At 46.7% G+C, this 57,671-nt stretch carries 48 protein-coding genes and 4 tRNA genes (1 of these 52 running past the window's edge); 5 read left to right on the top strand and 47 right to left on the bottom strand.

The window, feature by feature from the left end; translation table 11 throughout:
- The 14 genes from B5E53_RS12635 to hemL form a co-directional block, all read right to left on the bottom strand.
- Positions 1–1,197: the 5' portion of a cobyrinate a,c-diamide synthase gene (locus tag B5E53_RS12635; protein WP_087315595.1), read on the bottom strand. Its footprint begins 240 nt before the window's first position; the window shows 1,197 of its 1,437 coding nt (coding positions 1–1,197); its start codon is at positions 1,195–1,197; the stop codon falls past the left edge of the window.
- A 14-nt stretch (positions 1,198–1,211) separates the two neighbouring features.
- Complete coding sequence (gene cobK / locus B5E53_RS12630) at positions 1,212–1,922, bottom strand: precorrin-6A reductase (RefSeq protein ID WP_087315593.1); 711 nt, start codon at positions 1,920–1,922, stop codon at positions 1,212–1,214.
- 4 nt (positions 1,923–1,926) lie between these two features.
- On the bottom strand, positions 1,927–2,622 hold the full coding sequence (gene cobI, locus B5E53_RS12625) for a precorrin-2 C(20)-methyltransferase (protein ID WP_087315591.1): 696 nt from the start codon (positions 2,620–2,622) through the stop codon (positions 1,927–1,929).
- A gap of 10 nt (positions 2,623–2,632) precedes the next feature.
- A complete protein-coding gene (locus tag B5E53_RS12620; protein ID WP_087315589.1) occupies positions 2,633–3,415 on the bottom strand; it encodes a sirohydrochlorin cobaltochelatase in 783 nt (260 codons plus the stop codon).
- Positions 3,408–4,664 carry a precorrin-6y C5,15-methyltransferase (decarboxylating) subunit CbiE gene (gene cbiE / locus B5E53_RS12615; protein ID WP_087315587.1) on the bottom strand — a complete coding sequence of 419 codons (1,257 nt, stop codon included), beginning with the start codon at positions 4,662–4,664 and terminating at the stop codon, positions 3,408–3,410. Before cbiE ends, B5E53_RS12620 begins: the two co-directional genes overlap by 8 nt.
- A gap of 1 nt (position 4,665) precedes the next feature.
- Complete coding sequence (gene cbiD, locus B5E53_RS12610) at positions 4,666–5,751, bottom strand: cobalt-precorrin-5B (C(1))-methyltransferase CbiD (protein ID WP_087315585.1); 1,086 nt, start codon at positions 5,749–5,751, stop codon at positions 4,666–4,668.
- On the bottom strand, positions 5,748–6,386 hold the full coding sequence (locus B5E53_RS12605; RefSeq protein ID WP_087315583.1) for a precorrin-8X methylmutase: 639 nt from the start codon (positions 6,384–6,386) through the stop codon (positions 5,748–5,750). The genes cbiD and B5E53_RS12605 overlap by 4 nt, the downstream gene beginning before the upstream one ends.
- A gap of 72 nt (positions 6,387–6,458) precedes the next feature.
- Positions 6,459–7,568, bottom strand: a complete 1,110-nt coding sequence (gene cobT / locus B5E53_RS12600) for a nicotinate-nucleotide--dimethylbenzimidazole phosphoribosyltransferase (protein ID WP_242963698.1) — start codon at positions 7,566–7,568, stop codon at positions 6,459–6,461.
- 34 nt (positions 7,569–7,602) lie between these two features.
- A complete protein-coding gene (cobS, locus tag B5E53_RS12595; RefSeq protein ID WP_087315581.1) occupies positions 7,603–8,382 on the bottom strand; it encodes an adenosylcobinamide-GDP ribazoletransferase in 780 nt (259 codons plus the stop codon).
- The gene (gene hemC / locus B5E53_RS12590) at positions 8,379–10,811 is read right to left on the bottom strand and encodes a hydroxymethylbilane synthase (RefSeq protein ID WP_087315579.1); all 2,433 of its coding nucleotides are present in this window, start codon (positions 10,809–10,811) and stop codon (positions 8,379–8,381) included. Before hemC ends, cobS begins: the two co-directional genes overlap by 4 nt.
- A gap of 12 nt (positions 10,812–10,823) precedes the next feature.
- A complete protein-coding gene (gene cobJ, locus B5E53_RS12585) occupies positions 10,824–11,579 on the bottom strand; it encodes a precorrin-3B C(17)-methyltransferase (protein WP_087315577.1) in 756 nt (251 codons plus the stop codon).
- Positions 11,580–11,679: 100 nt separating this feature from the next.
- Positions 11,680–12,858, bottom strand: a complete 1,179-nt coding sequence (gene hemA, locus B5E53_RS12580; protein WP_087315575.1) for a glutamyl-tRNA reductase — start codon at positions 12,856–12,858, stop codon at positions 11,680–11,682.
- 2 nt (positions 12,859–12,860) lie between these two features.
- The gene (cobM, locus tag B5E53_RS12575) at positions 12,861–13,613 is read right to left on the bottom strand and encodes a precorrin-4 C(11)-methyltransferase (RefSeq protein WP_087315573.1); all 753 of its coding nucleotides are present in this window, start codon (positions 13,611–13,613) and stop codon (positions 12,861–12,863) included.
- A 75-nt stretch (positions 13,614–13,688) separates the two neighbouring features.
- Positions 13,689–14,963, bottom strand: coding sequence for a glutamate-1-semialdehyde 2,1-aminomutase (hemL, locus tag B5E53_RS12570; RefSeq protein WP_087315571.1), 1,275 nt, complete (start codon positions 14,961–14,963; stop codon positions 13,689–13,691).
- Positions 14,964–15,370: 407 nt separating this feature from the next.
- Here hemL and B5E53_RS12565 point away from each other — a divergent pair, with 407 nt between their 5' ends.
- Together B5E53_RS12565 and B5E53_RS12560 are read left to right on the top strand one after the other, a co-directional pair.
- On the top strand, positions 15,371–16,270 hold the full coding sequence (locus B5E53_RS12565; RefSeq protein WP_087315569.1) for a LysR family transcriptional regulator: 900 nt from the start codon (positions 15,371–15,373) through the stop codon (positions 16,268–16,270).
- A 33-nt stretch (positions 16,271–16,303) separates the two neighbouring features.
- The gene (locus B5E53_RS12560; RefSeq protein WP_087315567.1) at positions 16,304–17,428 is read left to right on the top strand and encodes a cobalt-precorrin 5A hydrolase; all 1,125 of its coding nucleotides are present in this window, start codon (positions 16,304–16,306) and stop codon (positions 17,426–17,428) included.
- A 147-nt stretch (positions 17,429–17,575) separates the two neighbouring features.
- Here B5E53_RS12560 and B5E53_RS12555 read toward each other — a convergent pair whose 3' ends face one another.
- The 9 genes from B5E53_RS12555 to B5E53_RS12515 form a co-directional block, all read right to left on the bottom strand.
- Positions 17,576–17,956: a DUF2442 domain-containing protein gene (locus B5E53_RS12555; RefSeq protein ID WP_087315565.1), complete on the bottom strand. Its 381-nt coding sequence runs from the start codon at positions 17,954–17,956 to the stop codon at positions 17,576–17,578.
- 16 nt (positions 17,957–17,972) lie between these two features.
- Entirely contained in the window at positions 17,973–18,143 is a 171-nt protein-coding gene (locus tag B5E53_RS12550) for a DUF4160 domain-containing protein (RefSeq protein ID WP_087315563.1), read from the bottom strand.
- A 215-nt stretch (positions 18,144–18,358) separates the two neighbouring features.
- Entirely contained in the window at positions 18,359–19,141 is a 783-nt protein-coding gene (gene hisA, locus B5E53_RS12545; RefSeq protein ID WP_087315560.1) for a phosphoribosylformimino-5-aminoimidazole carboxamide ribotide isomerase, read from the bottom strand.
- A gap of 248 nt (positions 19,142–19,389) precedes the next feature.
- Positions 19,390–20,991 (bottom strand): LPXTG cell wall anchor domain-containing protein, encoded by a 1,602-nt coding sequence (locus B5E53_RS12540; RefSeq protein WP_087315558.1) that lies wholly within the window; start codon positions 20,989–20,991, stop codon positions 19,390–19,392.
- A gap of 84 nt (positions 20,992–21,075) precedes the next feature.
- On the bottom strand, positions 21,076–21,939 hold the full coding sequence (locus tag B5E53_RS12535; protein ID WP_087315556.1) for a class C sortase: 864 nt from the start codon (positions 21,937–21,939) through the stop codon (positions 21,076–21,078).
- Positions 21,936–22,841, bottom strand: coding sequence for a class C sortase (locus B5E53_RS12530; protein ID WP_087315554.1), 906 nt, complete (start codon positions 22,839–22,841; stop codon positions 21,936–21,938). Before B5E53_RS12530 ends, B5E53_RS12535 begins: the two co-directional genes overlap by 4 nt.
- A 680-nt stretch (positions 22,842–23,521) precedes the next feature.
- The gene (locus B5E53_RS12525) at positions 23,522–24,919 is read right to left on the bottom strand and encodes a SpaH/EbpB family LPXTG-anchored major pilin (RefSeq protein WP_087315552.1); all 1,398 of its coding nucleotides are present in this window, start codon (positions 24,917–24,919) and stop codon (positions 23,522–23,524) included.
- A gap of 108 nt (positions 24,920–25,027) precedes the next feature.
- Positions 25,028–30,292: a fibro-slime domain-containing protein gene (locus tag B5E53_RS12520; RefSeq protein ID WP_162611909.1), complete on the bottom strand. Its 5,265-nt coding sequence runs from the start codon at positions 30,290–30,292 to the stop codon at positions 25,028–25,030.
- Positions 30,282–30,485 carry a hypothetical protein gene (locus tag B5E53_RS12515; protein WP_242963697.1) on the bottom strand — a complete coding sequence of 68 codons (204 nt, stop codon included), beginning with the start codon at positions 30,483–30,485 and terminating at the stop codon, positions 30,282–30,284. The genes B5E53_RS12520 and B5E53_RS12515 overlap by 11 nt, the downstream gene beginning before the upstream one ends.
- A 692-nt stretch (positions 30,486–31,177) precedes the next feature.
- Between B5E53_RS12515 and B5E53_RS12510 the strand changes: the two genes are divergently transcribed.
- Both B5E53_RS12510 and B5E53_RS12505 read left to right on the top strand, forming a co-directional pair.
- Positions 31,178–31,564, top strand: a complete 387-nt coding sequence (locus B5E53_RS12510) for a hypothetical protein (RefSeq protein ID WP_087315545.1) — start codon at positions 31,178–31,180, stop codon at positions 31,562–31,564.
- A gap of 190 nt (positions 31,565–31,754) precedes the next feature.
- Entirely contained in the window at positions 31,755–32,666 is a 912-nt protein-coding gene (locus B5E53_RS12505; RefSeq protein WP_087315542.1) for a hypothetical protein, read from the top strand.
- Positions 32,667–32,720: 54 nt separating this feature from the next.
- On the opposite strand, the gene B5E53_RS12500 is transcribed toward B5E53_RS12505, so the two are convergent.
- From B5E53_RS12500 to B5E53_RS12445, 12 genes are all read right to left on the bottom strand, one after another.
- Positions 32,721–33,197, bottom strand: coding sequence for a hypothetical protein (locus tag B5E53_RS12500; protein WP_087315540.1), 477 nt, complete (start codon positions 33,195–33,197; stop codon positions 32,721–32,723).
- Positions 33,198–33,221: 24 nt separating this feature from the next.
- Entirely contained in the window at positions 33,222–34,472 is a 1,251-nt protein-coding gene (locus tag B5E53_RS12495) for a BTAD domain-containing putative transcriptional regulator (RefSeq protein WP_087315613.1), read from the bottom strand.
- A gap of 122 nt (positions 34,473–34,594) precedes the next feature.
- A complete protein-coding gene (locus tag B5E53_RS12490; protein WP_087315538.1) occupies positions 34,595–35,401 on the bottom strand; it encodes an MBL fold metallo-hydrolase in 807 nt (268 codons plus the stop codon).
- Positions 35,402–35,464: 63 nt separating this feature from the next.
- A complete protein-coding gene (gene mutY, locus B5E53_RS12485) occupies positions 35,465–37,168 on the bottom strand; it encodes an A/G-specific adenine glycosylase (RefSeq protein ID WP_087315536.1) in 1,704 nt (567 codons plus the stop codon).
- A 299-nt stretch (positions 37,169–37,467) separates the two neighbouring features.
- Positions 37,468–38,295 carry a SprT family zinc-dependent metalloprotease gene (locus B5E53_RS12480; protein WP_087315534.1) on the bottom strand — a complete coding sequence of 276 codons (828 nt, stop codon included), beginning with the start codon at positions 38,293–38,295 and terminating at the stop codon, positions 37,468–37,470.
- A 238-nt stretch (positions 38,296–38,533) separates the two neighbouring features.
- Entirely contained in the window at positions 38,534–38,929 is a 396-nt protein-coding gene (gene rbsD / locus B5E53_RS12475) for a D-ribose pyranase (RefSeq protein ID WP_087315532.1), read from the bottom strand.
- 114 nt (positions 38,930–39,043) lie between these two features.
- Positions 39,044–39,307 (bottom strand): 30S ribosomal protein S18, encoded by a 264-nt coding sequence (gene rpsR, locus B5E53_RS12470; RefSeq protein ID WP_087315530.1) that lies wholly within the window; start codon positions 39,305–39,307, stop codon positions 39,044–39,046.
- A gap of 29 nt (positions 39,308–39,336) precedes the next feature.
- Positions 39,337–39,828: a single-stranded DNA-binding protein gene (gene ssb / locus B5E53_RS12465; protein WP_087315528.1), complete on the bottom strand. Its 492-nt coding sequence runs from the start codon at positions 39,826–39,828 to the stop codon at positions 39,337–39,339.
- Between the two features lie 17 nt (positions 39,829–39,845).
- Positions 39,846–40,133 (bottom strand): 30S ribosomal protein S6, encoded by a 288-nt coding sequence (gene rpsF, locus B5E53_RS12460; RefSeq protein ID WP_087315526.1) that lies wholly within the window; start codon positions 40,131–40,133, stop codon positions 39,846–39,848.
- A 108-nt stretch (positions 40,134–40,241) separates the two neighbouring features.
- Complete coding sequence (locus B5E53_RS12455) at positions 40,242–40,421, bottom strand: DUF951 domain-containing protein (RefSeq protein WP_087315524.1); 180 nt, start codon at positions 40,419–40,421, stop codon at positions 40,242–40,244.
- A gap of 70 nt (positions 40,422–40,491) precedes the next feature.
- A complete protein-coding gene (locus tag B5E53_RS12450; RefSeq protein WP_162611908.1) occupies positions 40,492–44,568 on the bottom strand; it encodes an Ig-like domain repeat protein in 4,077 nt (1,358 codons plus the stop codon).
- 110 nt (positions 44,569–44,678) lie between these two features.
- The gene (locus B5E53_RS12445) at positions 44,679–46,490 is read right to left on the bottom strand and encodes a serine/threonine-protein kinase (RefSeq protein ID WP_087315520.1); all 1,812 of its coding nucleotides are present in this window, start codon (positions 46,488–46,490) and stop codon (positions 44,679–44,681) included.
- A 119-nt stretch (positions 46,491–46,609) separates the two neighbouring features.
- On the opposite strand from B5E53_RS12445, the gene B5E53_RS12440 reads away from it, so the two are divergent.
- Positions 46,610–47,737, top strand: a complete 1,128-nt coding sequence (locus B5E53_RS12440) for a nucleoid-associated protein (protein ID WP_087315518.1) — start codon at positions 46,610–46,612, stop codon at positions 47,735–47,737.
- Between the two features lie 153 nt (positions 47,738–47,890).
- Here B5E53_RS12440 and B5E53_RS12435 read toward each other — a convergent pair whose 3' ends face one another.
- The 12 genes from B5E53_RS12435 to B5E53_RS12380 form a co-directional block, all read right to left on the bottom strand.
- Positions 47,891–49,231 carry a butyryl-CoA:acetate CoA-transferase gene (locus B5E53_RS12435; RefSeq protein WP_087315516.1) on the bottom strand — a complete coding sequence of 447 codons (1,341 nt, stop codon included), beginning with the start codon at positions 49,229–49,231 and terminating at the stop codon, positions 47,891–47,893.
- An 87-nt stretch (positions 49,232–49,318) separates the two neighbouring features.
- Entirely contained in the window at positions 49,319–50,083 is a 765-nt protein-coding gene (locus tag B5E53_RS12430; RefSeq protein WP_087315514.1) for a LytTR family DNA-binding domain-containing protein, read from the bottom strand.
- Between the two features lie 448 nt (positions 50,084–50,531).
- A complete protein-coding gene (locus B5E53_RS12425) occupies positions 50,532–51,566 on the bottom strand; it encodes an electron transfer flavoprotein subunit alpha/FixB family protein (protein ID WP_087315512.1) in 1,035 nt (344 codons plus the stop codon).
- Between the two features lie 24 nt (positions 51,567–51,590).
- Complete coding sequence (locus B5E53_RS12420; RefSeq protein ID WP_087315510.1) at positions 51,591–52,376, bottom strand: electron transfer flavoprotein subunit beta/FixA family protein; 786 nt, start codon at positions 52,374–52,376, stop codon at positions 51,591–51,593.
- Between the two features lie 14 nt (positions 52,377–52,390).
- The gene (locus tag B5E53_RS12415; RefSeq protein ID WP_087315508.1) at positions 52,391–53,545 is read right to left on the bottom strand and encodes an acyl-CoA dehydrogenase; all 1,155 of its coding nucleotides are present in this window, start codon (positions 53,543–53,545) and stop codon (positions 52,391–52,393) included.
- Between the two features lie 107 nt (positions 53,546–53,652).
- Positions 53,653–54,492, bottom strand: a complete 840-nt coding sequence (locus B5E53_RS12410; RefSeq protein ID WP_087315506.1) for a 3-hydroxyacyl-CoA dehydrogenase NAD-binding domain-containing protein — start codon at positions 54,490–54,492, stop codon at positions 53,653–53,655.
- An 82-nt stretch (positions 54,493–54,574) separates the two neighbouring features.
- Positions 54,575–55,360, bottom strand: coding sequence for an enoyl-CoA hydratase-related protein (locus tag B5E53_RS12405; RefSeq protein ID WP_087315504.1), 786 nt, complete (start codon positions 55,358–55,360; stop codon positions 54,575–54,577).
- Positions 55,361–55,446: 86 nt separating this feature from the next.
- A complete protein-coding gene (locus B5E53_RS12400; protein ID WP_087315502.1) occupies positions 55,447–56,628 on the bottom strand; it encodes an acetyl-CoA C-acetyltransferase in 1,182 nt (393 codons plus the stop codon).
- 456 nt (positions 56,629–57,084) lie between these two features.
- Positions 57,085–57,158 (bottom strand) — tRNA-Met (locus B5E53_RS12395).
- Between the two features lie 52 nt (positions 57,159–57,210).
- Positions 57,211–57,281 (bottom strand) — tRNA-Cys (locus B5E53_RS12390).
- A gap of 3 nt (positions 57,282–57,284) precedes the next feature.
- Positions 57,285–57,356 (bottom strand) — tRNA-Glu (locus B5E53_RS12385).
- Between the two features lie 4 nt (positions 57,357–57,360).
- A tRNA-Asn gene (locus B5E53_RS12380) sits at positions 57,361–57,433 on the bottom strand.
- Between the last annotated feature and the right edge of the window lie 238 nt (positions 57,434–57,671).

Raw genomic sequence — 57,671 nt, 5'->3', positions numbered from 1 at the left:
CAGCGCTTCCATGGTCACATAGCCAAATTCCATGGACAGCCGGGGAGTCATCTGCACATCTGTGTGAATCAGTCCCAGCATCGGCATGGCGCTGCCGTCGGTCTCCACCAGCTGATCGCAGGTGTACATGAATCCGCCGCACTCTGCCAGCACCGGCATACCTTTCGCCGCCGCCCGGCAGATATCTTCCTTCATGGACAGATTCTCCGACAATTCCTTCCGGTAAGTCTCCGGATAGCCGCCGCCCAGATAGATACCTCCGATATTTTCCGGCAGATGGCGGTCAGAAACCGGACTGAAATACACCAGTTCCGCTCCTTCCTGCCGGAGGATATCGAGATTCTCCTGATAATAAAAACAAAAAGCTTTATCCCAGGCCACGGCGATACGGACCGGTGCCGGCTGCGCTGTTGGCGTGACCGTTTCGTCATCAGCCGTTTTCGGCTCTGAGGATTTTGCCGACAGGGTATCCGGCCGCAATGAGCTCTTCTCCGGCAGAACCGGTGCCTTTTCGCCCAGACGAAGAAGCAGATCCAGGTCAATACATTCCTCCGCCAGAGCGCCCAGCCGGGCGATCACCTCATCCAGGTTCTCTATCTCCGCGGCGGTCATCAGGCCCAGATGACGGCTGCCGATGTGGACGCTGTCATCATTGGGGAAATATCCTGCCACTTTGACAGGCAGCTCCCGCTCGATTTCCGGCTTTATCATCTGATAAAGGCCTTTGGAGCACCGGTTCAGAATCACGCCGCAGACAGGATTCTCCCGGTAAGAAAGGATTCCCGAAATCAGCGGAATCATCGTGTGTGACATACCCTTTGTGTTGAGAATCAGGATGGTCGGCGTCTTTGTGGCCGCCGATACGGTATGGGTACTTTTCTCGCAGCTTACACCGATACCGTCATAATAACCCATGACTCCTTCCACCACAGAAAAATCTGCTTTCCGGCTGTCCTTCGCCATCAGTTCCCGCAGTTCCTCTTCCGTGGAAAAAAACGGGTCCAGATTCCGGCATGGCTGCCCGGTAATATGGCTGTGCAGCATGGGATCAATGTAATCCGGACCGCATTTGTAAGATTGTATCCGAATTCCCCGGTCGGTAAGTGCTTTCAGAATGCCGCAGGTGATGCTGGTCTTGCCGCATCCACTGTTCATTCCCGCCAGCAGAATCCGGGGAAGTGTTTCCATGTTTGTCATTAAATTTTGCTCCTTTATTCCTGTCCCGGACGACGGATCAGAACACAGGCAATCCCCGCCCGCCGGCAGGCTTCCACCTTGATATCCACGCCGCCGGTCTTTCCACTGTCCTTGGATACCAGAACGGACGCTTTCGTTTTTTCAATCAATGCCAGATTATCTTCTACCGTATATGGAGGCATTTCCCCGAAAACATGATCTTCCGGATAGCCTGCCTTCGCACATCCCTCGTAGGAGGCCGGAGTATCCAATACCCGGATATAGAGCCTTTCCTTCGCATTTTTCACATGCTCCGCGTAGACGGCCGCCGTGTTGACTCCGGTGGTCAGCAGCACATTTCCTTCCAGCTGATTGAGATACTCCGCCGCCTCCCCGGCATCTGCCACAGCAATAATACGGTCATAATCATAATGAAGACGGCTCCGCTCGTACCGCTCATAGGGAATCCCCACGGTTTTTGCCGCTGCCTGCACCGTCTCCGATACCACCTGAGCGAAAGGATGGGAGGCATCGATGATCTTCCCACAGGGATTCTCCTCCAGAAGCCGGACAAAGCCCGCTTCGTCCAGCCGTCCCGTATGGACGTCAATGGGATACTCATCAAGCATCTGCGCGCCCAGCTCTGTGGCCACCGACGCCAGTATTTTTTTATTTTCTTTTAATTGCCGCTCGATCACTTCTCTGGCTTCCGTGGTTCCGGCAATGACGATCACATCATATTTCATAACTTTACATTTCCGACTTGATGATCATGGTCGTAAAATATCCGTATTCTCTGTCCGGCAGCAGCGGACCCACATATTCGCCTTCCATGCCCACGTTGCTGATGATGATCGCGTGGTCTTCTTTTCCTTTTGCTTTCAGAATCTCATAGACATCCTTCACGTGGCTTCCCACTTTCATGATCACCAGATTATCAAACACTTCCATGGCTTTTTCCACCTGGTCAACGCCCTTTAAGGACGGGATCACACCGAAGCCTTCATTACCTTCCACGATGGAAATATTTGCCCGGCTGGCTCCCGCACAGAAAGACGGGATGCCGGAGATCATCTCCACCTCATAACCGGCCTTGATGAGCCGTTTGTGTACATAAGAATACGTGCTGTAAATACCCACGTCGCCCAGCACCGGCATGGCCACAGAATGTCCCTCATCGAGGTACCCCATGATGGTCTCCGCCGCCGCCTGCCGGCAGGCTTCTCTCTTTTCTTTATCTTTATTCATGGTGAACAGCACCCGGCGCACTTTCTCCTCCGGCACTTTCGCGGCGCCTCTGGCGATATTTAACGCCACGCTTTCTTCCCCTTCTCTTTTTACCGGAACTGCCACAATGTCACATTCCTCTATGAGTCTTTTAGCTTTCAGGGTCATGAGCTCCGGATCGCCCGGGCCCACGCCGATGCCATATAATTTCCCCTTCATAAATATCCTCCTATACCTGCTTTGCCGCTTTTAGATGCTCCACGAACAGCTGCGCGATGCCGTCCATCTCACCCATACCTTTCAAGAATACCTCTGTCTCAAACCCTTCTGCCTGCAGCAGAGAATCCCAGGAATCCGCCTCGGCGCCGGCCAGATCATTTCTGGCGTGGTCGCCGGCCACGATCATCAGCGGCATGAGATACACTTTCCGGATTCCCCGGATCTTCATACGACGGATGACATAGTCAAGACCCGGAAAACCTTCCACAGTTCCCACATAGGTATTCTCATATCCCAGGTCTCTGAGCATATTTTCAAACTGACAGTAGGCGCTGTTGGCATAATGCTCGGTACCATGTCCCATGAGCACAAAGGCTTCATCCTTATGCAGCGGACGGGACAGCTCCTGCATCACGATCTGGCAGGCCTTTCTGTAATCTTCCTCCTCGGTGAGCAGCGGTTTGCCCGCCCGGATCACCGGAATCCTGTCCTTATAAGGCGCCAGCATTCCCATCATTTTCTCGTATTCCATCCCGTTGATGATGTGGGTCGGCTGGCAGAGCACTTCCTCATAGCCCTGCGCCGCCAGTTTCTCCATCACTTCCTGCGGGTTATCAATGACAATGTTTTTCGTTTTTTTCAGCTTTCGGATGATCATGCCGGAAGTGAAGGCGCGGTAAAAATCATAATCCGGAAATGCTTTCCGGCAGGTCTCTTCAATATTCACAATGGCTGGCATGGCCTCATCAAAACTTGTTCCAAAGCTGACGATCATCAATGCTTTTTTACTCATGTATTTTTTGTCCTCCCGGACCATGTATGGTCGCTGTAAATATCATCACCGGATTATTGGTGTCCATGATATGGTAACTGCCGATCTTTCTTCCCCGGCCCACCGTCGCCTGGATCACATCATAATCCGCATCATAGTTTCCAAGAATCTCCCCGGCTTCTGCGATGGTCTCCAGGGTCACCGCCGACACCGTCACCCGAATCTCCCGGTCAAAGGCGGCGATATTTTTCATGATCTCGCCCAGCTTTCCGCCGCTGCCGCCGATAAATACCTTATCCGGCACCGGAAGATCCGCCGTGCGCTCCGCCGCGTCTCCCTGATAGATAAACAGGTTGTCCAGTTCAAACTTATCCCGGTTCTTTTCTATTAAATGTACCGCTGCCTCATCCCGCTCTACGCTGTGCACCTGGCCAAACGGCGCCTGTCTGGCACATTCCACAGACACCGACCCGGTGCCGGCACCGATATCCCAGATGACGTCGTCCGGATGGATCTTCATTTTGTGCAGGATCAATACACGGATCTCCTCTTTCGTCATAGGAGTCCTGCCCCGCTCAAAGTCCTCATCGGACAAAAAGCACGGACGGGTCACCGGACGGGGATGCGGATTTTTGATCATAGCCACGCAGAGGGACGGAAACTCTTTTTTTGCCATCTCCGCCGGACTGCCTGACTCAAGGATCTGATCTTCATAGGAAAGATTCGCTCCCGCAAACACTTCCACATCGTCCAGATGGTAGTCCAGCATGATCTGAGACAGCCACGCCGGTCCCTGTTCCTTGCTGCACAGGAAAAATACCTTTGGATTCTCCGTCACACAGAGAGCCACGGACCCCGGCGTGCGGCTTCTTCCGTGAACGCTCACCAGACGGGCATCCTCCATGGTCTCCCCGAAGGCCGCTCCCAGCATCTGCATGGAACCGATCCCCGGAATCACTTCCATCTCCCAGTCCGCGCTGATCTCCTGATTCAGAATGGTTTTGTAGAGACTGTACATCAGAGGATCGCCGCTGACGATGAGCGCCACTTCCTTTTCTTCCCGAAGCAGGCCGTCGATCATCTCCAGCGTATCTTTTATTTTGCCCATGGGAAGAAACTCTGTCTCCACGGCGCCGCAGACTTCCCGGAGCATGGGAAGAATTCTTCTGGCGGCGATGACCGTATGGGCCCCCCGCATCCGGTTCCGGGCCGCCGGCATAAAATATTCGGCACTCCCCGGGCCGATTCCTATAATTGTCAAACGGCTCATGCTACTCCTCCTGTTTTAAAACTTTCTTTAAAATGTCCGGCACATTTTCACTTTCTGCCAGCACCTGATTGTCTCCATCCAGAAAAATCATCCCCACCCGGGCCATGCCGTGGGCAGTTTTCTCGCAGTAGAAGGATGCTTTCTGCGCCATATCTTTCCAGATATCCATCAATCCTTCTTCCTCCACGATCTTCATGGCCGCCTTGGTGGTCAGACAGGAATAAATCCTCTCTATGACCTCCCGGGGCGCCCCGTGGAGAGCCGCGTGGGTGCAGATGGTTTCCAGTCTTCCGTCAGCCACATGGCTGTGGGTATTCATGGTTCCGGAAGCCACCTTCACCAGTTTGCCCACAAAACCGCCGATCAGAATATCGGTAAACCCTCTCTCCACCGCTTCCTCTATCATAAATCCGATGTAGTTGCTGACCTGCAGCACACACTGAAATTCTCCGTATCTGGCCTTCAGGGCGTTTTCTCCCGTGGTACCGAGGACAAACAGGATGGAACGGTGTCCCTGTCTGGCGTACATATCAAGCTCCACCAGCAGCGAATCCTTCATGGCCTCCTCGCTCATGGGCCGGACGATCCCTGTGGTGCCCAGCACCGACAGACCGCCCAGCACTCCCAGTCTCGGATTAAAAGTACGTTTCGCCAGCTCTTCCCCGCCGGGAATGGATACCGTCACGACGGCTCCCCGGTTTCCGATAATCTTTCGCAGCGCTTTCTCAGCCATCTGCCGCGGCACCGGATTGATGGCAGGCTCACCCACCGGCAGCTTCAGTCCTTCCTGGGTGACTGTTCCAATCCCGTCGCCGCCCACAAAGGTGATCCCGCCGTCATCCGGCAGAATCTCCACCTTCGTGATCACTTCGCTGCCGTTTGTCACATCGGGATCATCTCCGGCATCCTTGATGATACCGCAGACTCCCTTTTCCTTCGGCACCACATCCAGATATAATGTCTTCCCAATGGGCGTCTCCACCTCAATGACATCCGGACACTTCCCGGTAACCAGCCACAGCGCCGCAGCCGCTGCGCCGCCGGTCATGCAGGAGCCGGTGGAGACCCCTTCTCTTAATTTCTTCATAATTGATATAACATGGCGTTGCAGATGGTGGCTGCGATGTTGCTGCCGCCCTTTCTGCCCTTCGGCACGATGAACGGCACATCGGCCTTCTTTCCGATTTCCATGATCAGCTCCTTGGATTCCACCACGTTGACAAAGCCCACCGGCGCACCTATGATGAGAGCCGGTTTTGTCTTTCCTTCCTGGATCAACTCATACAAACGAATCAGAGCCGTCGGCGCATTGCCCACGGCAAAAATCACTTCGCCCGGCAGAGCCGCACCCCGTTCCATGCAGATGGCCGCTCTGGTGCATCCTCTTTCTTTTGCCTCAGCCGCCACATCATCGTCAGACATAAAACAGTACGCTCTGCCGCCGAGGGACTCCAGTTTCTTTTTATTGATGCCGGACCACGCCATTCTGGTATCCGTCACAATATGAGCGCCTCTTCTCAGCGCTTCCACGCCCAGCTGCGCGGCATTTTCTGAAAAGCAGAGATTGTCCGCATAATCAAAATCCGCAGAAGTGTGGATGCATCGCTTTACAATGGAAAATTCCGGCTCCGGCCAGGTCCTGCCGCCAAGCTCGCTGGTGATGATCTCCATGCTGCGTTTCTCGATATCTTCCGGTTTTACGATCGTAATCTTATCCAGCATTTTTCTCCTCTTCCTTTCTTGATATTCCTCATGATACCGCAGGTTTCTCCCCGTTTCATATCCGCGATATCATCATTTATCATTCAAATCTTCGTAGGTTCCAAAATTGGTCTGCTCAAAGCTCGGCAGTTCCCAGTAAGCCTTGAAAGCATAGTCCGCGATGGTAAAGCCCATGACTGCGCCGGTTCCCTCGCCGAGACACATATTGGCAAGGATATACGGCTCTTTGCCCAGAGCGTCCAGTACCAGCCGGCCCGCCGGCTCGTTGGAGCAGTGGGACGGGAAAATATACGGGTCACACTGAGGCGCGATCCGCACTGCAAGAAGCGCCGCCACGGAGGAAATAAAGCCGTCCACAAAGGCCGGAACCCGGCACGCCGCCGCGCCGATAAAGCATCCCACCAGACCGGCGATGTCTAAGCCTCCCACCTTGGACAGCACATCCAGCGGATCCCCGGCATCGACCTGATTGAAGGCAATGCTTTCTTTGATGACCTCGATCTTATGCTCCAGATCCCTGCTGGTAAGGCCCGCTCCCTTGCCGGTCACTTTCTCCACCGGCTGATCTAAGAGAACCGAACAAACCGCGCTGCTGGTGGTAGTGTTGCCGATGCCCATCTCTCCGGTGGCAAAAAGATTATAGCCTTTGGCTGTGAGCTCCTCCACCATATGGATGCCTACCTCGATGGCTCGGACGGCTTCCTCCCGGCTCATGGCCGGACCTTTTAACATGTCGTCGGTACCGTATTTGATCTTACAGTTGCGCACTCCCGGATTATCGCAGTCCGTGGCGATGCCGATATCCACCGGAATCACGTCGGCGCCGCTCATGGCGGACATGATACAGATGGTGGCATTGTGCTTCGTCATATTTTCCGTGACAGTCTTTGTCACTTCCTGCCCGGTCTGGGTGACGCCCTCCGCCACCACGCCGTTGTCGGCCGCCATGACGATGACCGCCTTCTTGTTCAGGTGCGGATTCTTATCACCATAGATCCCGGCAAACTGCGTCACCATCTCCTCCAGCCGTCCCAGGCTGTAAAGAGGCTTGCCCAGCGTGTTCCACCGGGCATGGGTATATGCCATGGCCTCTTTATCCAGAGGCTGTATTTTCTTAATTGCTTCCTCCAGCGTCAATTCTATCATCCCTTCCAATGTTTCCGTTCTCTCGTTTCCACCCATAGATGCGGGCGCTTTTCCCGATACTCACATCTGCCTACCATATTCCATAAAGTCCCGCCGGGAATCCGGCGAATCTGGTAATGATGAGTACCAGTATCAGCAGAAATATCTCCGCCAGCTCGCTGCCGGCTCCCATGACATCTCCTGTGATTCCTCCGATCTTGCCGGTGATATAAACCCGGAACAGATAGGCCAGCAGAAACAGCACCGCATACATCACGATTCCCCACCAGGAGAAGGCCACGGTCATGGCGATCAGCCCCAAAATCACCGTGCCGATGACCGTGCCCAGACTGACGGTGCCCACGTAGATACCGATGCCTGTCTTTCTCGGATAAATGGCTTTATAGACGATGGCTCCCTGCACCATCTTGCCGGCAATCGGCATCATGAGGATCATCAGCCATCTCATATCGCAGCAGGCCAGTCCCACCACCTTCAACATGATATCAAAGCACATGGCGATACCGCCGTTGGTACCGATGCGGCTGTCCTTCATGATTTCCAGCATCCGCTCCTTCGTTCTGGCGGAATAGATACCGTCCGCCGTGTCCGAGAGGCCGTCCAGATGGAAGGCTCCCGTCACGAAGAAGTTGGCCAGCAGTGCGAAAATAATACCGTAAATCTCCGGCAGGACCAGACACACCAGCAGGTACACCACCATGTCGATGAGTCCGATGATCAGACCCACCACCGGATAATAGAGGAATCCCTTGTGCATATCCTCATCTTTGACCTCTCCCAGATTTACATTGACCGGAATCCGGGTCATGAATCCCAGGGTCAGCAAAAATCGTTTTATCTGTGTTTTCATCGAGCTGCATCTCCTTTTGCCGCGGCTTTTTCTTCCCTGACATCTTCAATAATCGTATCCACGATACCCTGGGCTGTATAGACCGCCGCCGTCTTATCCATATGCAGTCCCTGATTCTCTGCCGTCTTCGTGGTCACCGGGCCGATGCTGATATATTTCGCCGTCACATTGTCCGGATTCTCCGCCATGGACACAAAGGCCCGGACGGCACTGGAGCTGGCAAATGTAATGTAGTCCACCGTTCCCACAAGCCGCGACAGCTCATCGGCCTTGCGCTCGTCCACCACCGTGTGGTAGAGAGACACGCAGGTATGATCGATACCCGCCGCCGCCAGAGCATCCGGCAGCACCGCGTTGGCTTCCTCCGCCCGCAGTAAGAGCACCTTATCCTCCGGTTTCATGTGCGGCACCATGGCCGCCGCCATATCCCTGGAAGAATAAGCGGTCGGAATCAGGTCACTGTAAATGCCATGGTCTTCCAGAGCTTTTTTCGTACCGTCGCCGATCACGGCAAAATGCACATCCTTAAAATCACGGATGTCTTTCCGCATGGCCTTTAATTTATCAAAGAAACATTCCACGCCGTTGGCGCTGGTCAGCACGATCCATGTGTAACTGTCAATGTCCGCCATGGCCCGGCCGAACTCCGGCGTATCCATGGTTTCCGTCCGAATCAGACTGAAGGAAATGGCCTCAGCTCCCTCTTCTTTTAACAGTGGAGACAGGCGGTCCACCATGGAACGGCTTCCCGTCACCAGCACCCGCTTTCCGGACAGTGGTCTGCCGCCATACCACTGCAGCTCGTCGGCCAGACGGACCACATCACCCACCACGGTGATGGCCGGGGTCTTTATGCCTTCCCGCTCCACGATCTCCACAATGGTATCCAAAGTTCCCACCGCCATCTTCTGTCTCGCGGTGGTTCCCTCCTGCAGAACGCCTGCCGGCGTCTTCGGATCTTTGCCGTTCTCCATAAGACTTTTTACGATATTCGGCAGATTCTTAAGACCCATGAGGAAAATAAGCGTTCCCTCTTCTTTTGCCAGCGTGCCGTAATCCAGCACCGTGGCGCCGTTTTTGTGATTGCCTTCATGGCCGGTGATCACGTGGAAAGATGAAGCGTAATCCCGGTGAGTCACCGGAATTCCACAGTAGGCCGGAACCGAATAAGAAGAAGATACGCCAGGCACCACCACAAAATCCACGCCTGCCGCGTGAAGTTCCTGACCTTCCTCGCCTCCGCGCCCGAAAATGTACGGATCGCCGCCCTTCAGACGGACGACATTTTTTCCTTCCTTTGCCAGATCGATCAGCAGCTGATTGGTCTCATACTGTTTCTTAAAATGATGAGAAGAACGTTTGCCGGCAAAGATCAGCTCCGCGTCATCCCTCACCTCATTTAACAGGGAACTGGACGCCAGACTGTCGTAGACAACCACGTCGGCTTCCCGGAGTACTTTAAGACCCTTTCTGGTCATCAGATCCTCGTCCCCCGGGCCGGCTCCCACCAGATATACAATTCCTTTATTCACTTCTTTTGCGATATCCCTTCCCAGATGTCTCGCCGCGTCCATTCTGTCCCGCGCATCCGCCGTCTCCAGATGGGCCCGGCGCATATATACGCCTTCTTTTACAAACATGGCGTCCATGATGAAACGTTCGTCTTCCCTGCGGCAGTAAGCCGCCGCCGGCGCGTTGCAGCTGCCGCCGATGGTCTTTAGGAACTCCCGCTCCGCCGCCAGCAGGCAGGCCGCCTCATCATCATGGATGGCCGCCAGCATTTCCGCCATCTCAGCGTCATCCGTCCGGCTCTCCACCGCCAGAATTCCCTGACCGGCCGCCGGCAGAAATCTTTCCGGATCCAGATATTCATAGGAAAATCCGTCTTCCTTTTCATAACCCAGACGCTCAATGCCGGCCGCTGCCAGAATGATGCCGTCGTACTGGCCCTCTTTTAACTTCCGCAGCCTTGTCTGTACATTTCCCCGGAGCATCCGGACCTGTACCTCCGGATTGATCTCCTTAATCTGCAGCTCCCGCCGCAGGGAACTGGTTCCCACGACACTGCCCGGCGCCAGCTCAGCAAGCTTCTTTCCATTCAGGGTGACAAAGGTATCCCTGGCGTCCGCCCTGGAAAGCACCGCGCCGATGCCCAGCCCCTTCGGAAATGTCATCGGCATATCTTTTGCGCTGTGCACGGCGATGTCAATGGCTCCGGATAAAAGCTCCGCCTCCAGCTCCACCGTGAACACGCCCTTGCCTCCAAAAGAAGTCAGAGAACGGTCAAGCATCTGATCTCCCTTGGTATCAATCTTGACGATCTCAATCTCCGCCTCCGGAAAGGCACGAAGCAGCGCATCCTTTACAATCTCTGTCTGAACCAGCGCCAGCAGGCTCTTTCTGGTTCCAATTCTAATGTTTTTCTTCATAAATGCCTCCGACTAGTCAATATTGGCAAATCCGTATTTATCCTCATATCCCCGCGGAGTGATCATCTTACCGTCTCTCACGTAGGTGTTGGAATTGCCGATGATGACAATACTAAACATATCGATCGACGCATTTTTTAATTCTCCCAGGGTGGTGATAAAGGAAGATTCCTCCTCCCGGCCCGCGTGGCGCACCACGCCCACCGGCGTATCGGCATCCCGGTACTTCATCAAAATATCCGCCGCTTTCTCCACATAATCCACACGCTTTTTGCTCTTTGGATTGTAGAGACAGACGATGAAATCTCCCTGTCCGGCGCAGTCCACCCGCTTCATGATCAGGTTAAACGGCGTCATCAGATCGCTCAAACTGATCACCGCGAAATCGTGCATCAGGGGAGCCCCCAGCACCGAAGCCGCCGCGCTGGCAGCCGTCACACCCGGCACCGTCTCAATCTCCACGTCGGCTTTCTTCTCGTTGGCAATCTCCAGCAGGATGCCCGCCATACCGTAAATACCGCTGTCGCCGGAACTTACCATGGCAACGGTCTTTCCCTCGCTGGCCAGATCAATGGCCATCCGGCACCGGTCCATCTCCTTGGTCATCGGCGTCGCTACATATTCCTTATCCGGGAAAAACTTCTTAAGCATCTCCACGTAAGTGGTATATCCCGTAATGATATCTGCATTTTTTATCACATCAATGGCTTTCGCCGTCATATGTTCATAACCGCCTGGGCCAAAGCCCACCGCGTATAATTTACCCATTGTTTTCCTCCATTATCTGCCGCCGGACACTGCCCGGCTTTCTTTTATTTCCTTCACGCAGGAACTTCCTGCTGCAGCAAATTTTCTCATTTTGCCGCCGTCAGTGATTCAGGCACCGGAAAAACATCTCCAGATCTTCCGGATCGTTGTTCTCCCGCACCCAGTAAAAGAGATGATCAAAGGCTTTCTCCACGCCCTTATGCTCGGTAACCTTCATAAAATTATCCCGCACCTTCGCCATGATCGGCAGAGATTTCTGGAAGACCATCCACTGCTCAAACTGCAGCTCGTACTCTTCCAGGATACTGGTGGCCGCCTGGGCCTCCCTCAGCTTTTTCTGATTATTTTCTTTGGCAATGCGGGTGAAATCATCGATATTATAGTAGGCCACTCCATTAATGGCCGTCACCCTGGACTCAATGTCCATCGGCACCGCCAGATCCACAAAAACTCTCGGCTTCTCCGTCCGGATATTCTTCCTGATCTTGCTGGCGGTGAGCGTGTAATGAGGACTTGAGGTGGCGCTGATGACCACGTCCATGGCGTCTATGTAATCGTAGCGGTCCTCATACTCGATGGTCATGAAATTATCCTGCCCATGTTTGGTGCTGATGACCTTGTTGCTCCGGGTGGTCACATAGACCTCCGCCTCATCCAGAGACAGCAGATTCATCAGCACGATGCCGCCGATCTTGCCGGTGGCCCCGATGATCATCACCTTTTTATCATGAAGACTTCCCAGGGCTTCCTCCGCCACCTTGATGGCCAGTGTGGCCGTGGACACCGAAGTCCTGGACAGATCCGTATCGGTTTTCACCTTCTTGGCACTGGTCACCGCCATGCGGAAAAACGTGTTCAGATACACGCCCGTGGTCCCGGCGGCTCGCGCCTGCTTGTGGGCGGTCTTCACCTGCCCGAGGATCTGGTCCTCACCGATCACCATGGAATCCAGACCCGCCGCCACCTGAAACAGGTGCTGGATGGCCTTTTTTCCGTGGAAGAACAGCAGATAATTTCCGATATCCTCTTCTTCCTCCGCGCCTGCGCACTGCAAAAGCACGTCCTCCATAAGATTGTACACCACGCCCTCGCTGCCGGATTCCGAATACACGTACATCTCCGTCCGGTTGCAGGTGGACAGCACCACACACTCGGACACTTCCAGATATTCGGTCATCCTGCGCATCATGTCCACCTGCTGTTCTTCCGTAAACGCGAACATTTCTCTTATGCGCAGGGGCGCGATCTTATGACTGATACTGATTATCTGAATACCCATTTTTATTCCTTTGCTTTCCTGAACTCATGTGTAAATGTTTTATCGTACAGTTTGGACAGTTCGTACTCATCTCCCAGGAAATCTCCCACCACGGTGAGGGCTGTCTTGGTGATGCCCGCCTCTTTTACTTTTTCCGCGATATTGGTCAGGTTGCCGATGACAATCTTCTGATCTTCCCAGGACGCCTTATAGACAACCGCCACCGGCGTATCCTCCCGGTACTCTTCCCGAAGGGTCTGTGCCAGCTGATCGATCATACCGACGCTCAGGAAAATGATCATGGTTGCATTGTGTTTCGCCAGATCCCGAAGCTTCTCCTTCGGCGGCATCGGCGTTCTTCCTTCCATTCTCGTGAGAATGACTGTCTGGGAAACTCCCGGAAGGGTGTATTCTTTCTTCAGTGCTGCCGCTGTGGCAAGAAATGAGCTGACGCCCGGAATCACCTCGTACTCAATGCTCAGACGGCTGAGCTCGTCCATCTGTTCCCGGTGAGCGCCGAAAATCGCCGGGTCTCCGGTATGTACTCTCGCCACATCCAGTCCCCTGGCGTCGGCGTCCTTCATCACATCGATGACCTCTTCCAGGGTCATGGTGGCGCTGTTGTAAATCTTTGCGCCCTCCTTGGCTCCCGCCAGCACTTCCTTATTGACCAAGGAACCCGCATAGATGATCACGTCCGCCTGGTCGATGAGTTTCTTTCCTTTTATCGTCAGTAATTCCGGGTCTCCAGGACCGGCTCCTATGAAATGTACCATTATTTATATTCTCCTTTTCTACAGGTGTTGTTTTAAAATTATGCAGGCTTCTTCTCCGGCTCGTCCGCCACCTGTCTACTCTGCCAGCAGCACATCGATGGTCTTCTGAATATCCGCATCGGAATGTGCGCCGGAAATAAACATTGCCTCAAACTGGGATGGCGCCACATAGATGCCGTGCTCCAGCATATAGTTAAAGTAATCAGCATACGCCTTGGTATCCGAAGACAACGCTCCGGCGTAATCCTTTACATTTTCATCGGTGAAGAAGGCGCTCATCAGGGAACCAATCTGGTTGATGTGCATTTTCAGACCAAACTTCTCCGCCCTTGCCTTGTAAGCCGCCGCCAGTTTCTTCGTGTTGGCCTCGATTTTATCGTAAATGGACGGGTTGTCCCGCAAAAGTTCCAGGGTCCTGATCCCCGCCGTAGTGGCAATTGGGTTGCCGGACAGGGTGCCCGCCTGATAAACCTTACCGGTCGGAGCCACATTTTTCATGATCTCCTTCTTACCGCCGTAAACAGCCATCGGCATACCGCCGCCGACGATCTTGCCGAGAGTGGTCATATCCGGCTTCACGCCAAACCACTGCTGCGCACCGCCGATGCCCAGACGGAATCCTGTGATGACCTCGTCAAAAATCAGGACGGTGCCGTTCTCCTCGGTAATCTCCCGCAGGAACTGAAGGAAGCCTTCCTCCGGCAGAACCACGCCCATGTTGGCAGCCACCGGCTCCACGATGAGTGCAGCAATCTGATCTTTGTTATTCTCAAAAAGCTCCCGCACGGAATCCTTATCATTGAAAAGAGCCACCAGTGTCTGCTGGGCAAAAGACGCCGGCACGCCGGCGCTGTCCGGCACCGACTGGGTCAGGGCTGCGGAACCTGCCTGCACCAGTAGTCCGTCGGAATGTCCGTGATAACAGCCCTTGAACTTGATGATCTTATCTCTTCCGGTATATCCCCGGGCCGCGCGGATGGCGCTCATGGTTGCCTCCGTGCCGGAGTTGACCATACGTACCATCTCCATGGAAGGGATCAGCTCCCGGATCATGGCTGCCAGCACATTTTCCTTACCGGTCGGCGCACCAAAGGTCAGACCGTCAAAACATGCCTTCACCACCGCCTCAATGACTTCCGGGTGGGCATGACCGAGAATCCCCGGTCCCCAGGAACACACGTAATCTATAAACTTATTGCCGTCCACATCGTAGACATACGCTCCCTTGGCATGATCGATGAACAGAGGATTCCGTCCCACAGAACCAAAGGCACGCACCGGCGAATTGACGCCGCCCGGCATTAAATCCAACGCAATTTTATAAAGCTCTTCTGATTTTGCTGTATTCAACTCTACAACCTCCTTCTTGATATTTATGACTGATCGGTCAGATGTGGAAAGACTCCTGACCGGTTTCTTCACATTGCCGCCGATATCATCGCAACGGAATATCAGTTCATTTTAAACGCTTTTCCTAGTATATCATGAATCTTACCCGGGCTAAAGATAGTTTTTCATTTTGGTGGTCAAAAAATTATCAGTTTAGTGCAAAAAAAATTGTTCTGCCCCGTATTTCTTATATTATTAACAAAAAATACTGATTTTTTTATATTATTTACCCATTTTTCTCCATCATTCCGTCACATTTCCCATAAGAAAAAGACAGAAAAATACAGCTCCCCTTTCCCCTTGACACCCGCCTTTCTTCCATTATATGATGGTATCAGAAACTGGAGTCATGCAAGGAGAAGGGAAACATGGAGTTACGCCAAATACAATATTTTATACAACTATACAAAGACCTGAACATTACAAAAGCCAGCAAGAATTTATACATATCCCAGCAGGGCCTGAGCAAATCCGTCAGCCGACTGGAAGAAGAGCTGGGCTTTTCTTTATTTGACCGCCGGACCTCCGGCGTAGTCCCTACCAAGGAAGCCGACGCGCTTTTCTCTCATTTCAATAAGATTTCCAACTCTTATCACGAACTGCTCCTGGCCATCGACAATATCCGACAGAACCGGGTACTGAAGATCGCCGCTTATCACGGTTTTGCCCTGTCCTGCAGCAAAGACCTTCTCTCCGGCTACCGGACCTTTTATCCCCAATCAAAAATCCGGTATCAGGAAAAAAACAACAGCGACATCCCTTCCCAGCTATTCTACCAGCAGGCGGATATCGCTTTCATGCGGGCGCCAATCCCAGCCGCCCTGTCCTCCCTGCATCTGTTCCACAAGGAACCTGTGCACCTGGTCATGGACCGGCGGAATCCTCTGGCTTCCCGGCCCGCCATCCATCTGCATGATCTCCACAATCAGAAACTGCTGCTGCTGGACAACATGGAAGACTTCAACACCACCATCCTCAAACAGACATCCAAAAAAGGCATCGCCTGCCAGGTCCACGACACCGCCGATATGAACGAATTCCTGCACATCCTGCACGGTTCCTCTCTCATCGGCTTTGTCTCCCGCCGCATGTACCAGTACCACAATTTTCAGGAAATCGCCTTCGTACCCTTCGCCTCCAGCGAATACGAACAATATCCTGAACTGATGATGGAAACCCATCTGGTCATCCCCGCGGACATCACCCCGGACGAGGCGGCCCAGCAGTTTATCGACTATATTATTCAGCGGACACTGCTGAATCATTAACATACACATACCAAGCAGGAGGAACATCACATCATGTCAACCGCATATTTTTACCTCACCGACGAAGGCGGGCAGCTGGCCCGCCGCCTGGCCGCCTCCCATCCCGGCGACCTCTACAATAAAGAAAACTTCAAGGCTGCCCTCCGGGAAGCCTTTCACAAGTACGACTATCTGGTCTGCATCATGGCCACCGGCATTGTAGTCCGCATCCTCGCCCCGCTGCTGGTCCACAAAACCAGCGACCCGGGCGTTGTGGTCATGGACCAGAAAGGCCGCTTCGCCATCAGCCTGCTGTCCGGCCATCTGGGCGGCGCCAACGATCTGGCCCGGGAAATGGCCGCCCTCTCCGGCGGCGAAGCCGTGATCACCACCGCCACCGATGTGGCCGGCGAACTGTCCTTCGACACCTTCGCCAAAAACCATCACATGGCCATCGAAAACATCCAGGAACTCAAGCACATCAGCGGCGCCCTCCTGGCCGGAAAACCCGTCCGCGTGATCACGGACAGAACCTATGCGGAACTCACTATCCGCAAGCCTGCCGCTGCCGGGCATAGTTCCGGGGATTCCAACACCGCAGAAAAAATACAGACCCTTACCGTTCAGGAGGCAAAAGAACATTTATCCAAATATACTGCAGATCATACCAAAGGTGCGGGCACTCCCAATGAAGACCCTGCCGGGGAAGAAGCCCTCCCCACAGTAGTCATCGACGAAGGCTTCACCTTCCTACCCACGCCGGCATTTCCTGTGCTGTACCTCCGTCCCCGGACCATCTGCGCCGGCATCGGCTGCAAACGGAACATGGACGCCGCTTCCATCGAAGAAGCCCTTCTTACGGTACTAAAAAAAGAGGGCATAAGCCCTCTCAGTCTTAAATGTATCAGCACCATTCCGCTGAAAGCCGATGAACCCGGTATTCTCACCACCGCTGAGCATCTGCACGTCCCGGTACAAATCATCTCCACCGCCGATATCGAAGCGCTGGACATCGACACCCTGGGCATCCAGACTTCAAACTTCGTGGCTGAGCAGACCGGCGTCCTCTCCGTCTCCACCGCCAGCGCCTACCTGGCGTCCGGCAGAGGACGCATCCTGCGGGATAAAGTAAAATTCAAGGGGATAACCGTGGCGCTGTGCCAGGTGGAAGGGGAATAAACATAAAAGAAAAAAATTGGGGAGACGAAAATGTCTCCCCTGAAGATTTTTTGTAATGGTAATTAATAATAAGAACTGTGAAAATTGTTTTTACTTTCTAAGATAATTTGTAATTATTATTTATTAAGTTTTTTTATAATAACACATCTAATTTAGGCTGTCAACTACGCTTTGAATTGAATCAGCCTTTGCTTCATCTATAGCTTCCATCTCATCTAGAGTTTGGTCATCTTCCGGAAAATCACTAACAACAGGACTCTGAAACACTTGAAATGGATCAATGTCTATACATCTGCTTTCATCTCTATCTCCGGAAAGATCCCAAGCAATAGAATTATTTAATACTGTCAATTTTTCTCGAAATGTATTTTCATTCTCCAGAACCTTAAAAACTCCACCTCGTTTTATAAGCGGCTTCATATCATAAAGTCTCACTTGACCGTCGTTCATGTAAGCATAAACAGTGAAATTTCTCCCAGCTACTGCCTGAAAAACTTCAGGGAAAAAATCCAACTTATTATTTTTCATAAAAATCACCCCTTTATTATATTAACGGGTTTATCCTGTTTAATGGTTTATTCTCCTTTGCCAACTCCCAGTTTTGCATAAGCTCGTCTTTGTGAATTTCGGCCCATGCAAGAACAAATTTTAATTGTCTTTTTGGAAGTCCGCCTTTAATAATAACACCTTCATCAATATCATTAATCACTTTTATTAATTCTTGTCAAGCTTTTATTTCCAACAAAAAATATCTCCCCTGAAAGTTTTAAAACTTACATAATTTGATTTACAAATAAAAAGTTATCCGGCAGGCGTCGCCTCTCCTGCATCTCTTTTAACCCTCAAGGGTGCGTGATTACAACGGAATTTACCACCTCGAATAACTTCTTACCTATTGTACCTCAATTATATGATAATTTCTGCCTATTTTCAAAAATCTCCTTTTATCTCCTCCAGCACATCCTCAAACCGAAGCGGCCCGCCAAATAAATCCAGCGCACTTCCGATGGTCACGTCTACTTTGCCGCGGCCCAGTCTTTTCAACTGACGCAGGTCTTCCATGGTACCTACGCCGCCGGCGTAAGTCACCGGAATCCCATCCCAGCTGCCAAGGAGCGCCGCGATATCTTCCTCGATGCCGTTGGATTTTCCTTCCACGTCCACGGCGTGAATCAAAAATTCATCGCAGTAGCCGGACAGTTCCTCAAGCACCGTCTCGGTGAGCTTCACATTGGTGAACTTCTGCCACCGGTCTGTGACGATATAATAAGCATCATCTCTCTTCCGGCAGCTCAAATCAAGAACCAGCCGCTCTTTGCCGGTTACCTTCACCATTTTGTTCAAATTATCATAATTGATCTCCCCATCACGGAACACAAACGAGGTCACAATAATGTGCGAAGCTCCCTTATCCAGGAAAAACGCCGCATTCTCATCGTTCATGCCACCGCCGATCTGCAGACCACCCGGGTAAGCGGCAAGAGCCAGACATGCCTGCCGGACATCCTCCTCATAATAGGAGCTTCCTGCCGGATTCAGGAGGATGATATGGCCACCGGTTAAACCGGCATCCCGGTACAGAGCGGCGTAATAGTCCCCGTTCTTCTCCGAAACGAAATTGTCTTCGGCAAAATCTCCTTTATCCAGAAGACTCCCTCCCACAATCTGTTTTACTTTTCCGTTATGAATATCTATACATGGTCTGAATCTCATAATGATACCGTCACTTTCTCATATATTATTCCATTTTATATTGTACCACAGAATTTCATCCTTTTCTTCAATTCCTGACAGAAAGTACTTTCTCCCCTGATAAATAACCAAAAAAAACAGAAAACCCCCGACGGTCTCTCCATAAACCGCCGGGGGCTCTCCCCGCATGATCAGAGATCATATCTCTCCCTGCATTTATTTATTACAATGTCATATCAAATGACATCGCGTCATTGGGCTGTATTATGTTATCCGTTCCGTCTTCTTCTTCTGACAACGACCACGCCGCCTACAACCACTGCTGCTGCCAGGAGACCTGCGTACAACAGAATCTGGTTATTATCGCCGGTCTTTGCAGAACTGGAACTTCGGCTGCTGCTTCCGGAACCGGAGCTTCCACTGCCACTGCTGCTGTTGCCATTGTTTCCATTGCCACTGCCCGGATTGGCTGCCGCCGGCTCCTGTGTGGATGGCTCTTCCTGATAATAGCCGTCACCACCGCCAAGGGTATTGACGATAGCCACAGAAGCCGTGTTCTGATTCATGGAAAGATTTACATTTCCTTCACCTGTAACGGTATAAAGGAAACTGCTGTCCTGGCTGACCGGAACGCCTTTCTCGTTTGTCTCTCTCACCGCATAGGTGATAGGCTCCGTGCCGTTGGTACCGCCTAAAGGCACTGTAACTGTCACTGTGCCGTTATTATTCAGCTTCACAACCTCGACCGGCGTGCTGCTGATATTTCCCTGGGCATCCAGAGTAAAGATACCAGCATAGAAAGTGTCTTCCGTAGTGATCATATTGCCTTCATTCATCACGCTCTTGGAGATGGTGATGTCGCCGGTATAATAAAAACCTTCCGGCAGTCCGTCTGTGTATACGTTGCTGATCACAGTGCTTCCGATATGGTCTGTTTCATCCTCCAGAGAAATGATCGGAGCCGTATCTTTTCCTTCTGCCAGGATATCCTCACCGGCCATACAGTAGAACGGATTCTCCGTACCCTGCGGCTCCAGATAAGCAATCGGCTCTCCATCCGCAGTGGTCTCAAAAACATAGTATTTCTGGTCTGTGATCGGGATATTATCAAAACTGATGGTCGCGCTGTTTCCATCCATGATGTGCACTGCCTTCACACTGTTTCCCGCACCACGATACGGCTGTGTTCCCGCTGCATCCAGGAACAGACCGATATAATAGGTAGCGTCCACTGCAGTTATATTGCCCTGCAGATTGCCATCGCCGTCCACACTCTTCACGGTCTTGGTCACATCAATACGTCCAAGAGTCGTTACCGGGTCCGCTTTCGGTGAAATACTCACATCATAATTCCAGCTTGTCTCATTGGCATATGGCACCGGTACTACGGAAGCTCCGAAAATACCGTAAGCATTGGAATTTCCCTGTGTGATCAGATACATACCCTGTTCCAGATTCTCAAACTTTACCACGCCGTCCGCGTTCGTCCAGAGACTATCTGTGGTTCCAATCTCTCTGTCTTGTACCGCAGTCGCCAGAGCCTCCGCCACATCCGCATTGGCCTGCTCTGTTGTGATATCATTGAGATCCACATTCACGTCTTTCAGCGCCTCCACCAGAGAAAAGTCAAGATAACCTTTACTGGTATCCAGATCACCTACTTTATAAAGGTTAACCTGTACCCCCTCTTTATCTGCTCCTGTCAGATCCGGAAGAGTTACCGTGATGCTTCCCTTTGTACCCGCATCATACGCTTCCCCGGCACCGTCCGCTGCCTGTGCATCAGATCCCATTCCAAACAGCAAGGTGAAAGCAAACAGAAATGTCATAATTATGCCGCATTTTCTCATCTTATGCATTATTTCTTTCATAATACGCCTCCTTTGATTCTCTATGGGTTTTCCCTTATTTTCCTGAATTACGGATTATCCGCAAATACATTTCTATAAAAACATTTATTTCTTTCTCTTTCTGTTCAGACAGATTCGAATGACCACAATCACGATACCTGTCACACACACGCCGCCGATCAGGAAGAACATGTAGTAATCCTGCAACAGGTTCTTTGCGGTATCCACCGGCGTCTCCGCTGTCTCTTCTTCATGATACTCGACCCGTGTGCCCCGCACCAACAGCCGGTGGGTATTGACGCCATAAGGCGTGCAGGTAAATAATGTAACATAATCCTGACCATCCTCAATGGCAAGCGCTTCACTGAGCGCCTCGGTATCATCCTTATCTACCATGGGAAGGATCTGATCCACCTGATAGGCCAGAGTCTCATCCAGGATGTGGATATAGAACTCATCTCCCTCTTCCAGCTGATCCAGATCTGTAAACAGCCGGGCGCTGGGCAGTCCCCGGTGGGCCGCCAGGACGGTATGATTACTCTCTCCGCCGATGGGGAGCTTTGTCCCCTCGATGTGTCCAATCCCGGTCTGAAGCACCTCATCGGACGTGCCATGGTAAATGGCCAGTTCCACATTTATTTTTGGGATGGAAAGGTAGCCCATCATGCCGTCACCTGCGATGTTGAGCACGTTCCAGTATTCGGAGCTTTTATCCTCCTGCCCGCCTTCGCTGAACACATCGGCACTCATGGGCTGATTGACAGTGATACTGTCGTTATATTCCTTTGCCCTTTCCCATTCCCTGTCGAAATCCTCAGTATCTGTATTTTCTGTGATATTTTTATAATTACTGATCAGCCTGCTCTGCCGGTAATTATTCCACTGGTTGGAAATGGTCGGATAGGCCAGTATCCCAAATCCGGCCAGAAATAACAGAGCAAACAAAATCGTAAAAACCTTTCTTCTCATGACTGCTCCTCATCCCGCTTACTCCTGTCATGTTTCCTTCTCTTCTCCGGGTGTTTTCTCAGATATCTGTCCCGCAGAACCAATACGGCAATAAATGCACCGGTAAGCACCAGGCCCACAGCCACCCATAAAATGTAGTTGGTATGGAGGCTGTTTCCAAATAGTGAGTTGGAAGCCTCATCTGCCACCACGTCCGCGTCATACGGCACCCGATGTCCCCGCACCAGCAAACGCTGGGTGTTCACCCCGTAAGGGGTACAGGTAAGCAGCGTCGCCAGATCTTCGCCTTCCACCACAGACAGCGATTCCGTCTGATCCGGCTCCACCACGTTGATTTGATCCACCTCATAACAAAGGGTGTCATCTAAAATATGCAGAAGGAAATGGTCTCCTTCTTCCAGTTGATCCAAATCCGTAAACAATGTAGCACTTGGCAGACCTCTGTGGGCGGAGATAACCGTATGGGTGCTCTCGCCTCCCACCGGCAGGGAACTTCCTTCCAGATGCCCTGCCCCGATCTCCAGCACTTCCTTATCGGTGGTATGATAAATCGGAAGCTCCACATCAATTTTCGGGATCTCCACGATCCCCATGATCTCATCACCATTGATATTGAGGCAGTTCATATACTCTTCATCTCTGTCCGAAGCCTCCGCTACAGCGAAAGAATCGGGAAGGATCATCGGCATCAGCGCGTCATTATAAGCTCTCGCCCTCGCCCACTCTGCCTCATAATCAATCTCTCCATTGGCGTCCTTCTCCGCCACTCCTTCCTCATAACTGCTCATCAAACGGCTCTGCCGGTAACTGTTCCACTGGTTGGCAACGAAAGGATACAGCAATACGGACAACCCGGCTAAAAATAATACTGCAATTACTATGATGTTTAATTTCTTTTTCATCCGACCTCTCCTTATTGTTGTAACTTTGGTATGGTTAATTTCACTCAAAAGATATCTCCGTAGAAAAACAGCCTTTTGTATATGTCTTCCTCCTCCACCTCAGACAGCCGTTTCTTTTATATTATGTATCGTCTCTTCTTTCCCGGCGGCTGTCTTCACAGTCGTCGTCGGACGATACAAATGTTTTGTTTCCCCGAATAAGGGATTCTTGAATCTGACACCAGCAAACTGGACTACTACTTATGGCGGTTGATGGGTGTCTTATAAAATTTTTATATTGAACGGCTTCCAAATGTCATGATATCTTGACAGAAAAACCTTTTTATCTGTGTCTTCTCTTCCACTTCAGACAGCCGTTTCTTCTATTATTATGTTATGTTGTACTATGCATCATCTCTTCTTTCCCAGCGACTGTCCTCACAGTCGTCGTCGGACGATACAAATGTTTTGTTTTCCCCGAACAGGGAATGCTTGAATCTGACACCAGCAAACCGGGAATCTCTTTTATGGTGGCTGGCAAGTGTTGCTCGTGAAAAAACTTTAAAGCGGCTGGCTTTCTGCCTTTTCTTATGATAAGCCGAGGTGGGAGTTCCACCCCGGCTTGTGGTTTGTGTCAATAACTGATTACTTTATGTAACTTGTTATTTCCTTGATTGACTTTTCAGTTCTTCACCGAATAATTAGTTGGCTTTCTTACGTGTTGCGAAGAATAAACCAGCTGCGGAGATCATGATGACACAACCCGCGATGGTGAAGAGAGTTGTACCCATGCCACCGGTGGATGGAAGAGCGGACATTGTTGTGTTTGGAACCTTAACTATGCCACCACCAAAATCTGTACATTTATACTCAATTACCTTGGTTCCATCTGGTTCTGTTCTATCTGGCTGTTGAGTAATCTCTGCATCTGTTAATGCTTTAGGTGTACTGTCTACTTTATATCCGCTCGGTGCCTTAGTTTCTACAATGTAATAATGTTTAGTTGCATCCAGATTATAAAATACCAATTCACCGTTTTCATTTGTTTGTTTTGTATCAACTAATGTTCCTTTTCCAAGATTCTCATTCGTTCCATCATATTCATAAATCTGGAATTCTGCATCTTTCAATACCGTTTCTTCGTTATTTACATCGTATTTTTTAATTGTAGCTTTAGATGGATGGATAATGACTTTAGTATCTGTCTCAGTTGAAGTACCATTTGGAGTCAGTTTTAAAGAGGATTTAACCTCATTGGACAATGCTGCCGATTCATTTCCTGTATACTGTGCAAAATAAGTTATTGTAATCGTCTGACCCGCTTTGGATGAATCATACTGAGATATTTTAATACTATATTCAGTAGCATTATTTACAGGTGCTTTATTATCTACAATAGTATAATCTAAATCATTATTTCCCACTTTAACACTAAAAAGATGGTTAGAATCTACCACTAATTTTCCATTTGTTAATTCATCAGAAATTGTAAAAGAAGCATTTGTATAATTTGGAGAAATAAATGGATACTTCACCGTTACAGTATATTTTACAATTCCATCTTTCCCTACTGATTGTTGTTCAATAGATTTCTGAATCTGATCTGGAGCACCCTTTACATAAGCTTGTACAGTCTCCGTTGAATTAACAGGAACATACGCTAATGTAGGTGCATAAGTCCAACCAGTCTTTTCAGGAATGATAAGATATATACCTGCGCTAGTAATATTGTTTATAGTATTACCTGTCACGGGAGTACCATTCTTTAAAACAGTTTCTCTTAATGCTTCTAATGCAGCACCTAATTTTCCATCTGTATTAATTTCCCCAGGGTCTTGATTATCTGCTGTTGCATCAATAATATCTTGCAAAGTTACATTTGCACCAGTAATCACACTTGCATAACTATCAGATAACTTCCATCCAGTTGAAGAGGAAGTATCCGGTTCTACAATCTGGATATATTTCACAGTTGCATCATCAATATCATTAATTATAATACTTGCATTTGTAGTATCAGCCGCAAACCCAGTTATGCCTAATCCCATAACCATCGCCAATGTCATTAACAAGGCAAATAATTTTTTCATTCTCTTCATAATACATCTCCTTTTCCGGGGATTGTCCCCTTTGTTGTTATTGATTGCTATGATGTTTTGTTTTCATCCTAGCGGCTCCCGGGGGAGCCGCTGAAAAAATCGTGTTCATTATTTTCTCAGCAGCACCTCCCGTTTACGTTTTTGTCTATATACTATCAGCGCTGCTCCTGCCATAAGGAGGGTTCCGCTGAGTGTATACCAATAGATGCCCGGGCCGCCGGCGGATGGGAGGTCATAGACCACTTCATTTTCATAGAAATAAGATACTAGACCATTTGCTGCAACATCTGTTTCCATTGGAGTCCCATCTTTAGCTTCAATAGATTTCAAAGCTCCCGAAGAAGTAATCTCTACTGTCCACTCTAAAGTACTACGCTTATATCCACTTGGGGCGCTTTTCTCTGATAATGTATAAGTACCAGCATCAATTTTATTTACTAATACTCCATTCTCTTTCCAGATAATAATTCCTGTTTCTTCTGCTGATGTACCAGTGTATTTTTTATCTGAAGCGCTTGTAGAAACAAGTTCAAACTCTGCTCCGCCAAGTTTCACTTCATGACCAGTACTGCTTACTTTTACAATCTGCCAATTTGCTATCACTTTACTATTTGTAAATATAACTACACCATCTCTATATCCAAGATATGCCGTTCCTGTTGCTTCAGCTTTTGGAAGACCTACATACAAATTAGCAGTTTTATTAGTATCATTGATCTTTGTTTCTATAATCGGATTTCCGTTTGCTTCTAGTCCTCCTGCTACAACACTTTGCGCCTCAAATCCATTTACAGAATTTTCACTTACTGTATAAATGTCCTGCGCCAAATCTGAAACTACTGTTGCTTCCTTGGTAATTTCTGTTGCATTTGAATCGATCTTCTCCAAATCGCTTTCGTCAAATGTAATAGTTACCCCCCTTAGATATGGCTGATCCGGATTATAACGATCAGTACCATTAATAGTAAATGTAAACTGTATTTTTTTATCATCTGAAGCCTCTAACGCAGCTCTCAAATCAGCTACTGAAAGCGTTTTTCTTACCGTCATAGAACCAGCTACAACATTAACTGTATATACCGAATTTGTAGATATATTATTTGTTACTACTGTACCAGCATCAGCCCCCGGCGTACTCAATCCTTTACCTGTTGTAATGGATTGTCTCTCATCTAGACTTTTTGCCGTATAAGTAACAGTTAAAACATATCGTTCTACGGCATTGCCAGACTGATCTAAACGATGTGCCGCTAACTGTCCTTTATTATTCTGTACAGCAAACTGTAATGTAAATTTTCCGACAATATCATTAGTAGTACCATATTTATAATCTACATTAACAGAATTTCCAGTAATTAAAGAAGTTAACTGTCCATCTGTCAGTGTACCCACCAAGTCAGAAACTGATATCGTAACTTTTTCATCTGTACTGTCATTCACTAATTCAACAACTTCCGCTGTATTCAAGAGTTCTTGAATAAAATTCTGCGGAGTAACGGTTTCTCCTTTAAAATATGTAACTTCCTTATTCTCACTATGAAGAGTTAAAAGCTTCACGTTAACAGTTGGCATCGGAAATTTAACCACATCATCATCTGTAACGTAAATTCCAGATTCAGAGCCATTGGTAGGAATCATATTTCCGCCGATAAAATCTTCTTTTGCTTTTACGTAGAAAGAAGCTGACCAGCCGTCATCATCATTAACGTTTGGAATAGTGACTTTACTCCATGTGATAGTGTAGCTCCTAGTATTTTCATCATAAGTAACCGTTCCGCTATTACCTTCGGAATCTGTGATAATATCACTAGCTTTTGCTATACGATACCAAGTCTGGGTCTCCGTGTCTTGCCAAATTCTTTCTGAATCATTTTCCGTAGTCGGCACAAGCAAATTAAATCTTTCATCGACAACGTCCTTGATGTTTTCTACGTCCATAGTTACGTTAGAACCAACGCTACCGGCGATGTTTGTAAATATTTCACTTAATTCTGTTATATCATCAGTAATAAAAGCACAATTTTCACTAGCGATATATTGGCTGAGGAAATTTTCGCCACTTGTCTCAGTGTCATGTTTCCCATGACCATACTGTGTGTTAGCGGAATGACCAGGCGTCCAAAATAACTCTCCGTCTAGTCCACTACCATATCCTACCGTATATATTATTGTCCCTGCATTTTTCATACTGGAAGCATGATTATAAGCATCATTCGCCACCATACAATTAAATGAATTATCACTACTATTATACCCTGGCAATCCATCTGTAAAAAGCAAAACATACTTATTAGAATATTGTGCATTATTCTTCAAAAGTGATTCTGCTTTATCCAAAGCATCACCCATAGGCGTTCCACCAGATGGAGACTTTTTACTATCAATAAAATCATTTAAATCCCCAGCATTTTGCTTCACATCTTTGAATCCACTGGAAGATGTTTTATCTGTAGAAGATCCCTGTGTCCCTTGATACCACACAACAGCAATTTCAATATTTCCACTATTCACTCCAGAAACTTTATTTGCCGCTACAGCTATAAAATCTTTCGCTGCGTCTTGTACATCATCAAAAGCACTTCCCAATGAACTACTTGCATCTAGGCAAAGTACAATACTTGCACTTTCTCCTTCACTACCTGCAGTTGAACCAATGGCTCCGGCGCTTAAATCTACTTTATACACACGATTCTCATAATCCTCTACTTTTGCTGTTTTATTCTTATTCAATAACTGCGAAGAACTATTCGGCGTATTGACAAAAACAATCTGATTGACCCCTTCTCTTACTATAAGCTGGCCGCTTAAATTATCATTGTCAATTACATAGTCTTGTCCATACACTTGAATACTCGTGTTGTATTCACTATTTCGAGTTTCAAAAACTCGGAAATACGTACCAGCCGTAATGTCACTAAACTCAGCACGTTGTCCTGGTTCAAGTGTAAATTCCCCGTTACTTCCTATTGTTCCTGACGTGGAACCTGTACCATCTGTATTATTAATAATAAATGAAGTTCCTTCCTTAAGTGCTGTCCAGTTTTTTCCATTTGCGCTGGTTTCCGCCTTAAATGTAAACTTATCATCAGTGGTAAGACCTGCTATACCTAATTGTTTTTCAACAATAACTTTATCAGTGGGTACCGTCTGAATATTGAACTCCAGCTTGCAGTTCGAAGTACCTTCACCTCTTTCTAAATAATAGAAATTAATAGTATGGTCCGTATAATCAGCAAAGGTATTTCCATTAAATCCAGTATTTGTATCTCTGTTTGCAGCTTCAAACAACGCTTTAAGAGTCGTTTCAGGCTGACCTGTTACCGTTACCTTTCCTGTATTGAAATCAATACTTCCATCCAAAGCATCATGAATACCACCAATATCTAATACCAACACACCATCGATAAATACCCATACGTCATCGTCACCATTAAAATTAAAAACCATATTCTGGCCATTGACTTTACCTTCTGCTGGCTGAACAAATGAAGCACTCATCGTCATACCAAAGTGAGTATTTTTTTGGGTTCCTCCCTCACCTGTTGTAAAATCTCTCAATCCAGTAGTTGTATCTTTTATAGTGCTATTATTAGCCAGTACATTAAACGGGAAGAAACTTCCCTTCATGTATACGTCTTCTGTTCCATTTGGCGCTGCCGGCACATCATACACAGTAAAATTGCCGGCGTTACCACCTGATTTATTATAGTAAGCAAAGTTTTTGCTACTATCGTACCTATAATAACCATCACTATCTTTGGTAAATAAATGATTCACGTTCGGATAGGCAACTTTACCTGTTCCATCTGTCGGAGCAAAAAGATAAGATGCATCTTGTCCACCATTATACGAATCATTGAAAAGCGGATATGTATAGTCATCTCCACTCTTTGCCATATTTTTTTCAAATATGCCGTCAAATACAGCGTTTTCGCCTCCACCTGAATGATACGTATTTACATCTGTATTTGTTTCTGAACTTCCATTAGTGAACTTAAAGTCTTTTCCCGAATTAATACCTCCGGTATAATTCGTTCCTGTGGAATAATCAAATAAATTCAGGGTTATACCAGCAGATTTGCTGTCCACGGTATTGATTGTGCCAAGATCAGAGGCTTGGTAGGTGTAGATAAAATAAATAGTTTGATATCCTATTGACTGCCAATTATTATTACCTAAACTCTTTGTACTATACTCATTTCTCCACCTATCAGAGTTATACCTTATTCGAGCTACTTCTGTATTTGCGCTATTAAAATTCCCACCTATCTTTGCTTCTGAAAAGATATATCCCTCCGGCACATTAATTTCCTCTGCAATTTCTGCGACAGTTCTAGCCTCAGTAGACCATAAACTAGTATCATCATCGCTTCCTATCGAATTTCCGCTACTATCCACTACTTGAACTGCAAGATAGCCATAATAGCCCCAATATATAGTAAATGTCGAGAAACTCTCCGTCTTCACTTCCACTTTCTCCACCTGTTTCGCATCGGTGGTCTCCAGTGTATCAATCTTGCCAGCTTCTCCCATATCCACAACCTGAGATACATTTCCATCAGCGTCCTCTTCCAGATGCATTACGGATACTTCCGTATTCTTTGCATCCTCTTCACTGAGTTCCGCCGGAATTGCAGCCTTTCGATATTCCATGGACACTTTTACTTCGCTGTTCGGCTCGATTTCATTGCCGTCTTCGTCCACGAAAGTAATATCGTAAGCCAAGAAACCTTTGATCTCTGTCTCAGTTTCGGCAGCTTTTTCCTGTATTTTCTGTTCTACTTCTGTATACTGTGCCTGTGTTTCTGTATCATCTTTAAGGATTGGCACAACCTTCAACTCTGCGCCTTCTGGGATAGCTCCCTCTGCCACTTCGCTGACTGTAACGATAACATCATCATTTTCATATGTAAGCTCTGTTACAGCATTTTCTTCGTCTTTAATCTCTGTACTTTTCTCTTCTTCTGTACTCTTTTTATCAGAAGCTTCCGAGGTTTCTTTACCTTCTTCTGTCGTGGTTGTTTCTTTCTTATCGGCAGTTGTAGTCTCTTCTTTGGCTTTTGTGGTTGCCTCAGTGGTAGACTCCTCTTTTTTCTCCGTGGTGGCTTCCGTAGTTTCTTCCTTTTTCTCGGTGGTCTTCGTCTCCGGAGCCGTTTCCTTATCGGATTGCTTCGACGTATCTTCCTTGCTTTCCGTGGTCTTGTCTTCCTCAGACGCACTTTCATCCTTTGTCGATTGGGTCTCTTTTACCTGTTTTTCCGCAGTGGTTGTCTCCACTGCCGGTGTATCCGCTAGTATGGACACGCTGTTACAGATAACCAAAACCATGCAAAGCATGAACGCTATTAATTTTTTTCTCATTTTACTCTTCATGGCTGTCTCCTCCTGTTTTTTCGTCGTTCTGAACCAAAGCTTCATCTATTAATTTCAGCATTTCCAGTGCGCTTCGGAAATACTGCTCGTTCTGCTGTTCGACCCAGAGAATACTTCCCTGCCACGTACTGTTTTGCCTGTCCAGAATCTTTAAAATGAATGTCTGGTCTTTTTTGTAATCCTTTGTTTTCACATTCTGGCACTCCTTTCTGGGCAATTTCATTCATTTGTCATGAATCTCTGGTCTCCGGGTTTTTCCCTTCTCGCATAGAATCCATCAGGGTTTATGCTTATCATGAGGTTATTATACTAATGAGGGCATTACAGGAAACATTACATTAACGCCATTTTGAAAACTTTTTGTACGCTTAATTTTCGTAATTTTGTAATATTTTTGTCACCTGATTATTTTAGTAAATGTAATGTTTTGGACGAGGCATGAGATTAACAGCCTGTCAGCGTTACATTTCCTATATTTTTTACATTTTTTTACAGAAATGTGTTGATTTTCGTCTGAAATTGATGTATAGTAAAAATATACTTTCTAAACGTATTTCATGTGATATATGTTGTGATTCTTAACGACCCAATTTATCATTTTCAGGAAGGAGTTGCCTTTGTTCACAGAGTCTTCTTTTGACACACAGGCAGCCAATGATAAAAAGCAAAGATACCATAAGAGTGAATCTGAGACATGATCAGCCGTGGCGGTAACCAATGCGCCACGCGACCACACAGATGAGAGTTATGAACATAAACCCATGACCGGAGTCAGCGACATAGAAGCGCAGTACGACCAACGCGGCCACAGATACAGCCGGGGCACGCATCGTCGGCCTTAATACAGAGAACAGCGAACTTTGCGAGGGAAAGATTTTCTTCGATGTGCTTTTTTACCTTTACCTGCCGGCCAAGCGCGGTCTCCACCGTCTGCTGCGGGTGCTGTTCTCCCCAGTGCTCACTAAGATGCAGAAGTTCAAGATTCTACGGGAAGAATATGGTATTGGACAGGATTTCTACGACACAGATATGATCGATACATTCAGAAAGGAAGTGAATGCGATGTGTAATTTAAGCCAGGGTGTGAAAGAGTATGGAATTAAGATTGGGAAGGAAGAGGGATATATTGCCGGAAGTGAAGAAACTTTAGTTAATATTATTCTTCGGTCTTTCCAGCAGGGTTTTACCGTGGAAAACATTTCCTCTATTACAGATATGAGTATTGAAAAGATTAAAGAAATTATCTGGAAAGAGATGCATGTAAAGGTATAATCTTCCCCAAAATGCACTTTTTCTTCTCTGTCTTGTTTTTACATTTTTTTACATTTTAGTATTGCATTTACATTTCAGTTGTTGTATACTATCAGTAAACATACATCAGATATCTCCTTCGTAAATAACCACAGATTATATTCTAATAGCAGCAGTAAACTATGATATATGTATTGCGGGAGGTACATAAATGTTAGAACAACGTGATTATACTATGATTGCCGATATAGTCAATCAGGCTATGATACCTGTAATCAGCCATATTGAAGACACGAGGCAGGATATCGCCCATATACAGCAGGGGATTTCTGACATGCAGCAGGAAGTTTCCAACATGCAGCAGGATATCAAGCAGCTTCAGGATGAGGTTTCCAAGATTGGTCCTATGCAGCAGGCCATTGAACAGCTTCAAGTCGAGGTGGCCAAGATTGGTCCTATGCAGGAAGCCATTGAACAGCTTCAGGTCGAAGTTGCCAAGATCGGTCCTATGCAGCAGGCTATTGAACAGCTTCAGGTCGAAGTCGCCAAGATTGGCCCTATGCAGCAAGACATTGCCGACATGAAACAAGAGATCTCCGGCATGAAACAAGAGATCTCCAGCATGAAACAGGAGATCTCCGACATGAAACAAGAGATCTCCGGCATGAAACAGGAGATCATCTGCATGCAACAGGATATCTCCGACGTGAAGCAGGAAGTTTCCAACATGCAGCAGGATATCTCCGACGTGAAGCAGGAAGTTTCCAACATGCAGCAGGATATCTCCAAGGTGAAGCAGGAAGTTTCCAACATGCAGCAGGATATCTCCAACGTGAAGCAGGAAGTTTCCAACATGCAGCAGGATATCTCCAACACGAAACAGGACATCGTCAAAATCAATCTTGAACTTGAGAATAATGTCCAGCATAAGATTAATATTCTCGTGGAAGGCTACGGTTCTCTGAATGACAAAATGGATATGATGATCGAGGAGCAGAAGCGCCAGGGGAAGAGGCAGGATTATTTTGATTTACAGCTTCGGAGCCATTCTGCCAGAATTACCCATGTTACACGGCTGATAGAACACTTACCATGTCAACATGGCAGGGATAACACTTTATAAAAAGAAACAGACGCGCAAAAGATTACCGTGCCGCGTCTCTTTCGCCCGTCTGCTTTATTTTCCCACCACGTAATCATCCATGGTGCTTGTTTCTATTTCAGTTAATGTCAGATCTCCGTCGATGATTTTAATGAGATCCAGAGTACTGGAGAATTTCTGTTTTTCTCCTCTCTCCATCCAGAACAGCTCGCCCTGCCAGGTGGAATTCTGCCGGAACTTTACAGTAATAATGAAGGTCCCCTTTTTCCCCCTCTGGCTTACGATGTCATTCTGATCTGTCACTCTTTGTTTTTTCTCCCTATTCTGTGTATCTGATGCGTAAAAGCTGCGGCTTCGGGTTGAGGACTGTGGAAACTGTATATCATCAAAGAATTTTTCCATTGTCCTGAGTAGCTGCACGAGATTGGAAAACGTCAGCGGGCCTTTCTGATAACAATGATACAGTCTGCCGGCTATTTCCCCGTCCAGGCTTTCATCTACACAGACATTAACCAGATTAGGAGCAGATATATTGATAGGATATTTTTCCATATTTGTCTCCCTCTTCTAGAATGATTATGCCTCCCAGCGGATTCCGTTTTTCTGAAATACAATCTGCGCGCTGTCTTTATCCGCGTCAGCAAGAGACGTAATGTAGAACTCAAGATGTTTCTTCCAGGATTTGTGCTCTCTGGAGAAATATCGCTCAATCCGGTCAAAGATCAATCCACAGTTCTCCTTATTGGTTCCCACAAGAAGAATAAGGAACTGGCTTGGATTATAGCGTGTAAAAGAATCTCCCTTACGTAAGCAATGCTTGATGGCAGACATCAACTCTTCCGACATAGTACCAAGCTTCTCCGGATCTTCCAGAGGGGCTCCCTTGCCATCCACCAGGGAACAAAGCATCAGATATACGGACTGCCCGTTTCTCTCCATGATACGGCGCACCAGCCGGTAACTGTCTCTGAATCTCGGAAGCGTCATATAGAAGGCTCCTGCCTCAATCTCTTCTTCCCGCAGGCGGCTCTTGATACCACGAATGGTCTGCGGCGCATTACTCATACGTTCACTCATATATTTGAACTGGTCGATCATCTTCTCTGATGGACTGATTCCCAGTTCTTCAAAGAATAGCTTTGCCGTTGATTCATATTCGTTCATGGCTTCCTGATATCGGTTCATCGCCATGAAACAGTCAATGCGGACTGCCTGCCACTCATCAAAAGGATACATGGCGCAGGCCGGTTCGCAGAGCCGGAGAATATCTTCATATTCTTCTTTCTCCCACAGGTAATCACAGAGCTGCTGCAGAGCACTGCTGTACATTTTTTTGCACTGTACACTCTCTATAAGCACCCATTCTTCCTCTGAGGATCCCGGAAGCAGCTCTCCTTTATATAAGTTGCACGCCTCCCGCAGATAGCCCATCTGCCGGTCCTCGTCTGTTTCTGCCTCCGCCTTCTGAATGAGACGATTGAACTCATGGACGTCTACCTTTGTCTCCATCGGCCCATTCCAGTAATAAATTCCTTTTGAGATTTTGATATAATTATGCTCTGGCAAGCCCATGTTTACCAGCATTTTCTTCAGCCGGTATGATGTTACTCGCAGACTATTAGGCGCGTCCGCCAGTTCTTCCGCCTTATAAAGATTCTCGATCAGCTTATTACGAGATATCCCTTTCTCTCCATAGTACAGAAGAATCTGCAGCAGCTTCATTGCCTTTGTTGTCGTATTCCTTGAAAAAGAAATCGGCTCCTCTCCAAACATTAAAGACAATCCTCCCAGCATCTGCACCTTCAGCACCGGTAATTTTATATCCATAGATTTATCACCCTTTATATAATTCCCCATTTTATATTGATTCTTTTATTATTATAAAACCGAAAAATAAAAAAATCAATGTCCGTTCGTGGAGAAATATGAGCATTTCACGTACACTCATTTCATAATTCGATTATTTCTCCATCATATGGGACAAAAATTGTTCCCTTAAAATACTTTTTTGCCTCTTTTTTGTACAGTGATTTCCTGCGGCGGATATTATCATCCTCCGTATGCCAGAGCAGAAGATTCTTCACCTCCAGCCGGTCAGCCAGCTCCGCTGCGTCCTTTACAGTACTATGACATTTTTCATAAGGTTTAAAAGTCTCCCTCTGTTCATAAAGGCAAAAGGCCTCATGCAGAAGATAATCCGTCCGAAAAGTATAATCGTAACAATGTTCCTGATAAGGCTCATCCCCGCAGAAGGTCAGCCGTTTTCCGTTATTGAGCGTTGTCACAAATCCAAATTGTTTTGCTTTTGTGGATCGTATATCGAAAAACTTTACTTTGTAATCCAGGATCTGTCGTTCTTCCCCGTCTTCCACCTGGTGGATGAAGATTCTGTCGTCAAAGAGCTTCATGATTTTTCCCACCAGGGTCATCTCACAGATCTTTCTGATAATCTCTGTCAGCTCGTCATGACAGTAAATATGAAGATTTCCTTCGTAGGCGCCATTTCCCATCAGCTGGCCGACATTCCGGATGATCCAGATAACACCCAGCAGATGATCCGTATGTTTGTGGGTCACGAACAATTCATGAATATCCCTCACGGACACCTGCGCTTTTTCCAGACAAGTCAAAATCCCGTTTCCTCCTCCTGCATCCACCATGAGATACCTTCCCTTGCTGTCCTGCAGCAGAAAACAGGTGTTAAAACATTTCGTCACCGATGCATTCCCTGTCCCCAGCACAATCAATTGTTCCATTTGCTCACCTCCGTAAAAATGTACCGCTCACCGGCATCAGGCCGGCGTCTGTTTCCTCTGGTTTTATTCCTGCATCTGTTTTTTGTAGTATTCAAAGGCTGATGGTATCGCGTATTCTTTCTTCGCCTTCTTCTTCGATACCAGCATCCAGTCTTCACTCTCTTCCGGAATCTGCGGCAGCTCTTTGCGGCTGTCCGCCGGACTGTCATCTTCCACAGCAAAACCGGCCATGATACATTTTTTCAATGTATCCACTTCCGAAAAGGTTCCCGAACTACCGCTTCTTTCTGTTTCTGTAATTTTCGTCAGCCGAAACAGATAACCGGTCATATGCCATTCCACATGGGAAAAAATATGTTTCCCTTCTCCCAGGGAGGCCATTTCTTCTATGGTATAATCTGTTCCGCGCAGCCAGTTTATCATCTGTTCCCGCGCTTTCTCCAGAGTGTATCTTCCCTGTTTATTGGGAAACTCCCATAAATCCGGAAGCAGGCCGCCGGCAGGCCTTTTGTGGAGCAGAATATCCCAGGAGCCTTCCGTCTGCCCATCAGATTCATGTTCCACCTCAATGAGAAATATGCCTTTTTCTTCTATTTTTCTTGCCTTCTTTTTGGCTTTCACCGGAAACTCCGTCTCCCTGCCGGATTTGTGAGCCTGACATACACTCTCCCAGGGGCACTGTTCACACAACGGCTCTCCGTTAGGCAGACATACGGCGGACCCAAGATCCATTAACGCCTGATTAAAATCTCCTGCTCTTTCTTTCGGGAGTACACGACGAACTTCCCGGCTGATCTTTTTCTTTACCACCTGCCTGGTAATGTCTCCGTCTTCTGCCAGCAGCCGGGAAAATACCCGAAGTACATTTCCGTCCACTGCCGGTTCCGGCAGTCCAAAAGCGATGGAGGCGATGGCCCCGGCCGTGTATTCGCCGATTCCTTTCAGCGACAGCAGCTGTTCATGATTTCCGGGCAGCTCCCCTCCGTATTTTTCCATAATAGTAATGGCGGCCGCCTTTAAATTCCGGGCGCGGTTATAATAACCAAGCCCTTCCCATAATTTCATCAATCTCTCGTCATCCACTTCGGCCAGAGACTTCACATCCGGCAAAGCCTCCATCCACCGGTCATAATATCTTTTTACGGCTTCTACCCGTGTCTGTTGCAGCATGATTTCAGAAATCCAGACATGATATGGCGTGGGATCGCTTCTCCACGGCAGAATTCTCGCATTATAATCATACCATTTCAAAAGGATATCACCGATACCTTCCGGCGCCGCTTTCAGAGGGCCGCAGATCACTTTCCAGTTCTCTTTCAGACGCTCCAGCGAAAAAGCTGCGTTGGCAGGGCTGGTGGACGACAGTTTTTCTGCCTTCTTTCCCGTCTGTTTTTCCTGGTATTTCTCATAATATTGATAAGATTTGGCGCCGTTACAGTAAATAGCCTCAATGGACGCTTTCTCAAATATCTCACTCAGATTGTTGGGCTTCACATTTCGTATGCTGCTATCCGAAGAGCCCTCAATATCACAGCTGTGAATCACATCCCATAAAGCGATGTGGTTCCTGTGCAGAAAATCTTTCTTTTCTTCTATAGTCTGCGGTACTTCTTCTGACAGCACCCCGGCAACAGTCTTCCAGAAACGATTCTGTGGATGTCCATAAAAAAAGTTCTGTTCCCGCGATTTCACAGAAGGAAAACTTCCCAGAATCAATATCCTGGAATCCTTGTCATACAGCGGTGGAAACGGGTGCTCAATTGCCATTTTTTCTTTCCTTCCTGTTTTTACTCATAAATTCCGCTTTTTTCCCAAAGCATATTCTTTTTAATTATAATACATTTTCTACATAAAATAAATTTTTTTCCGAAAAAAAGGCTGCTGTAAAATATGCCTTGTTACAGAATATAATGAATTCTTCTCTAAAAAATTATATCCCATATATCAGGCAGATTTCACAACAGCCCTGCTATTTTCTGTATATTTCCTGACACTCCCCATAGCTAAAGCACGGATCCTACGACCCATTGGATAAAATGGATGTCAGTACACAACTTACCCGGAAATCAAAAAATCTCGTATTCTTTTCCATGTTTATTCAGCCAGTTCTGACATTCCCTGTATTCCGGCATGATTTTCTCCACCTCGGTCCAGAAGGACGCCGAATGGTTCATCTTTTTCAGATGCGCCAGTTCATGGACAATGATATAATCAATGATTTCCACCGGCAGCATGATAATCCTCCAGTCAAAACTCAGACATTTTTTCCGGTTGCAGCTTCCCCATAGAGTCCTCTGATCTTTGATCTCAATATTTTTATAACTGAGCCGGGCCAGAGCTGGTCTTGCATTCTTTCTCTTGCCGGCAATCTGCACATGATTGAACTTAAGATGCATCTTCTTTCCAAAATCTGCAGTCTTCTTTCCAATAATGTCCGCTGCACATTTCTTATAATAGCGCATAACACAGTAACGCAAAAATCTCTGATTCACATTATCCGTCCGGATGGTAAGAATCTGTCCTCCCTCCGGTCTCTCTTCCACATATAAATCCGTGTCTTCCCCCTGAGAGAGATATTTGACCCTCAGCTCCATATCCATATTTCCGAGAAACGGCAGCATAAGCCCGCTGTAATACTGAATACGCCCGTCTTCCAGCTCCAGAGTAACCGGGAGAGCCTGATGATTTCGCTTTTTCCGCCACTCATACTCCCGCCAGATTCTGTCCTCATTGATCCGGACATACTTCTCGGCCATCTCACGGCTCATCCCTACAGGCACCTTCATGCTGACGGACAGATCGTCGTTCACCACAAAGCTCACACATCTGTTGTCCACGCTTATTATATTAATATCAAGGATTTCTGTTCCGTTCTGCACCTGCAAATGTGTCATGAGCCGCCCCCTTCATATGCCGATTCCAAAAATGACCGTCATAGTACAAAATAATAAAAGGAAGCACCTGCGAACCCCTTCTTTCGGCTGTATACAGCCTGCCGATATGACGCAGGCACTCCCCTGGTAAACTACTGTTATTTTGCAGTATAACTCTTTTTTTTGCAGTTTTCAACACATTCAGAGAAAGTAACTGTATTTTAATAGTTTTGTAACGATTGTTTGCAGAAATGCAATATCAGAATACCACTCCGGCTCTTAAAATCACATTTGGGTATGGAGAAAATTCTCCTGTCCGGATGGCAAATCTGCATTTGCTGCTGAACTTCTTCAGATCTTCATGAGGCATATACTCGACCTCTGCATCTTTCAGAGAATCCTTGATATATTCTTCCAGATCAGGATTGAACTCTTTGATTTCATGGGCAAGATAATATCCTTCCACGCAGGTTTCTTCCAATACCGCGTCCATGACCTGTTTGAAGGTAGGAACCCCGGCTGTAAGTACAAGATCCACGACTTCCACATCTTCCGGAATCGGCATGCCGGCATCACCAATCATAAATAAATCTTTATGTCCCAGTGCCGCAATGAGATAGGACAGCTGCGCATTTAAAATTCCTTTCTTTTTCATGTTAACCTCCCGTTTGTTTGTCATATAGGCTGTGTTGCACTGCTGTTTTTATTAAAAAGAATCGCAGCAACTGGTACTCCCAACTGCTGCGACAATACTATGCTCTAAGACACATTATTCTACTGTGTAAGGCATCAAGGATACGTGTCTTGCTCTCTTCACTGCCACAGTGAGAGCTCTCTGATGTTTTGCACAGTTACCGGTAATTCTTCTCGGTAAAATCTTGCCTCTCTCAGAAACGTATCTCTTTAACTTATTAACATCCTTGTAGTCGATGACTGAATTATTCTTATCTGCACAGAAAATGCAGACTTTTTTTCTTCTGCGTCCGCCTCTTCTTCTCATGGAAGAATCGCCGCGTTCTTTGCTGTATGCCATTTGATATTACCTCCTAAATTCCTCAAACCTTAGATAAATGGCAGTTCCTCTTCAATTCCTTCCGGAATTGTCATGAATCCATCGCTCACCGCTTCTGACGGAGCCGGACGGCTGGTCATAGTCGGCTGTGGTTCCGGTGCCGGAGCCTGCGCTCCCTGATAGCTGTTCTGCTGATATCCTCCGCTGTAGTTTGCTGCCGCAGCTTTGCTCTCAGCAAAATCCTGCTCCTCCACAACAACGTCTGTGGTATACACCTTGACACCATCACGATTCGTATAACTGCCTGTCTGAATTCTTCCGGAAATAACAATCTTTGTACCCTGTTTCAGATACTTCTCCGCAAACTCGCCCTGTCTTCCGAATGCAACACAGTTGATAAAGTCTGCGTCCTGGTCGCCTTCTCTCCGGAATCTTCTGTTAACTGCTAAAGTATATCTTGCTACGCACGTCGCCTTCTCTCCCTGTGAGTATCTCACATCAGGATTCCGGGTCAGACGTCCCATCAAAATTACTTTATTCATGGAATTCCTCCTCTTCGTTATGCATCCTGTTTAACGCATAAATATCTGATGACTGGCTCCATGATACGTACACGCTGTTCAAGCTGTGCCGGGCAGTCACTGGATGCATCGAATTGGATGAAATAGTAATATCCCTCTCTCATCTTCTGAATTTCGTAAGCTAATCTTCTCTTACCCCATTCATCAACGTTAGTAATCACTCCACCGAATCTTTCGATTAAAGCTTTCACTCTCTCAACGGCTTCGGCTCTAGCGTCGTCTTCGATCTTTGCATTCACAACCAATGCTAATTCATACTTATTCATGGTTATTCTTGCACCTCCTTCTGGTCTTCTCGGTCCTCCCATCTCGGGAGAACAAGGATTTTCACACTACAATGACCTATTCTACCATAGAGCTTTCACAAAAACAAGTTATTTTTTTACATATCCGCGAAAGTTTTTCTCCACGGTTTTCCGCGGAAGCATGACTTGCCTGCCACAGCCGCTGCACTGCAGCCGAAAGTCCATACCTACCCTCAGCAGCTTCCACTCATTGGCTCCACAGGGATGCGGCTTCTTCATTTTAATCACTTCTCCGACCTGAAAATCCATGCTGCATCTACCTCCATACGCTAACTATAACAAAATTTTTCTGCCGCGTCAAAAAACTTTACGGGCGTTTCTATGCTTTTTCCTTCTGATTTTTCCGGGACTTTCTCCTGAAATACACCACGCCGCCTGCAGACACCGCTGCCAGTCCCGACACCATCAGTACCCAAAATGCCGGACTCTTTGCAGGCCCGGAATAGCGCTGTTCCTTCCTCTGTTTTTGTATAAAGTTCTCTATCTCCTTTGCATCCTGTTCTATCCGCCTCCATCTGTCAGCCATTGAAGCGTCCATCACCACACAGCTTATCTCTTCGCCGGCTGCGGCCGTATCCAGGCAATTCCCTGCCCGGTCCCATGCCTGATAACTGATTATCTGCCTTCCCTCCCAGGCCGGTAATTCTTTTACCACGCTGTGACTGCTCTTAAGATCCTCCGGCATGATCCGAATGGTCTGCCCTTCCCTGCGCTTTCTTCCCTGTGACCGATCCTGCTCTTCTTTCTCATTTCCATATTGTACATCCAGCTCCTCATATCGTATGTTCAGATCCATATAGGCAAACTCGCAATTATCCATCACAGTGATCACAAACGGATGCTTTTCTTCTTCATAATATTCTTCTTCCAGCCCACCGATCTGAACTACCGGCGGCGTCCTGTCCACCGTAAAAGAGATGGGATGACCTTTCAGAGTAGTACTGGTTTCTTTGATCACTCTTTTCCTTCCGTTTTTTACTACATAACCACTGGATTCCAGCGTAATCTGATACGTCCCTTCTTCCCGAAAATTTTTCTCTGAAATATAATGCCGCTTCACATACCATCCCTTCCTGATCCCGGAAGAATTCTTTTTGGTAAACACCGCATATTTCCCATCCCGGGTCTCCTGCTGTAATACCTCCTTCCTCCGCAAATCCTTTTGTTGAACATTTTCCTGACGAACTTCCGGATATAGTTCCCTCCAGCTTTGATTATCTTTCAGAATAGTGACTCTCGTGTCCACCGGATCGACACTGTACTCCGTAATTACAATCCCCTCCTGCTCACGCATATATCCTTTTTTAAGTGTTTCCTGAAATTCATCCTGAAGCACATAGACAGAACCAAACCGATTGACGGTAAAGAGGATCCCCCCGCCTAATGTTTTCTGATTGCCCGCAAGATCTCTCGCATAAGCCTGCAGCTGATAAATGCCGTCATTCTCCTCTTCATGGGCAACATCCATCCAGGTATATCTCTTTCCGGCTCTTTTTCCCAATATCTCTTCTGTTTCCACTGCTATCCGTCCGGTCTTTTGGGAGCCATCGATCCTTTTCAGCTGTACATGTACTGTCTCACTATCAAGATTTTTATCGGAAATCGTTATAGCCGGGCGCACAGTCCCCGCATAAGACATTTTATCTGCCACGCCTTCCACCCGGATATCCGGCTCCGTGCGGTCAATGACAAACTGAAGCGTATGTTCTGTCTTGGTCACATTTCCTGCCAGATCTGTACACTGAAACTGTAAACAGTATTCACCGTCTTTCTTATAACGCTTTACCGCCTGATAAGTGTTTTCTCCCATCGGCCGCAGCGATATAGTTTCTTCCTTTAATCGGTTTTCTGTCTCTTCCTCCTGCCAGACTTCCAATTCCTCTTTTTGAATATATACGGCGGCATTTTCAGTGTTGATATTGTTATCTTCCACACTGAAAGTGACATCCTGCGCCGTACGGTAATACTTTCCATTTTCTGCATTACCCGCATCAATCTCCATGCGGATAACCGGAGGTGTTTTATCAATAGTGAACGCCGTATCTCCGTCCCACACCGCTTTGTTTCCGGCATAGTCTTCCGCTGAAAGCCTTATCCGGTAATCTTTGCCATCCTCCGCAAACACGACCTGACATCGGTGGATCTCTCCGTCCCCCGTCCATTGACTGATCCGGTATTTCTGATTGGATCCGGCGATCTCCCACCGGACGGAATCCGGGTTAAAATTTCTGTCTCTGACAGTGACCGTTGCCGTTCTGGTACAGTTATAATACTTCCCATTCTTCGCACTGCCGGTATCGTAGGCAACCCGAATCTCCGGCTGTATATCATCCAATACGACTTTGTATTCTTTATATTTTGCGGTCGACACATATCCCGAGTTGTCCGTCAGCGATACTTCGATCTCCACAGGCTGTTCTTTGCAGCTTTCCCGGAACTTTTCCGGTTTGATGTCCATAGTCAGTGTCTCCTGATAGCTTATGTCCGGATCTTTCGTCTTGTCCGCTTTTTTGTCTGTGATTATCTTTTTCCCATCGCCGGCCCACAATCTGAACTGTGCGATTCCCGCATGGGAATCTTCTCCCTGTGCGGTGACCATCGCCGGATTCCGGTAATATTTTATTCTTGCCTCCTCATCGGTATAATCCGCCTCTGATAACTCAAACGAAAGCGTACTGCTGTTTTTGTGCATGGCCTTTGAGGCAAGAAGCAGTCCCGGACTGCTGACTTCTTCGCTTTTCTTCCCGGCAAAGTTCTCCGCCTGCACGTAAATTCTCCCTTTGAAATCTTTTTGATTTACCCGGATTTCTATACAATATTCCAGAAGATTCTCCTTGCGGACATCCGTTTTCTCATTCTGACAGATAACGGAGGCCCACTCCATATGGTTCTTATCTTTTTCATTTTCTTCACCAAAATAATAGGAAATCAGTTGTACCCCGCTGATATCATCCCTGGCCGACACCGATACTCTGAACTGCTCCTGTCCAAAATACTGATACGACTTATATGGCATAAAATAATCTTCGCTCCAGACACGGACTTCTATTTCCGGCGGCGTTGTATCATAGGTACACTCTCCCGTCTGCACCGGACTTTTCCATCCACAGCCATCTGTCACCCATCCGGAAAATGTATGATTCGCCTCTTCTTTTATCTCTATTTCCGCCGTATTGATTCGTTTTCCTTCCTCATAATGGCTTGTCCATGTCATTGTATGAGAATCTTCGTTCTTCACCGGACAGAGCAGGCTCCCATCAGCCAGAGTTAAAATATCTCTGAGAGCAAAATCTCCTCCATTAAAATTCTCCTCCTCTATCTCTATTTTTACAGTGGGCTTATCCGTAAAATAGCTCCGTGTCCCCTGAACTTTTTCCGGACTCTGCACATACGCAAATGTTCTCAACACCGGGGCCGTATTATCCAGAGTGTACACCGGCCCCTCATATACTCCCTCTTCCATACAGGAAGCGGTTTCTTTACCTTCCACATCGTCTTTCCGGGCCGTCAGCACATTCCCGGCATGATCTTCATATTCAATCTGAAATTGATAATGTCCTTCCTCCTCCCACTGATATTGCAGGATAAAATCGTCACCTTCCTGCTTCCACTTTCCTTCGGCCTGCACATACTGTTCCCATTGCTTTGTCACATTATCTTTCGTTCTGTTTTCATAGTTTTCCTTCCATATGTTTATCTTCACATTTTCAGCAGAAAAATAGTCCTCCTGAATCTTCACCGTAACCTTTCCTTTCCCGGCGGCAGACACTTCACAATCCGGAGATGTAATGGCCTTAAGTCCCCGCTTCATTCTGCGGTTTACATTGCCAGTGGAAGCACTGATATCACTGATATCCCGGACATTTTCATAGACAACAGACAGCTCCGGCGCTCTTTGATCTATGATAAATTCCTCACTTGCCGTTTTCAGTTCTCCCTCCTTATCGGACAATATTATCTGCCATTTTCCCTGAAGCTGAAAAAGAAACGTTATCCGATCTTCTTTTATCTCCCGATTAAGGATCTCATAGTATCCATTCTCACAGGAATCACTACTATCGCCGCACTGTCCGACAGCTTCTTCTGCCACCTGGTCCCGGGGTACGGCGCAGAGCATTATATCGCTCTCCCCTATTTGCTCTCCCTGTAACTGTATGTATCCTTTTACTCCCTTATCATAATAGTCCGTTCCATCTACCTGACAGCAACTGACAACCGGCAGAAGCTCCATGAACATCTCCTGTGCTCCGGCGTCTATTTTGAGCATGAAAACACATACTGCCACAGCCGCAAATCCTGCCATATATAACTTATAATTTTGCTTTCGCCGCCTTTTCCATCGCCGCTTTCTCTGCGCCATCTTAAAAAAATACCAAAAAGATTGGTAAACTTTCATTTTGCAGAATACTGCCGCTGCTGCCAGCAGAAATACTACAATTCCTATACAGCCGCACAACGCCAGAAATCTCCACATTTCCACCCTTTGCATAAACTGTCCACTTTGTCCTATCCCATCTGCTCCCCTCCCTGTCGCAGGCCATTTTCCGCCAGCTCAAGCTTTCGTCCGGCATCTTTCACCAGATTTTTCAGGTTATCTATCTCTTCCTTCTCTCTGAACTTCTCTAAAATAGTGATCCTATGCTGATCTCTTTGGGCCTTCGGCCGAACATCAGTATTACTCTCTGATTCTCCTGCGGCATCGTTGTCTGCTGTTCGGTATATCCTGTCCAGCTCCTTCTGTAACTTCTCACCGGATATTCCTCCTTCCGTCAAAAACTGAAAGGCAAAACTTCCTATCTCCACTGCCACCTCAGCGGAAATCATATATACCGCTGCTGCCTGTGACGGCGTGCTATTTTCATGAATCGTAACGGAATTTAACTGGCACAGAGTATCAAAAAAATCCGCATACCCGCTTCCCACCTGCTCTCCGCTCCTGTCAGCTCCTGTCGTCAGGAAAGAATTATAATAGGAAGAAATTTCCTTATACAACAGCGCCCGCTTCCTTTGAGACGCCGGAAGACTGTTCCCCGGAGCATGAACGGCATCTTCAAACCAGACCTGTGCAGCCTTCTTCCCCTCTACAGTTCCCATATGAAAAAAATATCCGATTCCCACGTTGTAACAGAAACCTGCATAAACTTTCGGCTCCTGCTGCCGCAGAATTTCCAGCACTGGTTTACTCCCACTTTCTTTTCCTGCCATCTCAAGAATATTCATCAGTTCTACTGCGTCTCCCACTTGAAAATCATTGGTCCTCACATACTGTGTCAAAAGACTTTCATAAATTTGCCGGCAGTCAGGAAGAAGCTTTAATGCCTGAATATAATTCTCTTCTTTCCTCTTCCCGTTTTCCGACCGTTCCGCCTGTTCCACATAAATTCTGACAGCATCCAGCAGCGTGTCTTTTATGGCGATGCGACAGAAACACACTGTCCACACACACATTGCCATCCCCAAAATCAAAAGAACAAACAGATATATTTTCATTTTTTCCTGTCTCTGATACTTCCCTGTATTTTCTTCCAGATGCGCCAGAACATACCCGGCCTCTTCACTGCTTTGGTATCGCTCCTCCGGATTTCGCCGGGTGCAGGTCATAATAAACTCTTCCAGCCCCGGAGAAAGAGCCGGATTCCACCGGCGGACAGGGTAGATTTCATAGGGTGGCTGCTCCGGATTCTTTCCGGTCAACAGATGATATAACGTTGTCCCCAGGCAATAAATATCCGTCCTCTCATCCGACTGTCCGCCAGCCGTATATTGTTCCGGAGCAGCATATCCCCTTGTTCCCAGGCACACCGTGTCTTCCCACGCCGCCTTCCCCCGGTATTCTCTCGCAGTGCCAAAGTCTATGAGGACGATCTTCCCGTCAAGCTTCCGCATTACATTGGAAGGTTTTAAATCTCTGTAAATCACAGGAGGATTCCTGGTATGGAGATATGAGAGTACTTCACAAAGCTGTATTCCCCAATTTACAGCCACTTTTTCTTCTATCACCCCGCATGTGTTAAGAAGTTCTTTCAAAGTATGACCAGAAATATATTCCATAATAATCAGAAGATAATCTTTCTCAATGATGATATCAATGATTTCCGGCAGTCCCGGATGATCAAGGCTTTTTAAAATGTCAGCTTCCCTGATGCAGCGCTGCCTTAGTTCCTCATACCCGGCATACTCCTGCCGGCAGACTTCTTTAATGGCACGCTCTATTCCCAGAGTCACATGCCGCCCCAGATAAACCGTGCTCATCCCGCCCCGTCCCAAAATTCTGATAATCTCATATTTTTCATCGATAATCTCACCTGCCGTCAGCATTGTCTTTCCTCCCTTCCTTATCACCGCTGCCGTCAAAAAAACATGGTTTTCTCTCCTTTCCAGTGGTATACTTAACTTTCAGACATTGACAACGCAAATGTACAAGGAGTGAATATTTTATGATAGCCAAAGACGATATTGTCATCAGAAAAGCCATTTTACATATTCTGGACACTGTGCACGGGGATTGTATCCTCTCCAACACACTTCTGGATCCAGGTCCCGATTTATATGAATTTATCCGAAATCACATTTATAAAATTGTCATCAGCGATGATACCAAAGACTGCGAATTCAATCCGGAGACATCCCCCGTTTACTCTGTCCTGGCCGCCTGGGATGAATCTGACGAGGAATCCTTTATCTCCACCAGCCAGGTTATTGCCGAGAAACTGTATACAGCCATGGCCCAGGGACTGGATATCCCTGCTGCCGATCTTTTGTTTGTAACCTTTCAGGCGGAAGGCGTTATCTATCTGGCACTTTTAAAAATGAATTATAAAGAAAGTTATACCCACGAAATCTCTGTTTCGGATATCTCTGATGATGGTCTTTCCGATACAGATATCTCCGCTGATACGGATATTGACTCTGGTACAGATATCTCCTCAGGTATCGCATCCAAACGAGAACCAGCCACAGCGGAAGTCCACGCAGATATTGTAAAATCCCGGGCGCTGCTTCCCGCTTCCAGCACACGAATCCCGGAAGCCATCGTCATTAATCTCGATGATCTGCATATTAAACTTCTGGAAAAAAGATATGAAGTCAACGGAGAAAAGGTCTTCTATCTCTCCGAGAATTTCCTCGTCTGCCATACCAGCCTTCCTCCAAAAAAGAAGCTTAATATTCTGACCAGAGTAATCAATACCATCTCTAACAAATACGACGGCGCTGATCTTAAAACCAAAATGGATACCAAAAGCGCTCTGCAAAAAGAATATGTGGACCGCCAATCCTTTGATGTGGAGGAGATCGGCAATCGGCTTTTTGGAAATAGTCCGGAGAAGAAATCCGAATTTGATGAAAAAATGGAACAATATGACCTGCAGTTTGATAACTTCACTGTCACCAATGAGTCAACTGTCAAGAAGCTGGAAAAACAGATTATGGTCACCGACAGCGGAATCGAGATCTCCATTCCCATGGAAACCTATAACAAACTCGCCAATCTTGAAGTCCAGACGGACGTCACCGGTAAAACCACAATTATTATCAAAAACATTGATAATCTTATTCTAAAATAATAACCTGTCCTCCGCATGAGAATTGAATCTGAAAAGAATAAAATATCCCCTTACACGATTTCTCTTCTGTGTAAGGGGATATTTATATTTCGTTTTATCCCGGCCTGATTCCGGTTATCTATGACCGAAATCTATGCCGCTTAAAACGCTTTATTATTTGTTGCTTCTTCTCCAGATCTTCATCTTCTCAGCTTCTGCAATAAGTTCATCTCTGAAATCCGGATGAGCGATGCTGATTAACGCCTCCGCTCTTTCCCATGTGGACATTCCCTTCAGGCAGACCTTACCATATTCTGTCACTACATAGTGCGTATTCGGGCGTGTGTCAGTAACAATAGAACCTTCCGCAAGAGTCGGACGAATTCTGGAATGCATTACACCGTCTTTGGAGGTAAAGGTGGAAGAACAGCAAATGAAGCTCTTACCGCCCTTGGATGCATAAGCACCTAATACAAAATCAAGCTGTCCGCCTGCTCCGCTGATCTGCTTGGTTCCGGCACTCTCCGCGTTGATCTGACCGTACAGGTCGATATCTACCGCATTATTAATGGAAATGAAATTATCCAGTTTGGAGATAGTGTCAATGCTGTTGGTGTAATTTACCGGTGCGCTCATACATTCCGGGTTATCATCCAGATAATCGTACATCTTCTGCGTTCCGGCACCAAAAGCGTATACCTGACGTCCCCGGTCAATGGCCTTTCTTGTACCGGTAATCTTTCCGGCCTTTGCAATGTCCACAAAGGCATCCACGTACATCTCCGTATGTACTCCTAAATCTTTAAGATCAGACTCAGCGATCATGGAACCAACGGTATTTGGCATACCGCCGATACCCAGCTGCAGACAGGCACCATCCGGAATCTCTTCCACGATTAATTTAGCTACGGCCTTATCCACATCTGTAGGAGGCGCTCCTGCTCCCATCTGTCCTATCTCCGGATTGGAGCCCTCTACAATGTAATCAACCTGAGAAATATGGATACCCTCTTCATATCCACCAAGACATCGAGGCATCTTCTCATTTACTTCCACGATGATGACATCTGAAATCTCACAAACTGCTTTCATGTGGGAAGCATTCGGTCCAAAATTGAAAAATCCGTGTTTATCCATCGGAGCAACCTGGAACATAGCAACGTTGATATGACCGATGTGCTCTCTGTAATAACGTGGAAGTTCCGAATACCGAACCGGCGCATAATATACAAATCCCTGATTAACCGCTTTTCTTTCAATTCCACTCATATGCCAGGAATTCCATGTGAAATGCTCCGCTACATTTTCCACCTTGAAAATCTCCGGAACCCATAATAAAATACCGCCACGTACTTTAACATTCTCCAGTTCGTCTGCTCTGGCAGCGAGAGCTGCGTCCAGTGCAACCGGTGTACCAGTTGTCCAGCCGTAGTCCACCCAATCATTGGAATTCACAACTTTCACGGCTTCTTCTGCTGTAACCAGCTTTTTTGCGTACTCTTTAATATAGCTCATGCGTTTCCTCCTTGAAATATTCACAAAATTCGCAAATAATAGCATGACTATATTGTACCATTGTTATAAATCATGGTCAACCGTGAACTATTTCCTCCGCTCTGTGGTTCCTTCCTCACACTTATCTTCCATGCCGCTCTCCAGCAGAATATTCACATTGGCCTTATACTTCTTTGAGACTGGGATAACAAATTGGTCATGAATATGGAGGACTCCCTGTGATATATTCAGCTTGCTTATGTGCATGAAATTCACAATATAACTTCTGTGACAGCGGATAAAATATTCCGGAAGAACCCTTTCCATCTCGCGCAGAGAGCCGTAAAATGCCAGCTTCTCCTGACCGCTGTAAAGAATCAGCTTCTTCTCCCTGGCTTCCAGAAATAAGATCTGTGTATAACGGAAATATCTCCTCTCTTCGCCGCTGCGGACAACGAGACTATGGGTATAGGCTTCCTTCTCTCTCTGCTCATAGCAATATGCCATCATTCGCCGTATTGCTTCCATTGCCCTGGGTCTGTCCAGAGGCTTCAGCAGCAGCAGTGTCGGGCACAATTCCGGTGTCACATACCATTCCGGCGATATCTCCGGTTCTATGATAATCATGAAGGCTGATTCCGGATACAGCTTCCGAAACCTTGCTGCTTCTGATATATCCTCACTGCTGCTCATCTCAAAAATGAGCAGGTCCCAGACTCGTCCTGTACCTTTCTCCATCTGTGCTCCCAAAGACGAACCATACAGATCCGTTACCTGTGCTTCATCTCCTGTCAGGGCTGCACAACATCCGCAGAGCTTATGTAGTATATCTGCTTCTTTCTTCTTATGACAAAAAATTAAAATCGAAACCATTTTTCATCTCCTGTACGGAAGCAAAATATAACTACAATCCTCCTTCCTCTTCCAGCGCTTCCAATTATCTGACTGCAGAAACAGTATAACACATTTTTTTACAAAAATGCGAAAAACTGACAGAATGTACTATTTTCCTGATAAAAGAAATATTTTTGCAGTAAAAAGAAAAAGGACCGCAGCCATTGACTGCAGTCCTGATTATTAAAAGATTGTCGCACAAGTTTGCGCAGGTACAATTCTTAAAATATTCTGTTGTAACAGGAGCAAAGATACTCCGTTCTCCCTACGGTCATCATGCGCCGTATCTGTACGTAACATCACTTCCGAAAGAAATGTATCTTTATTCTCTGTCTTTGTGCTGTCACCAAAGGAAAATCAAAATGAACAGGCCTGTCCGCTTCTTTCTATTCTCCTTATCTGGCACAGCCTCTCATCATACGATGAATTATTTTCCAGCCTGAGCTTTGATTGCCTCTGTCAGCTTTGGAACGATCTTCAGAGCATCGCCAACGATACCATAATCAGCTACATCAAAGATAGGTGCATCCGGATCTTTGTTGATAGCGATGATGATATCAGACTCTTCCATACCAGCTACGTGCTGGATAGCTCCGGAGATACCGATTGCAAAGTATACCTGTGGACGAACAGTTTTACCTGTCTGACCAACCTGCAGGTCTTTCGGTTTCCATCCGTTATCTACAACGGCACGAGAGCAGGATACTGTTCCGCCGATTGCTTCAGCCAGATCATCCAGAAGTGCAAAGTTCTCCGGTGAGCCCATTCCACGACCGCCGGATACCAGAATCTTAGCTGCCTGAATGTCAACTGTCTCGGAAACAGATTTCACGATATCAAGGATCTCTACATATTTGTTATTTTCTTCGAATCCCGGATTGAATTCGATCACTTCTGCCTTAGCGCCCGGTACAGGATCTTTTTTCTGCATAACGCCTGGACGTACTGTAGCCATCTGTGGACGATGGTTCGGACAAGCGATAGTAGCGATGGTGTTACCACCGAAAGCAGGACGTGTCATTAATAACTGTCCCTGACGAGGTTCTGCGTCTCCACGAGCTTTGAATTCGCCGATTTCAAGAACAGTACAGTCAGCGGTAAGACCGGTAGCCACACGTGCGGATACACGAGGACCCAGGTCACGTCCGATAGCTGTAGCACCAACCAGAAGAATTTCCGGTTTGTATTCATTGATTACAGAAGCCAGTGCATGTGTATATGGCTCTGTTCTGTATTCTTTTAAAGCCGGGTCATCTACAACGATGACTTTATCTGCGCCGTATTCAGCCAGCTCATCCACAAGACCTTTTACATCATATCCGATTAAGACTGCTGTTACGTCTGTTCCTAAATCTGCAGCAAGATCATTTGCTTTTCCAAGTAATTCTAAAGCGATGGAATCAATTTTATTATCAACCTGCTGAGCATAGATAAATACACCTTTATATTCTTGTAAATTCATTCTATTCACCACATTCCCTTTATATTAGATAACATGTTTAGTTAACAGTTTGTCCATGATGTAATCAACGCCTTCTTCTGGTGTTTCTGCTGTCATCATGACACCTTTGCCTTTACGCACTTTATCGGAAGCTTTTGCGATCTGAGTAGGTGAACCTGCAAGACCAAGGTTGCTGTCATCTACATCTTTAAGATCTTTTCTTCCCCATGTTGTGATCTCTGCGTCATATGCATCGAAGATTCCGCCCGGTGTCATATAACGAGGTTCATTTAATTCGGAAAGTGCTGTGATTACACATGGCATTTTTGCTTTTAATACATGATATCTGTCGTCAAACTGACGCTGAACGATAACGCTGTCGCCTTCTACTTTGATATCCTGTGCATAGGAAATCAGAGGAAGATCAAGATGTTCAGCGATCTGAGGACCAACCTGAGCGGTATCACCATCAATAGCCTGACGTCCGGTGATGATCAGATCATATTCAAGATTGCGGATTGCTCCGGCAAGTGTTGTGGATGTAGCCCATGTATCAGCTCCACCTAAAACTCTGTCTGTAACAAGGATACCCTTGTCAGCGCCCATAGCCATAGCTTCACGAAGAACTTCTTCTGCTTTTGGAAGACCCATTGTGATCGCTGTTACTTCTGCGCCAAACTGATCTTTTAATCTAAGGGCTGCTTCAAGACCTGCTTTATCATCCGGGTTCATAATTGTGAGCATGGCTGCTCTGTCCAGAGTTCCGTCCGGTTTAAACTTAACTCCACCTTTTGTATCAGGCACCTGTTTAATACATACTACGATTTTCACAGTATTTTCCCTCCTTATTTCAATAAGCTGCCAGAAATAACCATACGCTGAACTTCGGAAGTTCCTTCGTAGATCTCTGTAATCTTAGCGTCACGCATCATACGTTCTACATCGTATTCTCTGATGTAGCCGTAACCACCGTGTAACTGAACGCACTTGGTTGTTACTTCCATTGCTACTTCTGCAGCAAACAGTTTAGCCATAGCAGCTTCTACAGAGTAAACTTTCTGTGTAGCTTTTGCCATTGCAGCTTTGTAAACCAGAAGCTGAGCAGCCTGAACTTTTGTAGCCAGGTCAGCCAGTACAAACTGTGTATTCTGCTGCTGAGCGATTGTTCTTCCGAACTGTTTTCTCTCTTTTACATAGTCAATGGTAAGATCCAGAGCACCTTCTGCGATACCCAGAGCCTGAGAAGCAATACCAATACGTCCGCCATCCAGTGTATGCATAGCGATACCGAAACCTTTGCCCTGCGGTCCAAGGAGGTTTTCTTTTGGAATACGGCAATCCTGGAAAATCAGTTCATATGTAGCTGAACCACGGATACCCATTTTCTTTTCTTTTGTTCCAAATGTAAATCCTGGTGTACCTTTTTCTACGATAAATGCTGAGAAGCTCTTTTTCTTTCTTCCTCTTGCATCAACTTTAACGTCTGTTACTGCGATGATGATATAAACATCTGCGTAAGATCCGTTGGTGATGAAACATTTGGATCCGTTTAATACCCACTCGTCTCCATCTAAAACGGCTTTTGTCTGAGCGCCCTGCGCGTCAGTACCAGCGCCTGGTTCTGTCAGAGCAAATGCGCCTAATAATTCGCCTTTTGCCAGAGGAACCAGATATTTCTGCTTCTGTTCTTCTGTACCATAAGTCATGATAGGGTCAGCACAGAGAGAAGTATGTGCAGAAACGATAACGCCTGTAGTAGCACAAACTTTGGACATCTCTTCTACACACATGATATATGTCAGAGGGTCACAGCCCTGTCCGCCGTATTCTTTTGGAAATGGGATTCCCATGAAACCTAATTTCTGCATTTTAGCAACGGTTTCTTCTGGGAAATGTTCTGTCTCATCTACCTCCTGAGCAAGAGGTTTTACTTCGTTCTCAGCGAAATCTTTGAAAAGCTGTCTAGCCATTTCATGCTTTTTGCTTAATGTGAAATCCATTTTCATTCCTCCATTTAAATTGGTTATTCGGCAGGCCAAATGATTTCCTAAAACCCACCTAAAGCCGCGGGGCAGAGTTGCCCCACGGCATTATAAATTTACTTAAATTACTTTCTGTAATCGTAGAAACCGATACCAGATTTCTGTCCCAGTTTTCCTCCACGAACCATTTTTCTTAATAATGGATGTGGACGATATTTAGGATCTCCTGTCTCATGGTACAGAACTTCCATGATTGCCAGACAGATATCAAGACCGATCAGGTCACCCAGAGCCAGAGGTCCCATTGGATGATTTGCACCTAATTTCATAGCTGTATCGATACCTTCTACAGAAGCAACACCATCTGCATAAATACCAACAGCTTCGTTGATCATTGGAACTAAGATTCTGTTAACTACGAATCCGGCAGCTTCTTCTACCTGTACAGGAGTTTTGCCGATTTCTTCAGCGATAGCTTTGATCTTGTCAACCATATCATCTGGTGTGTTGATACCAGCGATAACTTCGATTAACTTCATAACCGGAGCCGGGTTGAAGAAATGCATACCGATAACCGGTCTGTCTAATCCTGCACCGATCTCTGTGATGGATAAGGAAGAAGTATTTGTTGCAAACATACAGTCAGCTTTTACGATATCCTGTAACTCTTTGAAAGTCTGTTTTTTAACTTCCATGTTTTCCAGAGCTGCTTCTACGATTAAATCAGCATCTGTACAGATATCTTTTGTTCCTGTAGTGATTTTAGCAAGGATAGCATCAGCTTTGGCCTGATCCATTTTTCCTTTAGCAATTCTCTTTTCAAAGCCTTTGGCAATTTTGTTTTTGCCGTTTGCAGCAAATTCATCATTAATATCGCATAAATATACTTCATAACCTTCTGTCTGAGCAAAAGCCTGAGCGATACCGGAACCCATTGTACCTGCGCCAATAACTCCAACTTTCATTGATTTTTCCTCCTAAAATAATATATAATTTTGCCTGCATCCCGTTTTGATAAAACGGAATGCAGGACTTATTCACTATCAATTAGCAATTTTTAAATGGCTCTTTTACCTTATCTTTGTTTTTGTCAAGGAAGAATGCCATACCATATTTCTGGTCTTCTGTCTCGAAGCAGCTTCCGAATAATTTCTCTTCGATCACGATAGCTTCGTCCATTCCAACTTCCAGACCCTCGTTGATAGCTTTCTTGCATGCGCGAACGGCAATCGGAGCGTTCTTTGCAATGCCTTTTGCCATCTTGAGCGCCTGAGGCATAAGCTCTTCAGCTGGATATACTTCATTAACAAGGCCGATTCTGTATGCTTCAGCAGCCTTGATATTACGTGCAGTATAGATCAGCTGTTTTGCTTTTCCTGGTCCGACAATACGAGCCAGTCTCTGTGTTCCGCCAAATCCAGGAGTGATTCCAAGACCGACTTCCGGCTGACCAAATACAGCGTTTTCAGAGCAAAGTCTGATATCACAGCTCATGGAAATCTCGCAGCCGCCGCCTAAAGCAAATCCATTTACTGCAGCAATAACAGGGATTGGTAAAGTTTCGATCTTTCTGAAGATATCGTTACCAGCTTTACCAAATGCTTCGCCTTCTTCTTTTGTCAGTGTGCTCATTTCTCCAATGTCTGCACCTGCAACGAAAGATTTCTCTCCGGCGCCTGTTAAGATAAGACATCTGATGGCATCTAAGTCTACGGCATCGATTGTTGCATCCAGCTCTTTTAATACTTCACTGTTTAATGCATTTAAAGCCTTTGGACGATTGATGGTAATAATACCAACCTGTCCATCTACTTCGTAATTAATGAATTCCATTGTTATGTATCTCCTTTCAGATAACAAATCATATCATGGAAATCACCGGTATCAGTAAAAACTGCTACCGGGTTATTCTATGGAAATTAATCTCTTTTAACGATTGTAGCGCAGCCCATACCACCGCCGATACAAAGTGTAGCAAGACCTGCTTTAGCGTCACGTTTCTGCATCTCATGCAGTAATGTAACAAGAATACGGCATCCTGAAGCTCCTACCGGATGTCCAAGAGCGATAGCTCCACCGTTGACATTTAATTTAGCCGGATCAAATCCAAGCTCTTTGCCAACTGCCAGAGACTGAGAAGCGAAAGCTTCGTTTGCTTCGATCAGGTCAAAATCATCAATGCTCATGCCTGTCTTAGCGAGAACTTTCTTAGTAGCTGCAACTGGTCCAACACCCATGATAGCCGGGTCAACGCCGCCTAATGCGCCTGCAACCCATGTAGCCATTGGTGTAACACCAAGTTCTTTTGCTTTTTCTTCGCTCATAACAACGATTGCTGCTGCACCGTCGTTGATACCTGAAGAGTTAGCAGCTGTTACGATACCGTCTTTCTTGAATGCCGGACGTAATTTAGCGATGCTTTCTGCTGTAGTTCCAGGACGTGGTCCCTCATCTGTATCAACGATCACTGTTTTCTTTTTCAGCTTAACTTCTACAGGAACGATCTCATCTTTGAACTTACCAGCTTCGATTGCTGCTGCTGCTTTCTGCTGAGAATTAGCTGCGAACTCATCCAGCTCTTCTCTTGTCAGTCCCCACTGTTCAGCAACGTTCTCTGCTGTGATACCCATGTGGTACTGATGGAAAGCATCTGTCAGGGCATCGTTAACCATACAGTCTTTTAATACGCCGTTGTTCATTCTGTAACCAAAACGAGCCTTGTCCAGACAGAATGGAGCCATGGACATGTTCTCCATACCACCGGCAACAACGATATCAGCATCGCCAGCGATAATCTTTGTAGCTGCCAGGTTAACACAGTTAAGACCAGAACCACAAACGATATTGATTGTAGTTGCAGGTACCTCAACAGGCAGTCCGGCATTGATGGAAGCCTGACGAGCAACGTTCTGTCCTAATCCGGCCTGAATTACGCAGCCCATTAATACCTCGTCCACCTGATCTGCAGCAACATTTGCCCTTTTCAGGGCTTCTTTGATAACGATGGTACCAAGATCTGCTGCAGGTACTGTGCTTAATCCTCCACCCATAGTTCCGATTGCGGTACGACAAGCGCCTGCTAATACAACTTTCTTTGCCATAATACTAATTCCTCCATTTTTAATTATCAAAATTACTAAATGATAGTTACTCTGGGCTAGAAAATATCTAGTACGATGTGTTAAGTTTATCACAATCTCGGATTCTTTGCAATAACATTATAATATGTTTTTTCTTTTAGCGCTACCTTTTATTTAATTTTCACAAAAACTTCTCTTTTTACACTTAATTGCTTTTCTTTATCCGATTTTGGACAGTATATTATAAAGAAATATGTCCTGGACGTGAATTTATGGATGATTTTTGATTAGATGGACAAATATTCTATATGAAATAAGAAAGAATCCTGCAAAGCAGGATTTTCCGCCTGCGGCGGGTCGCGAAAGCGGCATCTTCTTATCCGCCGCAGTGCGATCCTCGCGGAGCGTTTTTTATTTCATAGGAAATTGCATTCCTATGAAATAAAAAAGGCCATCACTGATTGATGACCTTGGAAATTGCGGGGGAAGGATTTGAACCAACGACCTCCGGGTTATGAGCCCGACGAGCTACCAGACTGCTCTACCCCGCGATATTAAATTAATGAATGTAAAAAGAGACTAATCATTGACTAGTCTCTGAAGAGGCGTCGACCAGATTTGAACTGGTGATGAAGGTGTTGCAGACCTCTGCCTTACCACTTGGCTACGACGCCATATGACTCCTAGGAGATTTGAACTCCTGTTACCGCCGTGAAAGGGCGGTGTCTTAACCACTTGACCAAGGAGCCAGAACTCCCCGAGTAGGACTTGAACCTACGACAGCGCGGTTAACAGCCGCGTGCTCTACCGACTGAGCTATCGAGGAATATCTTTCAGGGCGCACCCTGAAAACTGCACACATTATATCAGATTTCTTATTCTTTTGCAAGTGTTTTATGGTCATCTCGGGAACTCCGTTCCCTCGATGTGGTTGCTCCGCAACCTCATCCACATCCATGAGCCATGCACCCTGTGAGAACCTCCGGCTCTCTCCGTGTGCCTGTCTCCTGTCTGTGATGACCTTTCTCCGCTTGAGGTCAAGCTTTCGACCGATTAGTAGCAGT

It is taken from the genome of Eubacterium sp. An11, from assembly GCF_002161065.1.
In the GTDB taxonomy this organism is placed as follows: domain Bacteria; phylum Bacillota; class Clostridia; order Lachnospirales; family Lachnospiraceae; genus Anaerobutyricum; species Anaerobutyricum faecale.
This window is presented reverse-complemented; position numbering and strand designations above follow the sequence as displayed.

Excerpts from the sequence above, each read along its gene's own strand:
- cobK (WP_087315593.1), bottom strand. The coding sequence starts at position 1,922 with ATGAAATATGATGTGATCGTCATTGCCGGAACCACGGAAGCCAGAGAA.
- cobI (WP_087315591.1), bottom strand. The coding sequence starts at position 2,622 with ATGAAGGGGAAATTATATGGCATCGGCGTGGGCCCGGGCGATCCGGAG.
- B5E53_RS12620 (WP_087315589.1), bottom strand. The coding sequence starts at position 3,415 with ATGAGTAAAAAAGCATTGATGATCGTCAGCTTTGGAACAAGTTTTGAT.
- cbiE (WP_087315587.1), bottom strand. The coding sequence starts at position 4,664 with ATGAGCCGTTTGACAATTATAGGAATCGGCCCGGGGAGTGCCGAATAT.
- cbiD (WP_087315585.1), bottom strand. The coding sequence starts at position 5,751 with ATGAAGAAATTAAGAGAAGGGGTCTCCACCGGCTCCTGCATGACCGGC.
- B5E53_RS12605 (WP_087315583.1), bottom strand. The coding sequence starts at position 6,386 with ATGCTGGATAAGATTACGATCGTAAAACCGGAAGATATCGAGAAACGC.
- cobT (WP_242963698.1), bottom strand. The coding sequence starts at position 7,568 with ATGGGTGGAAACGAGAGAACGGAAACATTGGAAGGGATGATAGAATTG.
- cobS (WP_087315581.1), bottom strand. The coding sequence starts at position 8,382 with ATGAAAACACAGATAAAACGATTTTTGCTGACCCTGGGATTCATGACC.
- hemC (WP_087315579.1), bottom strand. The coding sequence starts at position 10,811 with ATGAAGAAAAACATTAGAATTGGAACCAGAAAGAGCCTGCTGGCGCTG.
- cobJ (WP_087315577.1), bottom strand. The coding sequence starts at position 11,579 with ATGGGTAAATTATACGCGGTGGGCTTTGGCCCAGGCGGTTATGAACAT.
- hemA (WP_087315575.1), bottom strand. The coding sequence starts at position 12,858 with ATGGGTATTCAGATAATCAGTATCAGTCATAAGATCGCGCCCCTGCGC.
- cobM (WP_087315573.1), bottom strand. The coding sequence starts at position 13,613 with ATGGTACATTTCATAGGAGCCGGTCCTGGAGACCCGGAATTACTGACG.
- B5E53_RS12565 (WP_087315569.1), top strand. The coding sequence starts at position 15,371 with ATGGAGTTACGCCAAATACAATATTTTATACAACTATACAAAGACCTG.
- B5E53_RS12560 (WP_087315567.1), top strand. The coding sequence starts at position 16,304 with ATGTCAACCGCATATTTTTACCTCACCGACGAAGGCGGGCAGCTGGCC.
- B5E53_RS12555 (WP_087315565.1), bottom strand. The coding sequence starts at position 17,956 with ATGAAAAATAATAAGTTGGATTTTTTCCCTGAAGTTTTTCAGGCAGTA.
- hisA (WP_087315560.1), bottom strand. The coding sequence starts at position 19,141 with ATGAGATTCAGACCATGTATAGATATTCATAACGGAAAAGTAAAACAG.
- B5E53_RS12540 (WP_087315558.1), bottom strand. The coding sequence starts at position 20,991 with ATGAAAGAAATAATGCATAAGATGAGAAAATGCGGCATAATTATGACA.
- B5E53_RS12535 (WP_087315556.1), bottom strand. The coding sequence starts at position 21,939 with ATGAGAAGAAAGGTTTTTACGATTTTGTTTGCTCTGTTATTTCTGGCC.
- B5E53_RS12530 (WP_087315554.1), bottom strand. The coding sequence starts at position 22,841 with ATGAAAAAGAAATTAAACATCATAGTAATTGCAGTATTATTTTTAGCC.
- B5E53_RS12525 (WP_087315552.1), bottom strand. The coding sequence starts at position 24,919 with ATGAAGAGAATGAAAAAATTATTTGCCTTGTTAATGACATTGGCGATG.
- B5E53_RS12520 (WP_162611909.1), bottom strand. The coding sequence starts at position 30,292 with ATGAAGAGTAAAATGAGAAAAAAATTAATAGCGTTCATGCTTTGCATG.
- B5E53_RS12505 (WP_087315542.1), top strand. The coding sequence starts at position 31,755 with ATGTTAGAACAACGTGATTATACTATGATTGCCGATATAGTCAATCAG.
- B5E53_RS12500 (WP_087315540.1), bottom strand. The coding sequence starts at position 33,197 with ATGGAAAAATATCCTATCAATATATCTGCTCCTAATCTGGTTAATGTC.
- B5E53_RS12495 (WP_087315613.1), bottom strand. The coding sequence starts at position 34,472 with ATGGATATAAAATTACCGGTGCTGAAGGTGCAGATGCTGGGAGGATTG.
- B5E53_RS12490 (WP_087315538.1), bottom strand. The coding sequence starts at position 35,401 with ATGGAACAATTGATTGTGCTGGGGACAGGGAATGCATCGGTGACGAAA.
- mutY (WP_087315536.1), bottom strand. The coding sequence starts at position 37,168 with ATGGCAATTGAGCACCCGTTTCCACCGCTGTATGACAAGGATTCCAGG.
- B5E53_RS12480 (WP_087315534.1), bottom strand. The coding sequence starts at position 38,295 with ATGACACATTTGCAGGTGCAGAACGGAACAGAAATCCTTGATATTAAT.
- rbsD (WP_087315532.1), bottom strand. The coding sequence starts at position 38,929 with ATGAAAAAGAAAGGAATTTTAAATGCGCAGCTGTCCTATCTCATTGCG.
- rpsR (WP_087315530.1), bottom strand. The coding sequence starts at position 39,307 with ATGGCATACAGCAAAGAACGCGGCGATTCTTCCATGAGAAGAAGAGGC.
- ssb (WP_087315528.1), bottom strand. The coding sequence starts at position 39,828 with ATGAATAAAGTAATTTTGATGGGACGTCTGACCCGGAATCCTGATGTG.
- rpsF (WP_087315526.1), bottom strand. The coding sequence starts at position 40,133 with ATGAATAAGTATGAATTAGCATTGGTTGTGAATGCAAAGATCGAAGAC.
- B5E53_RS12455 (WP_087315524.1), bottom strand. The coding sequence starts at position 40,421 with ATGGATTTTCAGGTCGGAGAAGTGATTAAAATGAAGAAGCCGCATCCC.
- B5E53_RS12450 (WP_162611908.1), bottom strand. The coding sequence starts at position 44,568 with ATGAAAGTTTACCAATCTTTTTGGTATTTTTTTAAGATGGCGCAGAGA.
- B5E53_RS12445 (WP_087315520.1), bottom strand. The coding sequence starts at position 46,490 with ATGCTGACGGCAGGTGAGATTATCGATGAAAAATATGAGATTATCAGA.
- B5E53_RS12440 (WP_087315518.1), top strand. The coding sequence starts at position 46,610 with ATGATAGCCAAAGACGATATTGTCATCAGAAAAGCCATTTTACATATT.
- B5E53_RS12435 (WP_087315516.1), bottom strand. The coding sequence starts at position 49,231 with ATGAGCTATATTAAAGAGTACGCAAAAAAGCTGGTTACAGCAGAAGAA.
- B5E53_RS12430 (WP_087315514.1), bottom strand. The coding sequence starts at position 50,083 with ATGGTTTCGATTTTAATTTTTTGTCATAAGAAGAAAGAAGCAGATATA.
- B5E53_RS12425 (WP_087315512.1), bottom strand. The coding sequence starts at position 51,566 with ATGAATTTACAAGAATATAAAGGTGTATTTATCTATGCTCAGCAGGTT.
- B5E53_RS12415 (WP_087315508.1), bottom strand. The coding sequence starts at position 53,545 with ATGGATTTCACATTAAGCAAAAAGCATGAAATGGCTAGACAGCTTTTC.
- B5E53_RS12410 (WP_087315506.1), bottom strand. The coding sequence starts at position 54,492 with ATGAAAGTTGGAGTTATTGGCGCAGGTACAATGGGTTCCGGTATCGCT.
- B5E53_RS12405 (WP_087315504.1), bottom strand. The coding sequence starts at position 55,360 with ATGGAATTCATTAATTACGAAGTAGATGGACAGGTTGGTATTATTACC.
- B5E53_RS12400 (WP_087315502.1), bottom strand. The coding sequence starts at position 56,628 with ATGGCAAAGAAAGTTGTATTAGCAGGCGCTTGTCGTACCGCAATCGGA.